This is a genomic window from Nocardioides fonticola (assembly GCF_039536805.1).
In the GTDB taxonomy this organism is placed as follows: Bacteria; Actinomycetota; Actinomycetes; order Propionibacteriales; family Nocardioidaceae; genus Nocardioides; species Nocardioides fonticola.
Map to the genome: position 1 here is coordinate 1 of NZ_BAAAZH010000005.1, position 57088 is coordinate 57088.

Genomic DNA, 57088 nt, shown 5'->3' on the forward strand with positions numbered 1-57088 from the left:
GCTGGCCGAGCTACTGGCAAACCCGCCAGCAGCATGACCGTTGCTACGACCACGTGACTCCGCCGCGAAGCTTCGCCCCACAACATCAGGTTTCCGCACCTCATGTGCCCCCTCGGCGAGGTCAGTCCATCTCCGCCTTGGTGCTGCGGGCCAGGATCGCGTCCATCATGTCCTGCGCGGTCATCCGGCCGCCGACGACGTCGTCGACGTACTGGGCCACGGGCGCGTCGACGCCCGACCGCTCGGCCAGCGCGCGCAGCGAGGAGCACGACTTCGCGCCCTCGGCCACCTGCCGGGTGGAGGCGTAGATGTCGTCGGTGGTCATGCCGCGGCCGAGCTTCTCCCCGAAGGTCCGGTTGCGCGAGAGCGGCGAGGAGCAGGTGGCGACCAGGTCACCGAGTCCGGCGAGCCCCATCAGCGTCAGCGGGTTCGCCCCGAGCTTCGTCGCGAGCCGCGCGGTCTCGGCGAGCCCGCGGGTGATCACCGAGGCGGTGGTGTTGTCGCCGAAGCCCAGGCCGACGGCCATCCCGACCGCGAGACCGACGACGTTCTTGTACGCGCCACCCAGCTCGCATCCGAGGACGTCGGTGCTGCGGTAGGGGCGGAACGCCGGCGAGTGCACGCGCTGCTGCAGGCGATGCGCGACGTCCTCGTCGGCACAGGCCACGACGGACGCCGCCGGCTCGCGGCGCGCGATCTCCGGTGAGAGGTTCGGGCCGCTGACGACGGCGATGCGCTCGGGACCGGCACCGGTGACCTGGGCGATGACCTCGCTCATCCGGTTGAGGGTGCCGAGCTCGACGCCCTTCATCAGCGAGACGAACACGGCGTCGGGCGCCACGAACGGCGCCCACTCGGTGAGGTTCGCGCGCAGGGTCTGCGACGGCGTCGCCAGCACGACCACGTCGGCACCGTGGGCGGCCTTCTCGACGTCGTGGGTGGCCGAGATCGCGGCCGGCAGCTCGATACCGGGCTGGTAGTCGCGGTTCTCGCGGCGCTCGTTGATGCCTGCGGCGACCTCCTCCCGGCGTGCCCAGATGGTGACGTCGTTGCCGGCGTCGGCCAGCACGATCGAGAAGGCGGTGCCCCAGGCACCGGCACCGAAGACGGCGACCTTGCCGTTGCTCACGCGGACGTCCCCTTCCGGGAGTGGCGGTCGGATGACGGGTCGTTCGGGTTGCCGATGACCCGGACCCCTGCCGCGCGGGGGTCGAAGAGCTCAGGCGGCGGCTGCTCCCCGCGGATCTCGCCGACCAGGACGCTGATCGCCCGCATGATGCGGTCGGTGGCCTCGGCGACGACGGCGGCCGGCAGCGGTCCGTCGCCGATCTGCGCCCGCAGGTCGTCGAGCGGCACCGGATCGCCGACGATCATCGTGATCGGCTTGCGGGGCAGCGGATGCGGCCGCTTGGTGTACGGCGCGAGCAGCGCCTGCGCGCCCCACTGGCCGACCGGGATCACCGGGCATCCCGTCGCGAGCGCGATGCGGGCGGCCCCGGACTTGCCCGTCATCGGCCAGCCGTCGGGGTCGCGCGTGATCGTGCCCTCGGGATAGACCACGACGCACTCCCCGCGCCGCACGGCCTCGACCGCGGCGTCGAAGGCGCCGGCCGCGGCCAGGCTCTCGCGCTCGACGGGGATCTGACCGGCCGACGTCATGAAGAAGCGCATGAACCGGCCCTTGAACAGACCGGACTTCGCGAGGTAGCGCGGCAGCCGGCCGTGGTCGTAGACCAGGTGCGCAGCGGTCAGCGGGTCGACGTGCGAGGTGTGGTTGAGGGCGATGATGCAGCCGCCCTCGGCGGGGATGCGCTCGCCGCCGCGCCAGTCGTGGGTGGTCGTGGCCAACAACGCCGGCTTCACGATGGGGACGGCGAGGGACCAGGCCCATCCCCGTCTCTGCTGCAACCGGCGCACGACACTCACGCCCCGCAGGGTACTCGTCGGCGACCCCCGCATCGGCCCGTCCAGGTGGTGCGACACGCGCCGTCCTGGTGGGGCGGGGTGATTGGATCGGGTCGATGTCCGATCAGTTCGCCGTCCTGGTGCCCGTGAAGCCGCCCGCCCACGGGAAGTCCCGCCTGATCGGCGTCACCGACCAGACGCGCCGCGATCTCGCCGAGGCCTTCGCCCTCGACACCGTCACGGCGTGCCTGGAGGCCGCGCGCGTCGCCGAGGTGCTGGTGGTGACCGACGACGCCGTGCTCGCCCGTGCGATCACCGCACTGGGGGCGCACGCGCTGCCCGACGGTGCGGGTGACCTCAACGGCACGCTGCGTCAGAGCGCGGCCGAGGCGCGACGCCGCTGGGGGACGTCGGCGATCGCCGCCGTCTGCGCCGATCTGCCCACCCTGCGGGCCGACGAGCTCGATGCGGCCCTGGAGGCCGCCGCGCCGATCCTCGCCCACCGGGGGACGGCGTTCCTCGCCGACGCCGCGGGGGTGGGCACGACCCTGTACTGCGCGGGGCCCGAGGATTTCGATCCTCGTTTCGGCGGCGGTTCGCGGGCGGCCCACCGCGAGGCCGGTGCCGTGGAGCTCGCAGTCGAGGTGCCGACGGCCCGACGCGATGTCGACGATCTGCTCGACCTGCGAGCGGCCCTCCCCCTGGGGCTAGGACGGCGCACCACACAGGCGGTGTCAGCTGCGGGGTTGTCGGCCGGGTTGCTGGCGGATCCGTGACGGAGGCGTCCTGGACATGACACGACCCCCGGCGATCGCCGGGGGTCGTGTCGTGCTCGGTCGACCCGGGCCGCTGAGGGCTCGTCAGGCCTTCTTGGCCGGAGCCTTCTTCGCAGGCGCCTTCTTGGCCGGGGCCTTCTTGGCCGGAGCGGCCTTGGTGGCGGCGGCCTTGGCCGGAGCCTTCTTCGCCGGAGCCGCCTTCTTGACGGGCGCCTTCTTGGCCGGAGCGGCCTTGGTGGCCGCGGCCTTGGCCGGAGCCTTCTTCGCCGGAGCCGCCTTGGCCGGAGCCGCCTTCTTGACGGGCGCCTTCTTGGCCGGAGCCGCCTTGGTGGCCGCGGCCTTCGCCGGAGCCTTCTTCGCCGGAGCCGCCTTGGCCGGAGCCTTCTTCGCGGGAACGGCCTTCTTCGCCGCCGCGGCCGCCTTGGTGGCGGGCGCGGTGGCCTTCTTGACGGCCGGCGCAGCAGCGGCCGCCGCGGTCTTCGGGAGCTTGGGCAGCTTCTTGGCGCCGGAGACGACGTTCTTCAGGTCGGCGCCCGGGGTGAACTTGGGCACCGAGGTCTTCTTCGCCTTGATGCGCTCGCCGGTCTGCGGGTTGCGCACCCAGCGCGCCTCACGAACTCGCTTCTCGAACGAACCGAAGCCCGTGATCGCGACCTTCTCGCCCTTGGCGACCTCGCGCGTGATGGTGTCGAGCACCGACTCCAACGCGTGCGCGGCGGCCTTCTTGTTGCCCTCGAAGCGCGTGGCGAGCGCGTCGATCAACTGAGACTTGTTCACTGTCTTCCCCTTGGTAGGAACTGGATCGTCCTCGCTGACCGACGCGTCTTTGTGCACGATCGAGAGGAAGACCCCGCCGAGCCCACGCTCGACTTCCCACGCACGCTAGGGATTCTCGGGCGGTGCGACAATCACCACGCCGTAGTTGCTGAAGAAAAATTACGGCGTGATCACCGGATCAACGCGCAAGAAAGTCCAGGAGAGCGGCGTTGAAAGCCTCCGCGTGACTCACATTCAGACCATGCGGCGCCTTCTCGATGATCACCTTCTCGGCGCCGGAAACCGTTGCAGCAGTGCGATCTCCGGACACCTCGACCGGCACGGTGGCATCGCTGTCACCGTGAATCACCAACGTGGGCACGGTGATCGAGGCCAGGTCGGCACGGAAGTCCGTGCGGCCGAAGGCGTCGATGCATCCGGCGAGCGCTGCGTCGAGCGCGGGCTTCTCCAACTCCAGAGCGGCCTCTCGCTGCTCGGCGGTGACGACGAGCTCGCCGGCGACGGAGAAGAAGTCGGTGGTGAAGGCATCGAGGAAACCGTCACGGTCGGCGGTGACGCCGGCGATCATCCCCTCGACGGCCTCCTCGGAGAGACCACCCTCGGGGTTGTCGTCGGTCGTGAGCAGGAACGGCGGGACGGCGGCGGCGAACACGGCCGATCGGATGCGCGCGCTCCCGTGACGACCGAGGTAGCGCGCGACCTCGCCGCCTCCCATGGAGAAGCCGACGAGCGTGACGTCGTGCAGGTCGAGCGCGTCGAGCAGACCGGCCAGATCGTCGGCCATCGTGTCGTAGTCGTAGCCGTCCGCGGGCTTGTCGGAGGCACCGAATCCCCTGCGGTCGTAGGCGATCGCGCGATAGCCGCCGTCGATCAGCGCCGGGAACTGCTCGCTCCACGACGCACCGCTCAGGGGCCACCCGTGGATGAGGACGACAGGGCGGCCAGCGCCGATGTCGGTGTAGTGGAGGGTGATGCCGTTGGTCTCGACCGTGCTCATGGGGGGGTTCCTCTCGTCGGAGATGTCTTGTACACAAACTAACTGGCAGAAACCTTGTACACAAGACACCCGAAGGGAGGGTCGACGCAGAGACCCCCTCGCCCTCCGCGGCGAGCGGAGGTCGAGGGGGTCTGAGCAGATCGACGGATCAGGGCAGATCGACGGATCAGGACTGCGTGACGGGCTTCCACGAGGGTCGCGTGGCCTCGAAGGCCGCGATGTCGTCGGCGTGCCCGAGGGTGATGCCGATGTCGTCGAGACCCTCGAGCAGACGCCAGCGGGTGTAGTCGTCGATGTCGAAGGAGTCCTCGACCTCTCCGCCGGGCGTCGTCACGGTGCGGGCCTCGAGGTCGACGGTGATCTGGCCGCCCGGGTTGTCCTCGAGGTAGTCCCACAGGCGCTGCACGACCTTCTCGTCGACCTGGGCCGCGAGCAGGCCGGCCTTGCCGGAGTTGCCGCGGAAGATGTCGGCGAAGCGCGAGGAGATGACGACCTTGAAGCCGTAGTTCTGCAGGGCCCAGACGGCGTGCTCGCGCGAGGAGCCGGTGCCGAAGTCGGGACCGGCCACAAGCACCGAACCGCCTGCGTACGCAGGGTTGTTGAGCACGAAGTCGGTGTCGTTGCGCCAGGCGGCGAAGAGGCCGTCCTCGAAGCCCGTGCGGGTCACGCGCTTGAGGTAGACCGCCGGGATGATCTGGTCGGTGTCGACGTTGCTGCGCTTGAGCGGCACGCCGACGCCGGTGTGGGTGGTGAACTTGTCCATGGCAATGGCTCCTCTTGGGAAGACGTGGGGTTTCGACACGCGCGTCGCGGCTTCGCCGGCTCAGCCGCGGCGCTGCTCAACCTGGCGCCCGGTGCTCGGCTTCGTTCCTCAGCCGACCGGCGCCAGATCAGCGGGCGAGGACAGGGTGCCGCGCACGGCCGTCGCGGCCGCGACCGGCACCGAGACGAGGTGCGTGCGACCACCCTTGCCCTGGCGGCCCTCGAAGTTGCGGTTGGACGTCGAGGCGCTGCGCTCGCCCGGGGCCAACTGGTCGGGGTTCATGCCCAGGCACATCGAGCATCCGGCACCGCGCCACTCGGCACCCGCCGCGATGAAGATCTTGTCCAGGCCCTCGGCCTCGGCCTGCAGGCGCACCCGCACCGAGCCGGGCACGACCAGCAGCCGGGTGTTCTCGGCGACCGTGCGACCCTCGAGGATCGACGCCGCGAGGCGGAGGTCCTCGATCCGGCCGTTGGTGCAGGAACCGACGAAGACGGTGTCGACCGCGATGTCGCGCAGCGGCGTGCCGGCCGTCAGGCCCATGTACTCCAGGGCCTTGGCGGTGGCGACCTGGTCGTTGGGCTCCTCGAAGTCCTCCGGCGCCGGCACGGTCGCGCCGAGCGGAGCGCCCTGGCCGGGGTTGGTGCCCCAGGTGACGAACGGCGTCATGGTGGAGGCGTCGAGGACGATCTCCTTGTCGAAGACGGCGTCCTCGTCGGTGACGAGCGTGCGCCAGTGCGCGACGGCGGCGTCCCAGTCGGCACCCTTCGGCGCCTCGGGCTTGCCCTCGATGTAGGCGAAGGTGGTCTCGTCGGGTGCGATGAGACCGGCCTTGGCGCCCCACTCGATCGACATGTTGCACACCGTCATGCGGCCCTCCATCGACAGCTCGCGGATCGCCTGACCGCGGTACTCGACGATGTAGCCCTGGCCGCCGCCGGTGCCGGTGTGGGTGATGAGGGTCAGCACGAGGTCCTTCGCCGTCACACCCTCCGGGAGGCTGCCGTCGACCGTGACGGCCATCGTCTTCGGCTTGGCCTGCGGCAGGGTCTGGGTGGCGAGCACGTGCTCGACCTCGGAGGTGCCGATGCCGAACGCGATGGCACCGAAGGCGCCGTGGGTGCTGGTGTGGCTGTCACCGCACACGATCGTCATGCCGGGCTGGGTGAGACCGAGCTGCGGTCCGACGACGTGCACGATGCCCTGCTCGACGTCGCCGAGCGGGTGCAGCCGGACGCCGAACTCCGCGGCGTTCTTGCGCAGGGTGTCGACCTGGGTCTTGCTCACCGGGTCGGCGATCGGCTTGTCCCAGTCGAGGGTGGGGACGTTGTGGTCCTCGGTCGCCAGGGTCAGGTCGGGGCGGCGCACCGTGCGGCCGCTCAGCCGCAGACCGTCGAAGGCCTGGGGCGAGGTCACCTCGTGGATGAGGTGGAGGTCGATGTAGAGCAGATCCGGCTCACCGTCGCCGGACCGGACGACGTGCTCGTCCCAGACCTTCTCCGCCAGGGTCTTGCCCATGTGGCACTCCTTCGTGACATGCGTTGGACGCGGGCCGGCGCAGCGCCGGCGACCATGAGGAGCCTACGCCCGTTCGTCCATTGAATGAGACGTCGATCTCTCATGATGAGATGCGACGAGCGAGGACTGGCGGCGGGCGGGCGTCAGGGACCACCGGGCATACTGGGGAGGTGAGGCGCTCGTCACAGGGCTTGCATCCCATCTTCTGAGACAGCAGTATTGGCATATGGACAGCAGTGGAGTCGGCGTACTCGACAAGGCAGCGCTGGTCCTGACCGCGCTCGAGTCCGGACCGGCCACGCTGGCCGGGCTCGTCACCGCGACCGGACTGGCCCGCCCCACGGCGCACCGGCTCGCCGTCGCCCTGGAGCACCACCGCCTGGTGGCGCGCGACATGCAGGGCCGCTTCGTGCTCGGCCCCCGGCTCGCCGAGCTCTCGGCCGCCGCGGGCGAGGACCGGCTCCTCGCCACCGCCGGCCCGGTCCTGGCCCGCCTGCGCGACATCACCGGCGAGAGCGCCCAGTTGTGGCGCCGCCAGGGCGAGCACCGCGTGTGCGTCGCCGCCGCCGAACGCCCCTCGGGGCTGCGCGACACCATTCCGGTCGGGTCCCAGCTGACGATGCGCGCCGGCTCCGCGGCCCAGGTCCTGTTGGCCTGGGAGGACCCCGACCGCATGCACCGCGGCCTCCAGAACGCCGCCTTCTCCGCCGCCGCGCTCTCCGGCATCCGTCGCCGCGGTTGGGCGCAGTCGGTCGGCGAGCGCGAGCAGGGCGTGGCCTCGGTGTCGGCACCGGTCCGCTCCCCCAGCGGCAAGGTCATCGCCGCCGTCTCGGTCTCGGGTCCGCTCGAGCGCCTCTCGCGCCAGCCCGGCCGCATGCACGCCCCCGCCGTCCTGGCCGCGGCCGAGCGGCTCTCGGAGTCCTTGCGCCGCGCGGCTGCCGAGGGCTGACCTCGACGCTCCTCGACGCTCCTCGACGCTCCTCGACGCTCCTCGACGGTCTCAGCCGGTCTCAGAAGAGGGCGTCCTGCTCCAGCTCGAGCAGGAACTGCTTGCGGGAGAGCCCGCCGGCGTAGCCGGTGAGCGAGCCGTCGGCACCGATCACCCGATGGCACGGGATGACGATCGGCAGTGGGTTGCGGCCGTTGGCCAGTCCGACCGCACGCGAGGCTGCGTTGGTCATCCCGATGCGGTGGGCGATCTCGCCGTAGCTCGCGGTCTCGCCGTAGCCGACACCGCGCAGCGCCTCCCAGACCCGCAGTTGGAAGTCCGACCCGGACGGCGCCAACGGGAGGTCGAAGGCGGTCAGCTCGCCCGCCACGTAGGCGCGCAGCTGCCGGGCGGCCTCGACCAGCACCGGATGGTCGTCGTCGCGCGGCCCCCGCGGGCGTCCGTCGTTCTCGGCGAACGGCTCGAACTCCACGGCGGTGAGCATGCCGTCGTGCTCGACGAGCCGCAGCCGGCCGATCGGGGTGTCGGAGAGATCGAGTTCAGTGTGCATCAGCGGCTCTTCTCGGTCGGCGGAGCGGGGGCGGCAGCGGCAGCGGCGGTGGCCGGCATGACGGTCTGCCAGAGGTGGCACAGGGCGTAGGAGCGCCACGGGCGCCAGGCCTGGGCGACGGCGTCGATCGCGGCCGGGCCCGACGGCACCTCGCGCCCGAGCGCGGCGAGGCGATCGGCGACGAGCCGCCGCGCGGCGAGATCGGTGGGCAGGAACACGTCGGGGTCGGCCAGCGCGCGCATCGCGATGTAGTCGGCGGTCCACGGCCCGATGCCGGGCAGCGCCAGCAGCGCGGCTCGGACGGCGTCGCGGTCGCCGCCGCGATCCAGACGCAGCCCATCCTCGACGACGGCGGCGGCGAGGGCGACGACGGCCCGGCCGCGGGCGCGCGGCATCGGCAGCGACTCGGCGTCGGCCTCGGCGAGCGCCTCCGGGGTCGGGAAGAGATGGGTGAGCCCGGGCGTCTCGGTACGCACCGGCTCGCCGAGGTCCGCGACGATGCGACCGGCGACGGTGCAGGCGCCGGCCACGCTCACCTGCTGGCCGATGACGGCACGGACGGCGAGTTCGACGCCGTCGACATGGCCGGCCACCCGCAGTCCCGGTCGCGCGGCCACGAGCGGGGCGAGCAGCGGATCGGCAGCGAGATGGGCGTCGACGGCCACGGGGTCGCAGGCGGCGTCGAGGAGGCGTCGTGTGCGTTCGAGGGCCGCGGCGGTGTCGCGCAGATCGGCGAGTTCGAGGCGCGCGGACACGAAGCCGACGCCCGTGGAGTGGTCGTCGCGGAGGTCGACACGGACCGTTCCGGGGCCGTGGGGCAGGGCGAGGGTGCGGGCGTACCACTCCGGGCCCGCGACCTCCACGCCCGGCACGAGATGGGCGGCGAGGAAGTCGAGCAGCGCCCCGCCGGCGAACGGCGTCCGCACCGCGATGCGCAGATCGAGCGAGCCGCGGGCCGCGCCCCCACGGCGTCCGCGCAGACCGGTGGGGTTGGTGTCGTAGACCTCGCGCACGGTGTCGTTGAACTGCCGGACGCTGGCGAAGCCGGCGGCGAAGGCGATATCGGTGATGGGCAGATCGGTGGTCTCCAGCAGCACCCGCGCGGTCTGGGCGCGCTGCGCCCGGGCGAGGGCGAGCGGACCGGCGCCGAGCTCGGCGGTCAGCAGCCGGCTCAGGTGGCGCGGTGTGTAGCCGACCCGGCGGGCGAGCCCCTCGACCCCTTCGCGATCGACGACGCCGTCGGCGATGAGGCGCATCGCGCGCCCCGCCGCGGTCGCGGCGACATCCCAGGCCGGACTGTCCGGTGTGGCGTCGGGTCGGCACCGCTTGCAGGCCCGGTAGCCCGCGGCCTGGGCCGCGGCGGCGGTGGGATGGAAGCTGACATTGACCGGCGCCGGGGTGCGCGCCGGGCAGGACGGGCGGCAGTAGATGCCGGTCGTGCGGACCGCGGTGAAGAAGACGCCGTCGAAGCGCCGATCGCGGGAGCGGACGGCGGCGTAGCAGACGTCGTCGTCGAGGTCGGCGAGCAGGGACATGCCCTCATCCTGACCGATCCGACGCCGTCGATCTCGCGGGAATCGGACACGGCCCTCGACGGTCGCCCCGGAGCATGGGTGACGGCGGGCGCACGGAGGATCGCCGGCTTCGGTCTCGCCCCGACCAGGCGGCTGTCACCATGGAGGCGTGTCCCGCCGCAAGCTCGGGCGCCGCCGCGCGCCCCGACCCCATCACCACGTCGTCCTCAAGGTCATCCTCGCCTCGCAGCTGTGCCTGGCGATCCTGACCGCGACGACCGTCGTGCTGGCCTACCGGCATCTCAACGGCAACATCGACGGCGAGGACCTCAGCGCCCAGGTGACGGTCGACCCCGTCAAGATGAAGGTCGAGGGCCCCAAGGAGCCGCTCAACATCCTGGTGATGGGCTCGGACAACCGCGACGGCGCCGGCAACGACATCGACGGGCTCACCGGCGGCGGCCAGCGCTCCGACACCACGATCCTCATCCACATCTCCGCGGACCGGAAGGACGCCTACGCGGTCTCCATCCCTCGCGACCTGATGGTGCCGCGCCCCGAATGCCGTGGGAGCGACGGCGCCAGCATCCCCGGCGCCGACATCGACATCTTCAACGCGGCGTTCTCCCTGGGCGGACCCGCCTGCACGATCTCGACCATCGGGGCGCTCACCGGCGTCCACATCGACCACTGGGTGGTCGTCGACTTCCACGGCTTCGAGGGCATGGTCGACGCCGTCGGCGGCGTCGAGGTGTGCATCCCCCGCGAGGTCGACGACCGCGAGCACGGCATCTTCTTCAACGCCGGCACCCAGGTGCTCAAGGGCCGCGAGGCGCTCAACTACGTGCGCGAGCGCTACGTGCTCTCCGCCAACTCCGACATCGGCCGCATGAAGCGCCAGCAGGCCTTCATGGCCTCGATGATCAACAAGGTCTTCTCTGCCGGCACGCTCTCGCGCCCCGACCGCGTGTTCCGCTTCCTCAACGCGGCGACGTCGTCCCTCACCGTCGACAAGGGCCTGGAGAACGTCGGCAAACTGGTCGACCTCGCCGGGGAGTTCTCCGACACCGGCCTGAGCAACATCCGCTTCGTCACGGTGCCGTTCACGACCTACGAGCCCGACCCGAACCGGCTCGCCCTGCTGCCTGCTGCCAAGGAGCTGTGGCGCCGCATCCGACTCGACGAGCCCCTGGGCCGCCAGTTCTCGTCCTCCTCGATCTCCGCTGCCGCGCCGCCCGGAACCACCCCCACGACCGGCCCCAGCGCCACCCCGAGCGACGGCTCGAGCCCCTCGGCGTCCCCGACCGAGGGCGCCACGACGTCGGCCGAGGCCCGGGCGGAGGCGTTGGCCAACGGCCTGTGCGCCTGACCGAACGGATGATTCACGCTCCACTGGGCGGGATGTCGCCCGTTCCTCCTGGCCCCGCGGGGCCGCACGGGGTTTGATGGGGCGTCACATCCGAACGGGAGGGTTCCTTCGTGCGTCGTCCATCCATCTCGGTCCCCGCGCTCACCACGGGCGTGCTGGGACTGATCCTCACCGCTGTGCCGGTGACCCTGTCCACCGCCGCGACCGCGGACGCGGCGCCCGTCACCGCGTCCCGCGCGAGCGAGTCCGCGCCGGCAACGTCGACCGCGTCGACTGCGCGCACCCGGGCCCGCCAGGCACTGGCCGCCGTCGCGGCCATCGTCGACCCGGCGAGCACCGACGCCGCCGCCCGCCGCGTCACCGGTCCGGTGGCCAGCGGGGATGCCACCTTCGCCTTCCGCGACCTGGCGCGCAGCATCGACGCGCTGCCGAAGGCCGAGCGGGCCCGTGCCGCGTCCTACCTCGCCCGGCCCAAGGCGACCCGCACGAAGTGCCAGACCGTTTGCCTGCACTGGTCGACCAGCGGTTCGAACAAGTCGAGCTCGAGCTTCGTGAAGACCGCACTGAAGACGATGGACCACGTGGCGAGCACCTACGTCGACGCCGGGTACCGCAAGCCGCTGGCCGACGGCCGCGCCGGTGGCAACGGCAAGCTCGACGTCTACCTGCGCAACATCGGCGGGCAGGGCTACTACGGCTACTGCACCAGCGACAGCGCCCCGCGCGGCGGCAAGCACGTCACGCCGGCCTACTGCGTGCTCGACAACGACTTCTCGCGTCGGGAGTTCCCGACCAACTCCCCCACCAAGAACCTCCAGGTCACGGGGGCGCACGAGTACTTCCACGCCGTCCAGTTCGCCTACGACTACGACGAGGACCGCTGGATGATGGAGGCCACGGCCACCTGGGCCGAGGACGAGCTCTACACCGGCATCAACGACAACCTCCAGTACCTCCGGAGCAGCCAGCTGGCGACGCCGTCGAAGAGCCTCGACGTCTTCGACCCGAAGGGCACCTGGCAGTACGGCGACTGGATCTTCTTCCGCTACCTCTCCGAGGCGTTCCCCGAGAAGCAGGGGCCGCTGCCGAGCATCGTCCTCGACATCTGGAAGCGCGCCGGCACGAACGCCGGGGAGGGTGACGAGTACTCCATCGAAGCGGTGGCGAACACGCTGACCGACCGTGGATCGAGCCTGCCCGCCGCCTTCGCCGAGTACTCGTGGTGGAACCAGTACAGCCACGAGTACTACTCCGAGGGAGAGGCCAACGATTACCCGATCGCCCCGCTGTGGAGCGCCGGCAGCGGCACGCTGTCGTCGTCGACCACGACCTCCGGTGCGCAGACGGCGTCCTTCAACCACCTCTCGAGCCGCACCTCGCAGATCAGGATCGACTCGAGTGCGTCGGGCCGCCAGGTCGAGGTGCAGATCGCGGCGACCACCGACCCCGACACCACCGTGGTGACGATCTACTACTTCGACGGCACCACCCAGGTCGTCCCGCTCGACCCCGACGGCACCGCCGACGTGACCGTCACCCCGGGCGAGGGATTCCTGGTGCACTACGCCAACGGCGGGTCGTCCTACACCTGCAACAAGGGCACGCAGTACTCCTGCGCCGGGAAGTCGACCAGCGACGGCGACCTCACCGTGCAGTACAGCCTGCTCTGACCCGCACCTCGCTCCCCCCCCTTCACCTGCCAGGGCCCCGGTCGATCCGACCGGGGCCCTGCGGCGTCTCCCGGGACGGGCGCGCCGTCAGTCGGTGAGGACGCCGCCGACCCGGTCGGCGAGATCGACGCAGACGTGCACCAGATCGCTGAAGAAGACCGCCGTCAGGGTGTCGAGCAGCACGGGGTCGAACGGGACGGCCGGAACGGCGAGCTCCTGGACGACGTGCTCGCCGTAGCGCACCCACCGCGACCAGCGGTAGGAGCGGTTGAGCCGGTTGAGCTCGGCGTCGGCCTGCGGATCGGCGACGCTGTGCATCAGCACGGAGAACAGGCCGATCACCGGCACCGGCTCATGCTCGGGCACCCGCAGATAGCCGCCGATCTCGCCGTGCGTGGCGACCAACCCGCGGTAGGTGAAGCGGATGTCGCCGTCGTCGTCGAGGTGGGCCCCGGTGTCGACCCCGCGCACGTGGTCGAGCACGCGGGTACGCAGGTCGGACTCGGCTCCCGGGCCTGCCGGCCCGCCACCGGGCGGCGCGTCGACGGCGTCCGCGCCGACGCTCCAGCGGTCGGCCAGACCGAGCACCGCGAGGCCCGCGGCCGCGGGTCCGCTGGCCGCGGCCGTCAGCAGCGAGGGATGCGGGAGCGCGAGATCGTGGCGGACCGTGCGGGTGATCATCGCGGCGATCGTCGCGGCCTCCTCGGGCCCGCGGGCGCCGGCGGCGATGCGCAGGACGGCGTCATCCTCGGCTCCGGGCGGGTGCAGGTCGAGACGGTCGGCCGGGTCGCTGAGCGTGGAGACGAAGGCCGCCAGGCGCATCTCGAAGAGCCGCCAGGCCGCCTCCTCCGGCTCGCTGCCGTGGGGGGCACCGCTCGTGGGGTCCATGATCCTCCGCTCCCGGTGCCGACCGAGGGCGGGACACCGACGACCACTATCGCAACAGCGGCCAACAGCGGCGGCGCGCTCAGTGGCCGGAAGCGGTGCCCGTATCGGTGCCCGTATCGGTGCGCGTCACAGGCCTGGTCAGAAGGTCCGGGAAGCAGATCAGGCCGGGCCCTGATGGGCCCGGCCTGATGCTGGGTGGTACCCCCGACCGGATTCGAACCGGCGCTACCGCCTTGAGAGGGCGGCGTGCTAGGCCGCTACACAACGGGGGCATCCGCTCGTTCAGGCTGCTGGAGCCCTGCTGAGCGACCTGCGGAACTCTAGCCAGTGGCGGTCGTTCCGACCAAATCGCGGCCCGCTCACGAGGAGCGGAGCGATTCGCTGGGGTACTAGGACTCGAACCTAGACTAACTGAACCAGAATCAGTCGTGCTGCCAATTACACCATACCCCAAGGGGGTACCAGGCCGACCGTGCTCGCGCGCGGCGTCCCGGACCGAGAGGGAACCTTACACGCGCGTCCCGGGGCCCACCAATTCGACTCGGTCAGCGCTGGCGGCCAGGCCGCGACGCCGTGCGGCGGTCGTCGCGAGGCCGAGGAACAGCAGCGACTGGGTGAGCGTGACGGGCAGGTTCCACCACGAGCCACCGCTGGGATCCAGGGCGGTCGTCATGTCACCGAAGGCCAGCGCGGCACCGTAGGCGACGAAGTTGTTGAGCACGTGCATCGCGATGCCGGCCTCCAGTCCCCCGGTGGCGATGACCAGGACGCCGGCCACCACGCCGAAGGCGAACCGGTCGAAGAAGATCGCCGGGTCCTGGGCCCCGTGGGCGAGCGCGAACAGCAGGGCAGGCAGCAGCACCGACACCCAGCGATGGCCGAGCAGTCCGAACACCTGGGTGAGGTAGCCGCGGAACGCGTACTCCTCCCCCGCCGCCTGCACGGGCGTGAGCAGCAGGATCACCAGCAGGAAGTCGCGGGTCTGGGTGGTGAAGGAGTTGAGCTCGCCGCCGACCTGGGCCTGATCGCCCGAGGCGGGCACGAGCGAGCCGACCACGAGCGTCACGAGGAGCGTGACGGCGGCCAACCCCAGACAGGTGGCGAACCAGCGCCACCGCAGCCGCCCGACCACCGAGGCCAGCCAGCCGGGTCGCAGGCCGTGCAGCACCCGCACCAGGAACCAGGTGGCGGGGATCGCGCTCGCGAGCGCCAGGTTGAGGAAGGCCAGCCCGGCCGGCGTGACGGGGTCGGTGGACAGGATGCGGTCCATCTCGGCGGAGACGTCGCCGCCGACCAGCGCGATCCCGATCGAGAACAGCAGGGCGAGCACGAGTTGGGCGACCAGCAGCACCACCAGCACCAGCACGGCCACCCCGAGGACGCCGCGCCACGCGCCGGGCCGACCGGCGCTCAGCAGGCGGTCGTATCCGAGCGGAGCCTCGGCCGGGCCGGTCACGATGCTCCTCAGCCCACGGCGGAGCGCAGCCGGGCGAGCGAGCGGTCGCGCCCGAGCAGCTCCATCGACTCGAACAGCGGCGGGCTGATCCGGCGGCCCGTGACGGCGACGCGCACCGGCCCGAACGCGACGCGCGGCTTCAGCTCGCGACGCTCGATGAGCTCGGCGTTGAGGGCGTCCTGGATGGCCGCGGTCGACCACGACTCGAGCGGCTCGAGGGCGGCCAGCGACGCGGCGACGATCTCGCGGCCCGCGTCGTCGAGCAGCTTCTCGACGTCCGCCTCGTCGCGGGCGAAGGCGGCCTCCTCGACGAAGAGGAACCCGAGCATGTCGGGCGCCTCGGCGAGCTTGTTGATGCGCTCGGCGACCAGCGGCATGGCGAGCTCCAGCAGCTGGGCGTCGGCGTCCGAGATCGGGTCGGAGACGACGCCGGCGGCCTGGAGGAACGGCAGCACCCGGTGCTGGATCTCCTCGACCGGGAGCAGGCGCATGTGGGAGGCGTTGATGGCGTCGCACTTCTTGAGGTCGAAGCGGGCCGGGTTCGGGTTGACGTCGGCGATGTCGAAGGCCGCGACCATCTCCTCGGTGGTGAAGACGTCACGGTCGGCGGCGATCGACCAGCCCAGCAGGGCCATGTAGTTGAGCAGACCCTCGGGCAGGTAGCCCTGGTCGCGGTAGGAGAGCGCGTTGGCCTCGGGGTCGCGCTTGGAGAGCTTCTTGTTGCCCTGCCCCATGACATAGGGCAGGTGGCCGAACTGCGGGGTCTCCTCGGCGATGCCGATCTCGCGCATCGCGTCGAACAGCGCGATCTGGCGCGGGGTGGAGGAGAGCAGGTCCTCGCCGCGCAGCACGTGGGTGATGTGCATGGTGGCGTCGTCCACCGGCGCGGTGAGCGTGTAGAGCGGGTCGCCGTTCGCCCGGCACAGTGCGTAGTCGGGCACGTACTGCGTCTCGAAGGTCACCTCGCCGCGCACCAGGTCGTTCCAGGTGATCGAGCCGTCGGGCATGCGGAACCGCACGACCGACGTCCGGCCCTCGGCCTCGAAGGCGGCCCGCTGATCGGCGGAGAGCTCGCGGCAGAAGCCGTCGTAGCCGACGACCTTCGAGCCCGACTCCTTGCGGCGCGCCTCGACCTCGTCGTTGGTGCAGAAGCAGTCGTAGGTGTAGGACGACGCCGCGAGCTTCGCGAGCACGTCGCGGTAGAGCTCGGTGCGCTCGGACTGCCGGTAGGGGCCGTAGGGGCCGCCGACCTCGACGCCCTCGTCCCAGGTGAGGCCGAGCCACGAGAGCAGCTCGAGGATGCCGCGGTAGGACTCCTCGGTGGAGCGCTCCTTGTCGGTGTCCTCGATGCGCAGCACGAAGGTGCCGCCGTGGTGGCGGGCGAACGCCCAGTTGTAGAGGGCGGTGCGGACGAGGCCGACGTGCGGGCTGCCCGTCGGGGACGGGGCCATGCGGACGCGGACGGGACGGTCGGACACTGGAGGATTCACCTTGCCTTGACGTGGTTCGTGAGCGAGCCGAGACCGGCGATCGAGACCTCGACCTCGTCGCCGACCTGCATGGGGCCGACACCCTCGGGGGTGCCGGTGAGGATGACGTCGCCGGGCAGCAGGGTCATCACGCTGCTGATGTGGGCGACGAGGGTGGGGATGTCGAAGATCATGTCGGCCGTCGAGCCGTCCTGCATCAGCTCGCCGTTGAGGTAGGTCTGCACCCGCACGCCGTCGATGAAGTGCTGCGGGTCGAGGTCGGTCTCGATCCAGGGGCCGAGGGGGCAGAAGGAGTCGAAGCCCTTCGCGCGGCTCCACTGACCGTCGCTGCGCTGGAGGTCGCGGGCGGTGACGTCGTTGGCGATCGTGTAGCCGTGGATGACGTCGGTGGCCTGCTCGGGCGGCACGTCGCGGCAGATGCGGCCGATGACGACGGCCAGCTCGCCCTCGTAGTGCAGGTCGGAGGTCTGGCGCGGGTAGAGGATCGGGTCGCCCGGGCCCACGACGCTGGTGTTCGGCTTGAGGAACATCAACGGCTCGGCCGGCACGTCGTTGCCGAGCTCGGCGGCATGGGCGGCGTAGTTGCGGCCGATCGCCACGACCTTGCTCCGCGGCAGCACGGGGGCGAGCAGACGGACGTCCTCGAGGCGGTACTGCTGGTCGAGCAGCCGCACCCCCGCGTAGAGCGGGTCGCCGGCGAGGCCGACGAGGACGGCGTCCTCGGCCGGTTGGCCGTACTCGTCGAGGTCGCCGGTCAGGACGCCGTAGAGGGGGTCGTCTCCGGTGGTGAAGCGGGCGATACGCACCCGGCGAGCCTATCCAGTGCCGACCGGGCCGCCCGCATCCGCCGGACGTCGCGGCGGCCCACTCCCTACGATGCCTCCATGCTGACGCCCCGCCTCGTCATCGTCGCCGCTTGCCTGCTCCCCGCGCTGGCCGCGTGCAGTTCGGACGACGACGGCGACCCCGCCTCCGCGAAGGTCGGTGGCGACCTCGACTGCACGACCGCGTTGACGGCCACCTACCCCGACGGCACCACCGTCGACCTCGACGGCGGGACCGCCGCCGTCCGGCTCGGCGATGGCAGCGGGTACACCGTCTACGCCGGCGACTACGAGCTGCCGACCGCCGGTATCGGCACCGCGACGCTGCGGCCCCCGGCGGGCGACCACCTCGCCTCGATCTTCATCGCGCCGGTCAACCAGGGGCAGGCCGTGCCCATCGACCCGGGCACCGAGGTGAAGGCCGGCAACCCGGAGGGGTCGCTGGCACTGGGCGTGATCCTCTACAGCGGGAAGACCGGCACCGGCACGGCGACCGGGGTCAGCGGCACCGCCACGTTCGAGGGGGTCGACGCCGAGCGTCTGTGCCTGAGCATCGACTACCGCGACGATGCGACCTCGCTGACCGGCACCGTCGCCGCCGACGTCTACGACAGCCCGTTCTGACGACGGCTGTCGCTCCGATCAGCGACGCGTGCACTGTCCAGACCAGGGTCGCAATGCCCTGGTCCGCACGGCGGCCCGCTCCTACGGTCCGGCCATGACGATCCGATGGCTCACCCTGGTCCCGCTGCTCTGCGTGTCCCTGGCGTCGTGTGGCAGTGACGACGAGGGGGCCGGAGCGGCCGACGCCGAGGCCACCTCCGCCAGCGAGGCCGGGCCCGCATGCACCACTGCGCTGACCGCGACCTATCCGGACGGCACGAGCGTCGAGTTGAACACCACGACGGCGGCCGTCGAGCTCGGCGATGGGACCGGCTACACGCTCTACGCCACCGACTACGACCTCTCCACCACCGACATCGGCACGGCCACCGTGCGACCGGGTGCGGGCCAACATCTCGCTTCGGTCTTCATCGCTCCCGTGAGCCAGGACGGCGCGACGGCGATCGAGTCAGGCGCGAACGTCCCGGCGGGTCAGCCGACCGGCGACCTCTCCCTCGGCGTCATCCTCTACAGCGGCGAGGACGACTTCGGCGTCGCCTCCGCCCCCGCCGGGTCGGTGACCTTCGACGAGATCGGTGAGAGCGGTATGTGCGCGAGCATCGACTACACCGACGACGAGAAGTCGCTCCAGGGCACCTTCGCCGCGGAGATCTTCGACAGCCCGTTCTGATCCCGGGCGCCCCGCGATCTACCCTCGTGGCGTGGAGGAGCTGACGCGCGCGGAGTGGAGCGCACGCGCCGCCGCGCACCGCGAACGGCTCGCGCCGTACGTCGAACCGCACCTGGCACGGCGTCACGCCCGCGTACGGCATCCGGTGCACGACTTCCTCTTCACCTACTACTCCCAGCGCCCCGCGCAGCTGCTCCAGTGGCATCCGGGGTACGGCGTCCGGCTGCTCGAGGCGCCCGAGTACGGCGGTCTGAAGGGGTACGCCGACGGCGCCGTCACGCGCGCGCACCTGGTCGCGCAGCAGACGCTCGTGCGCACGCTGCATCGGCTGCTGGCCGCCACCGCGGCCAGGCCCGCGCACTTCGGCTGCTTCGGACTGCACGAGTGGGCGATGGTGCACCGCGCCGACGAGACCCGTCACCCGGTGCCGCTGCGGCTGGGAGCCGCGGGCACCGACGAGGTCGTCGAGGGGCACCGCATCGCGTGCTCGCACTTCGACGCGTTCCGGTTCTTCACGCCGTCCGCGCGACCGCTCAACACCCTCCAGCCCGGCCGCGACGACCGGCCCGACTTCGAGCAGCCGGCCTGCCTGCACGCCGGCATGGACCTCTACAAGCACGCGTTCCGGCTCAGCCCGCTCCTCCCCTCCGACCTCGTGGCCGACGCCTTCGAGCTCGCCTGGGACATCCGCATCCTCGACATGCGTGCGGCGCCGTACGACATGACCGGCTGGACCCTCGACCCCACCGGCGAGCCCTGGACGCCGGTGCCGATCGAGACCGCCGAGGGCAAGCGCGAGTACGCCGAGATGCAGCGTCAGTTCGCCGAGCGGAGTACGCCGATCAGGCAGATGCTCATAGAGGAGTGCGACCGGCTTTTGCGAGTCGCCACTCCGACCAAGAGCTTGGATCATCCGTGAGGCTCAAGTCGTGAAAAACCGCTGCCTGCGGATCAGTTCGTTCACTGCCGCGATGTCTTCTCCGTGAAGCGTAGGGAACTGGTCGTACAGCCATCGGTACAACTCCTCGATGACACCCCCATACTCTTCGATAACGTCCACGACAGAGAGTTTCGAGGGTTTCGAGTTGAGGTACCTGCGCGCTGCCTTCGGCCAGTCCTTCCACTGGAGTGCCCGATCGCGATCCAAAAAGATGGTGACGTTCTCTTCGCCGTTCGTGACGCTGAACTGGATGCCTACGCCCGGCACTCCGACGTGAAGAACGTAGTTCCGAAGTTTCGAAACAAAGGAGACAACGTCGTTGCTTGTCGCGGCGAGGCGCCGAGCCTCGAACTCGGCGTAGGTCGACGTTCCCTCGTACTTCCGCATCAGGTTGCGCGTGTGGTCGATGAGAGTACCCACGCTCGCGACGTAGTTGTGAAGTCTGCGGATCAGCTCTCGGAACATGTCTCGCCTTGGCTCATCCGAACCCACGTTCCCGGCAAGCCTGGCGGCGTTTCTGACATCTGCTTCAACCGCCCTGACGAAGACGAGCAACTCGTCTTGGTTCCTTGTCATCACGACATGGATGTCCAGGAGGGAGTCCCAGGAGCGTCGAGCCAGCATGCCAGGATGGCTTTGGATTTCGTCATATAGCGCGGAGAAGTCCAAAGGCTCGGACGTCCCATCAGTCATGTCCCCATCCTCCGCCGACGTCCTCCGAGAACCCGGGCGACTCGCCGCCTCCACGCCCAACCTGACGGGCGGCTGGCATGGGCAATCGCCCAGCAGCGGGCAGCCCCTGTTGCAGGACTGAAAGCCCCCTCCGGGTGTAAAGCTGCAGCACACACGGTATCTACGTGATATCGCTTGGTCGTCATTCGTATGAGTTCAAGACCGAGGCGACAGGGGAAAGCGTGCCGGACGAGATCGAAGACCTGCTACATCGTCGCACCGACCTGAGCACCTTTTTGGTTCACTTGACGCGCGACACCAAGAAACACGGCGCACGCGACAACCTTTTGAGCCTTCTCGAAGACCGCACGATCCGAGCGCGAAGCGCGCTCGGGATGGCTGCCGACCTCGATGATTACCTCCGTGATACGCGAGCCACCCAACGGGTCGTGTGCTTCTCGGAAACCCCTCTAGAGCACTCGTGGATGATGGTCCGAGACATAAGGGGGCGCACCCAAAAGTTCAAGCCTTACGGCCTGGTGTTCAGTAAGTCCTACGCGCGCCGGGTCGGATGCAACCCCGTGTGGTACCTCGATATTACGGTCGGACACGACTGGCTCACGGTGCCAGTTAACAAGCTTGTCGCTGAGGCAAAGAAGGTCAGCCGCAGTCGTATTGGGCGACTGAAAGGGGACCTTCTCGCCGAAGAGCACATCTTCCGGCTCACACCATTCATCGAGCAGATGGGTAACCCATCAGGCACGCGCAAGGAGTTCTGGTGGGAGCGCGAGTGGCGGCATGTAGGTGACTTTGCCTTCAGGCCACGCAAGGTCGTCGCCGTACTCGCTCCGGAGGCCGAGCATGAGGACCTCGCAGACGAGATCGAGGCGATCGATCATGACTGGGAGAAGCGACGAGTGCCGCTGCTAGACCCGGGGTGGGGCCTGGAGCGCATGATTTCCGCTTTGGCTCACATCGACCCTGACGACGCCGGCCCTTGGCCAGCATGACCCTTCGACTCTTCAGAACAGGCCAGTCGCCAAAGTTCGTGTCCCTACTGCTGTAGCAGCGACCGTCGCACCGAAGCAGTTCAGAGCGCACGGCGGTTCCACGGGGGGCCGGAGGGCCCGATAGACATCGCGCTCGACCACCTTCGGTTCGTCAGTTTCATAGAGCCGGAGCGCAAGCAGGTTGCCCGCTGACAGTTCTCTACCGATGAGATTGTTGATGCGGCAGTTGGTGCTCTGCCCACCTCGGTAGCAGTTGCGCGGGTCGATTACGGCGTAGTTCCTGCGTCCCCACCGCCCCGCCAGGTTCCGCGTCTCGCCGACGTAGAGCACATCGCCGTCGCGGGTCACCCGATAAGTGCCAGGAACCGGCGGCAGCTGCGCATGAAGCTCGAGCCGGACAAACGGCCCGAGTCCGTAAGGGTTCAGGGGCAGTCCGTTGGGGTTCGCGAACCTCTCGTGCGCGGTATAGGTAGCGACGGCGCCGGCATCGTCGCGAAGGGCGTCGATGCCGGCAGCTTCAACGAAGTCGTACCTGGCGAGTCTCACGGGCTCCATGCTGGCGCGCACCGACAGCGACGGAAAGCCCTCAGGTAAACAGTCTTGACGAACTCGTACGCAGCGCCCACCGATCCGCCGTGGCGCTGGGGTACGACCCCTTGGCGAAAGAGGCGGGACCGCAGGGTTGATAGCAGCAAAGATCCTGCGCAGGTTTCCAAGTCGCCGAGAGGAGACGGACTAGAACGGCGCGTCGTCCGGCCAGTACGGCGGGTCCGGAGGTCCCCACGGCTCTGAGTCCGGACCGGCGCCATCATCCCCATCCTCGTCGCCCTCATCACCATCGGCAGAGAATGTGAGCGCCCGTTCCGCGCTTTCGATGACGTCGGCGTAATGCCGAAGCTGGATCCGTGCGTGATGGCTGTTGAAGACGCGGATGGTTTCGTCGATCTCCTCGCGGGAGTAGCCGTCAACGAAGCTCGGGTGCCCGATCAGGACCGTAGCCGAGGCCCGCCGTACGTCGATCTTGAAGCGGTTCAATATCGTGTCCCGCGACTCGTCGAGATGTGTCAGATAGCCCATCACCTGGCCCACGGCTCGGTTCGCATCGACCCCGACCACCAGAGGGACACTCTCCGCGAGGTCCTCGACTCCCACCGTGCGGTCCTTAGCGCCGCGGTACTGCTCGACGAGTTTCGGGATGTTTGCGCCCTTCAACTCCACGATGTGCAGCGTTCCATCGGGGCGAAGCAGGGGGACATCGAGGACGTCACCGGACGTCAGGGACTTGCGGCGCGCTTCGCCGACATAGTCGCCACCGAACATCCAAGTCATGGTCTTGATAAGGGGGTGAATGTCGTCGCGCTCTGAACTTGATGGGTCTTCAACAACCTTCTGGAGGTTCGCCAGCTGTTGCCTGCGCCGTTCGAGCTCGACGGCCTCCGCAACCAGTACGCCCTTCGGCGAGGAGGCCAGCGCGGTTACCAAGTCCGGCTCTGAGCCCGCGATCTCCATCAGCGTTACCGCCTCGGCGGCGCCGAGGGGTCCGCGAGCCAACTGATCGAGAAGAGCGGCCGACTCGCTGCCCACCGGAACGATCTTGAACTTTCCGGCATCGGTGAACTCGCCGTTAAGAAGCATGCGAATGGCCTCGACCTCCTCCGGTCCTTCGCAGTGCCAGTGATAGTCCGTCTTGTCGAAGTCGTAGCCGCCGCCCTCGCTTGCAGACTTTGCACGCCACGTCTGCGCGCGAAACTCATGCCCTTTGATCTCGCCGGTTGCAGCATCACCGAAGGTGAGGAGACTGACTGTCTTCCAAGCGGTCGGCCCTGGGTGGACCGTGACCGAGTGGACCTGCATGATCCCGCGCTGGGACTCGTAATGCTGTGTGACCTTAACCAAGAGTTCCTTCTCGACTCTGGCCACTTGCTCAGGAGTTAAGCGCGGCAACTTCACATCTTTCTGACCGGGGCAGCGACAGCCCCTACGCTATTCGCAAGTCACCCACCTTTGTGGCATGACGGCCGACAAGCTCACCGCCGGTCGCCGGTCCGAAGAGGCTAGGCCGCGGCCGACGCCCAGCCAAGCCGTCCCGTGTCGTTCTCCGGTGATCTCTGTAATGTCGCGGGTTACCCCCCCGTAGGAGGGAGCACGGTCTCTTCCCGCGTATCCATTCCCGACGCCTCGCTGGGTCGGGCTCGCGGTCGAGCCTGGGTCGACAGGAGCCGATGCGCGCATCAGTGCACCGCGGTAGGGGTTGTCCCGTCTGCTCTCTCAGGACGCGTGTCCGTGCTCCTCTTGGCGAGCATCGATGCGCGGGTCCCAGGCGTCGAAGCCCATGACGCAGCGAGCATGAGACCAGCGTACGTCTGACTTCTACGTGGTGGAGGCGACGAACTCCGAAAGGGATGTCAGGTCGTGCTCCCAAAACAGGGCAACTCCCGCCTGCTGAGCAGTGCGAAGGCTCGAAACATCGAAGACCCCCGATAGCACAAGCCCAGTGAGCACCTGCACGCCGAAGTGCTGTCTCCAGGTCTCAGCCTTGCCGACAACCTCGCGGTTTACGCGCTTCCAGCCGTTCTTCGGACCGTTGGAAACCTTGCACTCGACGGCGAGGAGGCGACCATCGGCAAGTCTGGCTGGAACGTCGCACTTGGCACCAGCGATACGTCGCTCCTTCGAGTACGTACCGCGAGCCATGTCGTCTAGGAACATGATCTGCGACCGCGACGGGTCGAGTTGCAAGCCAGCTTCCGCGAGCACAGCGCTCGTGGCAGCCTCTTGCCGCGAGGACGCCTCGCCTCGGCGCTCGGTGCCCAACTGCTGCGCAGTCCAGAGCACAGTTGTCGCGAGGATCGCGGCGTCGCGCTCGCCTTCGGTCGGCCCTCGCCCGGCCTCGACCCAACCGAAGCGGACGGGATCGACAACGACCCGCAGAGCGTCGGCGGTCGCCTCCGCGAGCGCGGGTGGAACGCGCTTGAACTTCGAGCCGCCGACTAGGGTCCACAGGTCTTCTTGACTGATCGGAGGCCCACACACATAGCGGCACGCTTGCCACGCGTCCGGGTCAGCGAGGAAGAAGTCACCGGTCAGGTTGCGGAGATCGTCCGTCGCCTCGAACACCTCGACCACACGCGGGCGTAGGTGCTCGTAGAGCCGCTGGAATGACCTTGGTCCCTCTTCCTTGCGCTGCTGGGTGAACAACGCCTCCATGCGGGCCTTCGCCTCGCTGAGCTCGTCATCGGTCCAGCGACTGGGCGTCGGGAGGGCAGCAGGCACGCCCGGCAGTCTGCCGTCGACACATCGAGGTCGCTTGGACTTCCGCGTTGTGTCGAGCCGTCAGACGAGGTTTGCTCGCACCCTCGACCGGAGGTGGCCGTTCACGCGGTGCTCCATCGACGTGTATCGCACGCGCTTCACGAGTTCAGCGGGCCACTCGGCGGACACTGGCGGCACGTCAGGCAGTCCCGAGAGCAGCGAGTCGAGCAGTACCCGGCCGACGGCCTCGGCCATGTCCACCTGCACAGCGTTGCCGATCTGACGGAAGCGCGAGGCGTTGGTTCCAGCGAACTGCCAGTCGTCCGGGAAGCCCTGCAGCGCGGCGCACTCGCGCCACGTGAGCCGTCGCAGATCGGGTTCGCCGGGAAGCCTCAGCCAGTCGGGCGTCGAAGCGGCTCGGATCGTGCGCGAGGGCAGCGACGGGTCAGCCAAGAACGAGTCCTGCCGGTATCCCCACTGTCCGCTCGGTCGGTTCGCCATGACCTTGCCGCCGGTCCGCAGGCCCTTTCCGGGCGTCAAAGCACGCAACTCATCGGCCCGGGTGCCGCTCGGTCGCACCACGTCAGCCGGATCGGGCTTGGGCAGCCTGTCCAGCGTCTCCCCGAGAGTGACCCACGGCTTCAGGCCCTCTGCCCCGTCCTTGTGATGCGTCGGCGCGGGGAGCTCTGGCAGCGTGTGGTCACGAGTTGCGATCAGGATGAGGCGCACGCGTCGCTGCGCAGCGCCATAGTCGGCGGCGTTTAGCGTGGCAAAGCGGCTCGCATAGCCGAGGTCGGCCAGGTCGGAGCGGATGCTCTCCAACACTTCTCCGTGCCAGCCGTGCTCACCAACGGCTGTCACCAGCCCTCGGACGTTCTCGAACAAAACGAATCTCGGCTGGAACTCTCCGATCAGGCGCAGGTAGTCAGCGATCAACTGCCCTCGCGGGTCGCTCAGCCCCTTTTGATGACCAGCCGACGACCAAGGCTGACAGGGAGGTCCGCCCACGAGGAGGTCGGGTCGCCAGTCGGCCGGCTTGCCCCCCGGCGTTAGGTCAGCAGCCGACAACTCCTTGACGTCGGCCTCGACGAGCATCGTCTCGGACATGTGGACCCCGGCCTGTCCACGAATGGCGATGGCCGCGTCCTTGCTCTGTCGCAAGGTGTCCATCGCGTACTTATCGTGATCCGTCGCGGTGACGACAGTCCAGCCGGCTTGCTCCAGGCCGACGTCCAGACCGCCGGCCCCGCTGAATAGACTGACGACCTCACCTTGCTGCTGCATCATCCCGAGACCTCCTCGATGCTCCGACTTGATCCGCTGAGCGAACCAGTGAGCACCGACAGAGCTGGCATGACTCGATCTTGCCCGACCACGCGGCGGCCCGCGGGCAGACACGCCCCAGTTCCAATGACTGGCCCGGCGGTGCCCATCACGCCCCCATCTCGTTGAACTCGATCACTAGGTGCTCGCCGTAGCGACGGTCGTTTCGACCCTTGCCGGGGCCGGTCATGGTGATGCTCTTGCAAACCCGCATCACGACAGGGGTAAACCTCTCCACGTCCACGTTGCCGTCGCCGTCCTCGGACCAGGCCCACAGGGCCTCCGTGTCCCAGAACCACGGCCCGTCGCCTCTGCTGATGTGAGCGGTGAGTTGGTCGATGATCTTGGCTATCTCGGCGTCGGCAGCGGCGAGGCCGGTTCGTAGCTGCTCGCGCGTCAGGATGCCGAGCGAGCGGTCCTCGACCAGCTCTTCCTTGATCGACTCCAGCGCCTTCACGCGAAGCTTCAGGCCCTCGACGTCGATCGACTCTTCTGCGGTCTGCGGAAGCATCTCCTGCCACTGCTCGACGCGCTCGATGACCTCTCGCGTCACGACTGAGTCCGCCCACTCGGCGGGAAGGGTCAGACCGTGGCACCCGCCGCACTGGTACACCTTGTAGGCCCGCGCCCCCTCCGAGTTGCGCCGCCATGCCGCTCGCACCGTGTGGTCACACTTCGAGCATTTCGCTAGGCCGGTCAGCAGGTTCGTCCTCTTCCCGAAGCCTCCGGAGTTCTCGCCGTTGAGGCGTCGAGCAGGGTTGGTGAGGATGCGGACGACGGCCCGAAACACTTCCTCCTTCACGATCGGCTCCCACGCGGCGGGACCACTCTCCTCGCCGTTGTAGACGTAGATGCCGGCGTTCCTCGCGTTCAGAAGCACGGGACAGGCTCGACGCCTCCCAAGGCCTTCCGACCGGCTCACGGCCCTCTTCCTCGGCCTTCTTCGCGTCCAGATCGAGGGAGCGTTGCGTCACGATGCCGCAGGACTCTAAGTGGCGGACTCCCGCCGCAAGCGTGCCTCCCTTCAACAGATCGGCGTAGACCTGCCGGAGAGCCGGGGCCTCGACTTCGTGGTGAGTGCCGTCAAGGTTGAAGCCGAGCGGTCGGGTTGGCCACCACGGGCGACCAGTTGCCGTGAGTCCCCCAGCGTCCACACGTTGCCGGTGTGCGGCCTTCTGGCGGATCGCCTTCTGCTCGCCCTCGCAGGTGCTCCAAGCAGTCACTGTGCGAGCCACGGCGCGACCGGCAGGGTTGCTCAGATCGAACCAGCCGGCCTCCTTCGAGAACACGTCCACGCCGAGCGCGATGACGCGCTCCAGGTCGCCCGAGACTCGCAGAAGGCGATCCAGGTGCCAGCAAAGGATCGCCGCAGGCTTACTCGCCAACAGTCGCTCGAACTCAGGCCGTTCGACGCCGGTCGTCGCGCTCAGGTCGTTGTCGATGTATACCTCATGTACGGTCCACCCGCGAGCGTCGGCGTACTCCCGGCACTCCCTCTCCTGCCGTTCGACGCCGAGCTCGTTGCCGTGCAGGTCGTAGGAGAGACGCACGTAGATGCAGACCTCCACAGGCACTCCCTTCCTGAAGTGACTGCAACCCTATCGTTCATGGACCTCTACAAGCACGCGTTCCGGCTCAGTCCGCTCCTCCCCTCCGACCTCGTGGCCGACGCCTTCGAGCTCGCCTGGGACATCCGCATCCTCGACATGCGTGCGGCGCCATACGACATGACCGGCTGGACCCTCGACCCCACCGGCGAGCCCTGGACGCCGGTGCCGATCGAGACCGCCGAGGGCAAGGCCGCCTACGCGGCAGCCCAACGGGGCTTCGCCGAGCGGGGCGAGCCGATCCGACGGCGGCTGATCGAGGCGTGCGAGCGCCTGCTGATGCTCCTCGAGGTACCCGACGCCGACCGGGCACCTGCCAGACTCCTCCCGTGATCGGCACCCCGCTCTCCGCGTCCGCGACCACCGCCCTGCTCCTCGGCTCGGGAGAACTCGGGAAGGAGGTCGTCATCGAGCTCCAGCGGCTCGGCGTGGAGACGGTCGCCGTCGACCGCTACGCCGACGCCCCGGCGATGCAGGTCGCGCACCGCAGCCACGTCATCGACATGCAGGACGCCGACGCGTTGCGCGCCGTCCTGCGGGCCGAGCGGCCCGACATCGTCGTCCCGGAGATCGAGGCGATCGCCACCGCGGTGCTCGCCGAGCTCGAGGCCGCCCAGGAGTGGCCGCTGCGGGTCGCGCCTGCCGCGCGGGCCACGGTGCTGACGATGAACCGCGAGGGCATCCGGCGCCTCGCCGCCGAGGAACTCGGGCTGCCGACCTCGCCCTACGCCTTCGTCGACACCCTCGAGGAGCTGCGCGAGGCCGCCGACCGGCTCGGCTGGCCGGTCGTGGTGAAGCCGGTGATGTCGAGCAGCGGCAAGGGCCAGTCGCTCGTGCGCACCGCCGCCGACGTCGACGCCGCCTGGGAGTTCGCCCAGACCGGCGGCCGCGGCAGCCAGTCCAGCCGCTGCATCGTCGAGGGCTTCGTCGCCTTCGACACCGAGATCACCCTGCTCACCGTGCGCCACACCGGCGGCACCACGTTCCTCGACCCCGTCTTCCACCGCCAGGTCGACGGCGACTACGCGGAGTCCTGGCAGGAGGCGCCCGAGGAGCGCAGCCTCAGCGCCGCGCAGCTGGAGGAGGCCCAGCACATCGCGAAGCAGGTCACCGATGCGCTCGGCGGCTACGGGCTCTTCGGCGTCGAGCTGTTCGTCACCGCCACCGGCGTCGTGTTCTCCGAGGTCTCCCCGCGCCCCCACGACACCGGCCTCGTCACGCTCGTCGGCCAGGACGTCAGCCAGTTCGCCCTCCACGCCCGCGCCGTCCTCGGACTCCCGGTCGCCGCCACCCGCTGGCCCGGCGCCGCCGCCTCCTGGCCGGTGAAGGTCGAGGGCCGCGGCGTCCCCGCCTTCGACGGCCTCGAGGAGGCCTACGCCGTCGACCCCAGCATCCAGATCCGCCTCTTCGGCAAGCCGCGCGTCGAGGGCGAGCGCCGCGTCGCCGTCACCCTCGCCCGCGGGACGACGACCGCCGAGGCGCGCGAGCGCGCCCGCGCCGCTGCCGAGGCGCTGCAGGTGCGGTTGGACCCCGAGAGCTGACGCCGCCCGTCGGTACCGCCGCGCGCTCGGGTGCGAGGGTCTCGCGGCTCGCTTGCGCTCGCACCTCGACCACCGGAACGGCTCGCTCCGGTGGTCGAGGTGCGAGGCGCCCCGGCGCCGAGCCGCGAGACCCGGTGAGCAGGACGCCCGCCGGTACCGGCGTGCTGTGCAGGTGCGGGCACGTCGAGGCTCGCTTCGCTCGCACCTCAGTGACCGGGGGCAGGCGGTGGTTGAGGTGCCCGAGCCCCTGGGCGAGGGCCTCGAAACCCCCGCACATGCCCGGCGTCCGGTACCGGCGTGCTTGCGGTGCGGGCACTTCGAGGCTCGCTTCGCTCGCACCTCAGTGACCGGGGCGGGCTCGCGTGCGCCGCACCTCAGTGACCGGGGGCAGGCGGTGGTTGAGGTGCCCGAGCCCCCGGGCGAGGGCCTCGAAACCCCCGCACGTCCACGGCGTCCGGCACCGGCGTGCTGTGCAGGTGCGGGCACTTCGAGGCTCGCTTCGCTCGCACCTCAGTGACCGGGAGGCCAGCTCCGCTCGCACCACGGACCCGTCGTCGCCCCCTCTCACCGATATGGTTAGGTAAGCCTTACCTAATCCATCGGAAGGACCACGATGTCTCCTCTGCCTGATCCGTCCGCGCAGGACGCGATCGTCCATCCCGGCCACCTCGAGCGGCTCCGCGCCGAGCTGCTGAGCGGGGTCGACCTCCTGCTCGAGCGCCTCGGCAGCGCCACGAGCCCGGCGAGCGGCGCCGATGCCGACGAGCTGGCAGCGCGCATCGGCGCCGTCGACCTCGACCGGCCGGCGTCCGGGATGCCCGAGGCGCTCGGCGAGCTGGGCGAGCTGTGGCTGCGCGACGCCGTCTGGTTCCACGAGCCCGGCTACGCGGCCCACCTCAACTGCCCGGTGGTCTCCCCCGCCGTGGTGGCCGAGCTGCTCGTGGCGGCGGTGAACCCGAGCATCGACACCGTCGACCAGAGCATGGGCGCGACCTTCATCGAGCAGCGCCTCGTCGCCTGGACGGCGCAGCGCCTCGGCTTCCCGGCCGAGCGCGCCGACGGCGTCTTCACCCCCGGTGGGACGGCGTCGAACCTGCACGCGCTGCACCTGGCCCGCGACGAGGCCCGCGAGTGCACCGGCGCGCCGCTGGAGCGCCTGCGCATCCTCACCTCCGTCGACGCGCACATGAGCGTCGATCGCGCCGCCCGACTGCTGGGGCTGCCCGCGGACGCCGTCCTCGCGGTGCCGGTCGACGCGCGGCGCCGACTCGATCCGGTGGCGCTGTCGCGGTCGCTGGAGGCGGTGCGCGAGGCGGGGCTGACCGCGATGGCGATCGTGGCGACGGCCGGCACCACCGATCACGGGGCCATCGATCCCCTGCCCGAGATCGCGGGACTGGCAGCCGCGCACGGGGTGTGGCTGCACGTCGATGCGGCCTACGGCGGCGGGCTGCTGCTCTCCACGCGCCACCGCGAGCGGCTGGCGGGCATCGAGCAGGCCGACTCCGCCACCGTCGACTTCCACAAGACGTTCTTCCAGCCGGTGGCCTGCAGCGCGGTGGTGGTGCGCGACCGGCGCACGCTGCGCCACGTCGCCTGGCATGCCGACTACCTCAACCCGGCCGATGCGGGCGGCGCCGCCGTCCGGCCGGCCGACCAGGTCGAGAAGTCGTTGCAGACCACGCGTCGCTTCGATCCGCTCAAGCTGTGGCTCAGCCTTCGGGTGCTCGGTCCCGACGTCCTCGGCTCCTACGTCGACGCGATCGTCGACCTCGCCCGCGCGGCCCACCAGCGCCTCGAGGAGGAGCCGCACCTCACCGTGCGCAGCGCACCGGAGCTCACGACGCTGCTGCTGCGCTACGAGCACGAGGCGATGTCGCCGGAGGAGGGCGACGCGCTCGTCCCCCGCATCCGCGCCGCCCTCGCCGCCGAGGGCGAGGCGCTGGTGGCCGCCACGCGGGTCGAGGGCCGCCGCTGGCTCAAGCTCACCCTGCTCAACCCGCTGGCCACCGTCGACGACGTGCTCGCGATCGCGCACCGCATCGTCGAGGCCGGCCACGAGCTCGCCGCGACGGAGGTGAGCGCATGAGCACGCACGTCCACGACGTCCTCGGGATCGGGGTCGGGCCCTTCAACCTCGGCCTGGCGGCCCTCGCCGACCCGATCGACAACCTCGACGCCGTCTTCTGGGACGCCCGCCCGCACTTCGACTGGCATCCCGGCCTCATGCTCGACGACGCCACCCTGCAGGTGCCGTTCCTCGCCGACCTGGTGACGATGGCCGACCCGACCTCGCGCTGGTCGTTCCTCAACTGGCTCAAGGCCACCGACCGCCTCTACCCCTACTACCTGCGCGAGCACTTCCACCCGCTGCGCCGCGAGTACGCCGACTACTGCCGCTGGGTCGCCGACCGGCTGCCCAGCGTGTGGTTCGGACGCCACGTGGTCGCCGTCGAGCACGACGGCGAGGCCTACGTTGCCCGCGCCGCCGACGGGGCGAGCGTGCGCGCCCGGCGCCTGGTGATCGGCGTCGGATCGACACCGCGCATCCCCGCCTGCCTGCGAGGCGGGGACGCCGACGGCGGCGGCGCCGTCGTCCACACCGCCGACTACCTGGGCGCCCGCGATCGGCTGCAGCAGGCCCGGCGCATCACGATCATCGGCAGCGGCCAGAGCGCCGCGGAGGTCTACCACGACCTGCTGGCCGCCTCGCCCGACCACGACTACGAGCTGGTGTGGATCACCCGCAGCCCGCGGTTCTTCCCGCTGGAGTACACCAAGCTCACCCTCGAGCTGACCTCGCCGGAGTACACCGACCACTTCCACGCGCTCCCCGAGGAGACCCGCGAGCGGCTGGGCCGCGAGCAGCGCGGGCTCTACAAGGGCATCAGCGGCGAGCTGGTCGACGCGATCTCCGACCTCCACCACCGGCTGCGGGCGCACGGGCACGGGCCGCGCACGACCCTGGTCACCCACAGTGAACTGCTCGACTCCCACCGCACCGACGGCGGACGCCGACTGGAGTTCGTGCATCGCGAGCTCGGCGAGAGCTTCAGTTTCGAGACCGACGCCGTGGTGTGCGGCACCGGTTACGGCACCGAGGTGCCCGCCTTCCTCGCGCCGATCCGCGACCGGCTGCTGCTCGACGAGCGCGGCCGGTACCGCGTGACCCGCGACTACGCGGTCGACCTCACCGGGGAGGAGATCTTCGTCCAGAACGCCGAGGAGCACACCCACGGCCTGTCCGCGCCCGACCTCGGGATGGGCGCCTACCGCAACTCGGTCATCCTGCGCGGCCTGCTGGGCCGCGAGGTCTACCCGGTCGAGCGGCGGGTCGCCGTCCAGACCTTCGGGGTGCCCCACCACCTGGCGGTGCCCGTGTCGGCGTCGTCGACCGCCGTCGGGACGGGGGCCGCCTGATGTCCATCACCACCGAACCCCTGGTGCTCACCGACGCCGTCGTCGCCGAGCTGCACCGCTGGGTCACCCATCCGCGCGCGGTCTTCTGGCAGATGGGCGACGCGAGCCCGGACGACGTGCGCCGCGCCTACGCCGAGCTGATCGCCGACCCGCACCATCAGGTGCTGCTGGGCCGCGTGGACGGCGTGCCGGCCTTCCTCGCCGAGCTCTACGACCCGCGACAGGCACGGGCCTCGGAGATCGCACAGCTCGACGACCTCGAGCCCGGCGACCTCGGCATGCACGTGCTGCTCGCCCCGCCGCGGCGGCGCGTGCCGGGCCACACGCGCGCGGTGTTCGCCGCCGTCCTCGACGCCTGCTTCGCCGACCCGGCCGTCCGCCGCGTCGTCGTGGAGCCCGATGTCGAGAACGCCGCGATCGCGCGACGCAACGCCGAGGCCGGGTTCCGCGTCGTCCGCGAGATCCCGCTGGCCACCAAGACCGCCGCGTTCAGCGTGCTCGACCGTGCGACCTGGGAGCAGCGACGCCCCCGGCCCGACGATCACCTGACGCCGGCGACGCTCGCCGCGGCGCAGCGCCATCTGGTGACCAAGGCGCTGGCGGAGTTCGCCCACGAGCGCATCCTGGCGCCGCGTGCCGACGGTGACGGGTGGGTGGTCGACGGCCTCGGCGTGGAGTACCGCTTCGCTGCCGAGCAGCAGCCGCTCGACCACTGGGCGATCGACCCCTCATCGGTCGAGCGACTCGTCGACGGGCGGCCCACCGAGCTCGACGTGCAGCAGCTCGTGCTCGACCTGGCCGACCTGCTGCCGCTGGGCGACGGCGTCCTGCCGCTCTACCTGGAGGAGCTGGCCACCACGCTGGCCGGGAGGTGCTGGCGCGTGGCCCACCCGGGCCCCTCGGCGCGCGAGCTCGCCGACGCCGAGCACCTGACGATCGAGGCCGCCATGACCGAGGGCCATCCGGGCTTCGTGGCCAACAGCGGACGGATCGGCTTCGGGCTCACCGACCAGCACCGGCACTCGCCGGAGTCGGCGGCCGGGGTGCGGCTGGTGTGGCTGGCCGCCCGGCGCACGGTCAGCCGACTCTCCCTCGGCGAGGGCGTGGAGATCGACGACCTGCTGCCGGGCAAGGCCGCGCGCGACCGGTTCGACGCCCGGCTGCGCGGGCTCGGTCTCGACCCCGCCGACTACCACCTGCTGCCGGTGCATCCCTGGCAGTGGGAGCACACCCTGGCGACGACCTTCGCGCCCGACCTCGCCCGCCGCGACCTCGTGCATCTCGGTGAGGACGACGCCGTGCACGTGCCGCTGCAGTCGCTGCGCACCCTGGCCGACGCCGAGGACCCCGCGCGTCCCTACGTGAAGACGGCCGTGGCCGTGCGCACCATGGGGTTCACCCGCGGCCTCTCCCCCGCCTACATGGCCCACACCCCGGCGATCAACGACTGGGTGCACGACCTCGTCGCCGGGGACGCCGAACTGCGGTCGTGCGGCTTCGAGGTGCTGCGGGAGCGGGCGGCGATCGGCTACACCGGCGACGTCTTCCATGCGAGCGCGGCGACGGCGTCCGCACCGCAACGCAAGATGGTCGCGGCGCTGTGGCGCGAGAACGTCTCGACCCGACTGGCCGAGGGCGAGCGGGCCATGACGATGGCGGCGCTGCTGCACCGCGACCCCGACGGCGTCCCGGTGGTGCGGGAGCTCATCGAGGCGGCCGGCGCCGAGCCGAGCGCATGGATCGCGGACTACCTGCGGGCCTACGTGCGCCCGCTCGTGCACTGCCTGCTCGCCCACGATCTGGCGTTCATGCCGCACGGGGAGAACGTGATCGTCGTGCTGCGCGGGCACCGGGTGGTGCGCACGGTCATGAAGGACATCGGCGAGGAGATCGGCGTCCTGTCCGACCGGCCGCTGCCCGCAGCGTGCGAGCGGGTGCGCATGGAGGTCGGGGACGACGAGCGCGCCCTGCCAATCCTCACCGACGTCGTCGACGGCTATCTGCGCCACCTGGCGGCGCTGCTGGACGACGACGGGCTGCTGGAGGTGGCGGCGTTCTGGCGGCTCGTGCGGGACGTCGTCGACGAGCACGCCGCCGACCATCCTGCGCTGGCCGAGGCGGCGACCCGGTATGCGCTCACCCGACCGCGGTTCCGGCACTCCTGCCTCAACCGGCTCCAGCTGCGCGACCCGCGCACGATGGTGGCCCTCGACGACCAGGCCGCCTCGTTCCTCTACGCCGGATGGTTGGAGAACCCCCTGGCGTAGGGCGCGAGGCGGCCGGGCCGCGCGGAGCGGTCGATCAGGACGACGAGGATCGAGAGGGTGGAGTCGGGGTCGAGGCCGAGGTTGCCCCGTCGCACAGGACGGCAGCCGTCGGCGGCGCGGCCTAGAGTGCTGGCCATGGACCCGGAGACCTCGTGCGTGAGCACAGAGGGCCGGCGGGTGCTCGGGCACTTCCTCGACGCCGACGGCCGTCTGCACACCATCCCGACCCGGCGGGCCAAGCGGCTGGTCGTCCTCGACCATCTGGCGCAGCGCTTCGACCTCGGTCGCACCTACCTTGAACGTGAGGTGGTCGAGATCCTCAGCGCCGTCCATCCCGACCATGCCGCCCTGCGCCGCTACCTCGTCGAGGAGCAGTTCCTGACCCGCGAGGACTCCGTCTACTGGCGATCGGGCGGCACCGTCGTTGTCTGAGACCGCACCGCCACCCGAGGGCGCCACCGACGCCGTCTTCCGTGAGAGCGACTGGTACGCCGCCGATCTCGGCGCCGCCCGCTTCGTCGGCTGCCGCTTCGACCGCGTCGACCTCACCGAGGCCACCAGCCACGGCGCGGTCTTCGAGGACTGCGTCTTCGACAACTGCCGCCTCAACTCCTCCGAGCACCGCGGCACCGCGCTCCTCGGTTGCGAGGTGAACCGCACGAACCTCTTCGACTCCCTCTGGGACGGCTGCAAGGTCACCGGCACGGTCTTCCGCGAGTGCACCCTGCGCCCGATGCGGGTCGTCGGCGGCGTGTGGCGCGGCGCCGTCCTGCGCGGTGCCGACCTCGCCAAGCTCGATCTCGCGCGCCTCGACCTGCGCGAGTCCGATCTGTCCATGGCGGTCCTCACCGGCACGGTGCTGCGCGGGGCGCGGCTGGGCGGCGCGACCCTGCGCGACACCGACCTCACCGACGCCGACCTGCGCGACGCCGACCTCGGCGGCGTCGACCTCGCCGCGGCGCGGCTGCGGCGCACCCGCCTCGACCTCGCGGGCGCCATCGTGCTGGCCGAACAGCACGGCGCGATCGTCGAACCCTGACCCGACCGCCGTCCGGCGGGCGAACACGAGAGGAAACCACGATGCTGGTCGTCACCACCAACGACATCCCCGGCTGGGAGATCCGCGACGTCAAGGGCGAGGTCTTCGGCCTCACCGTCCGCAGTCGCAACGCCTTCTCCCAGATGGGCGCCGGCTTCAAGTCCCTGGTGGGCGGGGAGCTCAAGGGCATGACCGCGAACCTGGTCGAGAGCCGCAACGAGGTGATGGGCCGCATGCTGGAGGAGGCGCGCGCCCGTGGCGGCAACGCGGTGATCGCGATGCGCTTCGACACCTCCGAGATGGGCGACACCTGGACCGAGATCTGCGCCTACGGCACCGCCGTCGTCGCCGTCCCGGTCACCGAGGCCGCGCAGGAGACCGCCCGGCAGCTGGGCTACCAGCTCTGACCGGGCGGGCGCAGGTCATACTGGAGCGCCGCCGCCCTCGTGTCCTCAGGAGTCCCGCATGACCTTCTTCGACCAGCTCGCGACGTCCGTCCTCGACGGCAAGCCCGCCACCCCGGACGACGCGCTGGCCGTGCTGCAGGCCCACGACTCCGAGCTGCTCGAGGTGGTGGCGGCGGCCTCGCGGCTGCGCCGGGAGTTCTTCTCCAACACCGTCAAGGTCAACTACCTGGTCAACCTGAAGTCCGGCCTGTGCCCGGAGAACTGCAACTACTGCAGCCAGGCGGTCGGGTCGACGGCCGACATCCTCAAGTACAAGTGGCTCCAGACCGACGAGGCCCTCGAGCAGGCCGCGGCGGGCCTCAAGGGCGGCGCCACCCGCGTGTGCATGGTCTCCTCGGGTCGCGGCCCGACGAACCGCGACATCGACCGCGTCACCGACATGGTCGGTGCGATCAAGGCCGAGCACCCCGACGTCGAGGTCTGCGCCTGCCTCGGCCTGCTCAAGGACGGCCAGGCCGAGAAGCTCAAGGCCGCCGGCGTCGACGCCTACAACCACAACATCAACACCGCGGAGTCCCACCACGACGAGATCGTGCAGACCCACACCTACGCCGACCGCGTCGACACCGTCGGCAAGGCGAAGTCCGCGGGCCTCTCCCCCTGCAGCGGCCTCATCGCCGGCCTGGGCGAGAGCGACGAGCAGCTCGTCGAGGCGCTCTTCGCCCTCAAGGAGCTCGACTCCGACTCCATCCCGATCAACTTCCTCATGCCCTTCGACGGCACGCCGTACGAGAACACCTGGGAGCTCGACCCCACCCGCTGCGTGAAGATCCTGGCGATGGCGCGGTTCGTGTGCCCCGACAAGGAGATCCGCATCGCCGGCGGCCGTGAGATGCACCTGCGCTCGCTCCAGGGCCTCGCGCTGCACGTGGCGAACTCGATCTTCCTCGGCGACTACCTGACCTCCGAGGGGCAGGCCGCCGAGGCCGACCTCGAGCTCATCCGCGACAACGGCTTCGTCATCCTCGGCTCCGAGGAGCACGCCGCCCAGGAGCAGCGGGTCTCCCACGACCCGGTCAAGCGCAAGCGCGGCGCCGGCACCACGCTGGCCCCCAACGCCTGATCCCGGCGCGTCCCCGGCCGAGCGCCGAGACGAACGTCGCAGCCCTCGCGGGGTGACCCGCGGGGGCTGTCGTCGTTGAGGGTGCGTGCCGACCTCACCCCGACGCCGTTCCCTGGCCGCCGTCGCCGCCGCCCTCGTCCTCGCGCCGGTGGCGCCGCTGGTCACCGGCGGGCCCTCCCACGCCGAGCCGGAGCCGACGCCGTCCGCGACGAACCTGCTGACCGACCTCGGTCCGGCGCTCGGTTCGCCGCGGGCCTGGGCCACGCGCGCGCTCGCGCTCGAGGCCGGCCGGCTCGGCGTCGACGCCGCGTCGGTGCGGTGGGAGTCGGTGCACCGCTCCCTCATCGGCGTGCACGTGCGCGGCCGCAGCTACCGCGACGGCGTCCCGGTGGCCGGCAGCGACGTGCTGGTGAGCGCCATCGACGGGCGCATCGCGCAGGTCGCCGCGGCCCCCGTCGACCTGCCCGGCCACGCGGTGTCGCGCGCCGTGCCGACCCGCGTCGCCCGGGCCGCCGCGGTCGCCGCCATCGGCTCGACCGACCTGCTCGTCACCCCGCACCTGACCCGGGCGCTGGTCCCGGTCGGCGACCGGCTCCGTGACACCTGGACGGTCTCCCTTGTCTCCCAGGTGCCGGCGCGCGCAGCGACCGTGCAGGTCGACGCCGCCACGGGCGCCGTCCGCTCGATCGTCGACGACTCCGACGCCGCCCGCGCCAAGCGGGACGGCGGCGAGACCGTGCAGGCGCAGGTCTTCGACCCCAACCCGGTCGTCACCGCCCGCGACACCTCGCTGCGCTCCCCCTTCGAGACCGGCACCGGCGTCGACGTCCCCCTCGACAGCGCCGAACTGACCGCCCAGCTGAAGACCCGGCCGATGCGCCACCTCGACGCCTCCGCCCTCCAGCAGGGCCGCCTGCTCGGGCCGTGGGCCGACATCGTCGCGCCCGTCGGCTACCTCACCGCGCTCGGCGAGCCGCTCGGCTACAGCCGCACCGACCCGCGCTTCGTCGGGCTGATGTCCTACCTGCACGTCGACCGGTACCAGAGCTGGCTGCAGAGCCTGGGCATCAAGGACGCCAACGCCGAGCCCCAGCGCATCGTCCCGACGCTGGCGCAGGGCTACGACAACTCCTTCTACCAGCCCGGCAACGACATCATCGTCTTCGGTGGCGGCGGGGTGCCCGACGCGGAGGACGCCGAGGTGATCCTCCACGAGTACGGCCACGCGATGCAGGACGCCCAGGTGCCCGGCTACGGCGCCACCGACGCCGGCGGCTCGATGGGCGAGGGCTTCGGCGACTTCAACGCCGCCAACTACTTCGCCATGACCAGCGACGGCTTCAACGACCTGTGCGCCGCCGAGTGGGACGCCACGGCCTACTCCACCGACGACCCGCCGTGCCTGCGCCGCCTCGACTCCACCAAGCGCTTCCCGGCCGACATCGAGGGCGAGGTGCACGCCGACGGCGAGATGTGGTCGGCGTTCCTGTGGCGCGTGCGCGACCACCTCGGTCGCACCGCGAAGCAGAAGTCGGTGAACGCCATCAAGCTGGTCACCTCGATGCACGAACTGCTCACCCCGCAGGCCGAGTACGGCGACGCCGTCGCCGGTCTCATCCGCGCCGCCCGGGCGCTCGGCCACCCGGCGTGGGCGCGCGCGGTCGTGCGGGAGGCGAAGGTCACGGGGTACCCGACCACCCCCTGAGCCACCGGTCTGGAGCGGTGCCGGCGGAACCTAGACTCGCCGGGATGAGTCAGCCGCGCACCGCGCCGGACCTGCTCGCCTACGACCGCGATCACGTCTGGCACCCCTACACCTCGATGACCGACCCCGCCCCGGTGCGGATGGTCACCGGGGCCAGCGGTGTGCGCCTGCGTCTGGACGACGGCCGCGAGCTCGTCGACGGCATGTCGTCGTGGTGGGCGGCGCTGCACGGCTACAACCACCCCGTGCTCAACGCGGCGCTGGCCGAGCAGGCCGGCCGCATGGCCCACGTCATGTTCGGCGGGCTCACCCACGAGCCGGCCATCCGGCTGGCCCAGCGCCTGGTCGAGATCACGCCCGCGGGTCTCGAGCACGTGTTCCTCGCCGACTCCGGGTCGGTGGCGATGGAGGTCGCGCTCAAGATGGTGCTCCAGCACCAGCGCGGCGTCGGGCACCCCGAACGCACCCGCATGCTGACGATCCGCGGCGGCTACCACGGCGACACCTTCGGCTGCATGAGCGTGTGCGACCCCGTGGGCGGCATGCACGCGATGTTCGCCGACCTGCTCCCCCAGCACGTCTTCGCCGACCGTCCGCCCGCCGAGGGGTGCTCGGAGGCCGACCTCGCCGCCTGGACGGCGTCCTTCCGGGCGCTCGCCGCAGCCCACGCCCACGAGCTGGCCGGCATCGTCGTCGAGCCGCGGCTCCAGGGCGCCGGCGGCATGTGGGTCTACCCGCTGGAGTGCCTGCGGGTGATGCGCGAGATCGCCGACGAGCACGACCTGGTGCTCGTGTTCGACGAGATCGCCACCGGCTTCGGGCGCACCGGCAGCCTCTTCGCCGCCGACGCCGCCGGCGTGCGCCCCGACGTGCTCGCGGTCGGCAAGGCGCTGACCGGCGGCTACCTGACGATGGCGGCCGTGCTCTGCACGGGCGAGGTCGCACGCGGACTCTCGGCCTCGGAGTCCGGCGTCCTCATGCACGGCCCGACCTTCATGGGCAACCCGCTCGCCTGCTCGGTGGCGCTGGCCAGTCTCGACCTGCTCGAGCAGGGCGACTGGGCGGCGAACGTCGCGCGTATCGGCGCGGGACTGGAGGCCGGGCTCGCCCCGTTGCGCGGCACCCCCGGGGTCGCCGACGTGCGCACCCTCGGCGCGGTCGGCGTCGTCCAGCTCGACCATCCCGTCGACGTCGCGAAGGCCACCGAGGCCGCGATCGAGGAGGGCGTGTGGCTGCGCCCCTTCCGCGACCTCATCTACACGATGCCGCCCTACGTCACCGCCGACGAGGACGTCTCCCTGATCTGCCGGGCCATCGCCCGCGCGAGCGAGGTGGCCTGATGACCCCGTCCTCCCCCGACGAGTACGGCGCCGACGTCTCCTGGTCGGACTGGCTCGCCGAACAGGCCGCCTCCCGCGAGGCCGCCGGGCTCACCCGTCGGCTGCGCTCCCGCGGCCCCGACGACGCCGTGGTCGACCTGGCCGGCAACGACTACCTGGGCCTCTCCCGCGACGAGCGGGTCGTGCGCGCCGCCGCCGACGCGGCGCTGACCTGGGGCGGCGGGGCGGGCGCCTCCCGGCTGGTCACCGGCACCCTCGACCTGCACACCGAGCTGGAGGCCGAGCTGGCCGAGCATCTCGGCCAGCCCGCCGCGCTCACCTTCTCCACCGGCTACCACGCGAACCTGGCGGTGGTCACCGCGCTGGTCGACCGCGACTGCCACGTCATCTCCGACGCCCACATCCACGCCTCGCTCGTCGACGCCGTCCGGCTCTCGCGCGCTGGTCTCACGGTGGTGCCGCACAGCGACGTCGAGGCCGTCGAGGACGCCCTCTCCCGCGGCGGCGGCGAGCGCACGCTGGTGCTCGCGGAGTCGATCTACTCGGTGCTCGGCGACGCCGCACCGCTGGCCGAGCTCGCCGAGGTCTGCCACCGCCACGGCGCCCTGCTCGTCGTCGACGAGGCGCACGGGCTCGGCGTGCACGGCCCCGGGCTCGTCGCCCGCGCCGGACTGGCCGGTCACCCCTCCCTGGTCGTCACGGCCACGCTCTCCAAGGCGCTGGGCAGCCAGGGCGGCGCCGTGCTCGGCTCGGCCGACCTCGTCGACCACCTGGTCAACCGCGCGCGCCCCTTCATCTTCGACACCGGCTTGGCGCCGGCCGCTGCCGCAGCCGCCCTGGCCGCGCTGCGCATCGTGCGCGACGAGCCGCAGTGGGCCGAGCTCGTGCGCACCCGGGTCGGCGACCTCGCCGCGGCCCTGGGCGTCACGCCGCCCGCGGGCGCCGTCCTGTCGGTGCCGATGCCCTCGCCGCAGACCGCGGTGGCCGCGCAGGCCGCGGCGCTGGACGCCGGGGTGCGGGTCGGCTGCTTCCGGCCGCCGTCGGTGCCCGACGGCGTCTCGCGGCTGCGCATCACCGGCACCGCCGGGGTCGCCGCCGACGACTGGGAGCGCGCCGTGGAGGTGCTGCTGCGCGTGGTGAAGGAGCACCAGTGAGGCTGATCGTCGTCACCGGCACCAACACCGACGTCGGCAAGACGGTGGCCACCGCCGCCCTGGCCGCGCGGGCGATCGCGGCCGGCGAGCGCACCGTGGTCGTGAAGCCCGCCCAGACCGGCATCGCCACCGGCGACCCGGGCGACGCCCCCACGGTCGCCGCCCTCACCGGATGTGACACCCGCGAGTACACCCGCCTCGACGAGCCGCTGGCTCCCGACTCCGCCGCCCGCCGGGCCGGCATCACGATCCCGCCGGTGGCCGACTACGCCGCGCCGATCCTCGACCTGCTCGAGGAGTACGACACCGTCATCGTCGAGGGCGCTGGCGGCCTGCTCGTGCGCCTCGACACCGACGGCGGCACCCTGCTCGATCTCGCCGTGCTGCTCGACGAGGCCCGGCCCGGTCTCGTCGAGGTCGTCGTGGTGTGCGCCGCCGCGCTCGGCACCCTCAACCACGCCGAGCTGACGGTCGGCGCCCTCCGGGCGCGCGGCATCGAACCGGCCGGCATCGTCATCGGCTCGTGGCCCGTCGAGCCGGGGCTGGCCGAGACGGTCAACCGCGAGGAGCTGCCGCGCGTGACCGGCGTCCCGCTGCTCGCGGCGCTGCCGGCAGGTGCCGGGTCGCTGTCGCCCGAGCAGTTCCGCGGCGCAGCCGCCGACTGGTTCGCGGCGACCTGACGGCCCGGTCTCACCACACCGGCGGACGCCGATCGGCCCAGGGCGCGGCCGCCTCGACCTGCGCGGCGAGCGCGAGCAGCAGCTCCTCCTCGGCGGGCCGCGCCGCCAGCATGACGCCGACCGGAAGACCGTCGTCGGTCAGGTGGAGCGGCAGGGAGATCGCCGGCATGCCGGTGACGTTCCAGGCACTCGTCCAGGGGGTGAAGCGCTTCTGGGCCTCGAAGTCGGCGGCCGGGTCGGCGTCGTCCCGCAGCGCGCCGACCGGCAGCGGCGGGGAGGCCAGCGTGGGGGTGAGGACGACGTCGTAGGGCGCCAGCGCGAGGAGCGCGGCCGCGGCGTGCCGGCGCAGTGCGCCGATGGCGAGCCCGAACTCCGGACCGCTCACCGCGCGCCCGCGCTCGGAGAGCCAGCGGGTGAGCGGGCGCAGCAGGTGCTCGCGCCCCGGCGGTGCCGGGGAGAGGGCGGTGAGCACCGCCCAGCAGGTCTCGAAGTCGCGGACGGCGTCGGGGGCGAGCGGGCGACCGATCGGCTCGATCGTGTGCCCCAGCGACTCCAGCAGGGCGGCGGCGTCGGCGACCGCGCGCAGGCAGGCGGGGTCGACGTCGACCTCGGCGATGAGCGGTTCGGTGAGCAGCGCGACCCGCAGGGCGCCGGGCGGGCGCTCGCAGGCCGCGAGGAAGGTGCCGGACGGCGGCGGCGCCCACGAGGGGTCACCGGGCTGGCGGCCGGCGAGCACGTCGAGGAGCGCGGCCGCGTCGCGCACGGTGCGCGCGAGCGGTCCGGGTGTCGCGAGCCCGATCGGGTCGCCGTACATCGGCGCGGCGCTGATGCGTCCGCGGGTGGGCTTGAGCCCGACGATGCCGCAGCAGGACGCCGGGATGCGGATCGAGCCGCCGCCGTCCGAGCCCTGGGCGATCGGCACGAGCCCGGCACCCACGGCCGCTCCCGCACCGCCCGAGGAGCCGCCCGCCATGCGGGCGGTATCCCAGGGGGTGACGGCGGGCGGGAACCCGTCGGGCTCGGTGTAGCAGGGCGACCCGAACTCCGGCGTGCTGGTCTTGCCGAGGCTGATCAGGCCGGCGGCCTCCATCGTGGTCACCACGTGGTCGGAGGCCTCGGGCACGAAGTCGGCGTAGGCGGCCGAGCCGAACATGGTGCGCACGCCGGCGGTGGGGTTGAGGTCCTTGATCGCGGTGGGCACACCTCAGAGCGGCGCCGGGTCGTCGGGGACACGCGAGCCCATCGCCGCCGCCCGGTCGAGCGCCCGCTCGGCCGTGAGCGTGACGAACGCGCCGAGCGGCCTGGACCCGTGGTCCAGGCGCTCGACGCGTTCGAGGTGGTGCAGGACCAGCTCCCGCGGCGAGATCTCTCGCGTGCGGATCAGCCGGCCCTGCTCGAGGGCGCTGAGCTCGTGGGGTTCCACCCCCCGAACCTAACGGCTCCTCCGATGCGGTCGCCCGAGGGTGATCAGGCGGCCGCGGACTCCGGCTGCGCCTCGGCCAGACGGCGCAGGGCGTCGATCAGCTTGGTGCGTGCGGCCTCGTCGGTGATCGGGTCGGCCTCCAGGGTGGAGTGCGACACGGTGACGTCCTCGACGGGCAGGGCGCCGGCGATGCCGGCGGAGCGCAGCGCGTCGGCGTGGCTCCACTTGGCGCCGTACGGGGTCGGGGCGGCACCGACGACACCGAAGGGCTTCTTGACGAGGGCACCGGCACCGTAGGGGCGGGAGAGCCAGTCGATGGCGTTGTTGAGCACGGCCGGCATGGTGCCGTTGTACTCGGGGGTCACGGCGAGGACGCGGTCGGCGGCGGCCACGGTCTCGCGCAGCACGCGGACGGCGTCGGGCACCTGCTCGCCGTCGAGCTCCTCGTTGTAGAAGGGGAGGTCGGCGAGACCCTCGACGATGGTGACCTCGATGCCGGCGGGCGCCTCGTCGCGCAGCAGCTCGGCGATCTTGCGGTTGACGGAGTCGGCGCGGAGGCTGCCGAGGAGCAGGGCGATGCTGGTCATGGTGTTCTCCTGGTGCGGATGACGGTGTCGATGACGGTGCCGGGTCGGCGGGACATCGACGGACTAAACGGACTGCGGTCCGTTTAGTATTCCCGGGTCGCGGATCTTCACCGGAGATCGGCATCACACCGGCGCGGCCGAGCACTAGGGTGGCCGGCACGATGCCCGAGACCGACCCCGTGGAGGTGTTCCTCCCGCCGGTGTGCCCGCCGACGGGACGCGCACCGCTGCCCCTCCTCGGCGGTCCGCCCGCGGAGCGCTCGGACGCCGCCCGCAACCGCGTGGCCCTCCTCGACGCCGCCCGGCGCCTGGTGGACGCCGACGGCGTGGCCGCGCTGACGATGGAGCGCCTCGCGGCGGCGGCCGGCGTCGGCAAGGGAACCGTCTTCCGGCGCTTCGGCTCCCGCGAGGGTCTGATGGCCGCCGTCCTGGACTTCACCGAGTCGGCCTGGCAGGCCTCGGTCATCTCCGGGCCCGCTCCCCTGGGCCCCGGCGCGGCGCCGCTCGAGCGCCTCCTGGCGTTCGGTGCCTCGCGCGCGGAGCTCACCCTCGTGCACGCCGACCTCATCGCGGCCGCCGGGCACCGGGGCAGCCGCAACCTGGCGGTGCACTCCTTCGTCGAGACCCACGTGCGCTACCTGCTCACCCAGCTGGGCGTGCGTGGCGACCTGCCTTTGGTGACCAGCGCCCTCATCGCCCCCCTGGAGGCGCCGGTGCTGGTGCAGCAGGTGCGGATCGAGGGCTACCCGATCGACCGGGTGGTCGCCGCCTGGCGCGACGTCGCCGAACGCATCGTCAGAGGCTGACGTCGGGGCTGACGTCGGGGCTCACGTCGGGGCTCACATCGGGGCTCACCCCGTGCGCGCGCAGACCGAAGGTGATCCCGTCGAGCAGCGCGCCCCAGGAGGCCTCGATGACGTTCGCGCCCACGCCCACGGTGACCCAGGACGACTCGCCGTCGGTGGTCTCGATGAGCACCCGGGTGATGGCGTCGGTGCCGTGGCCCTGGTCGAGGATGCGCACCTTGTAGTCGATGAGCTCGAAGGCCGCGACCTCGGGGAACGCCTGCCCGATCGCGGTGCGCAGCGCCTGGTCGAGCGCGTTGACCGGGCCGTTGCCCTCGCCGGTGACGACGTAGCGGATGCCGCCGGCCACGAGCTTGACGGTGGCCTCCGACAGCGCGTCGTCCCCGGGCCGGGTCTCGGTGATGACCCGCCAGGACTCCACCTCGACGTAGGCCGGACGGCGTCCCTCGAGCTCCTCGGCCAGCAGCAGCTCGAAGGAGGCGTCGGCCGCCTCGAAGGTGTAGCCGCGCGACTCCAGCACCTTGACCCGCTCGGTGACCCGGGTGACGAGGGCCTTCATCTCCGGGGAGTCGCCGGAGAGGTCGAAGCCGAGCTCCTTGCCCTTCAGCTCGATCGAGGCGCGGCCGGCCATGTCGGAGACGAGCAGGCGCATGTCGTTGCCGACGGCCAGCGGGTCCATGTGCTGGTAGAGGTCGGGGTCGACCTTGATCGCGCTTGCGTGCAGGCCGGCCTTGTGGGCGAACGCCGAGGTGCCGACGTAGGGCTGGCGGGAGGCCGGCGGCACGTTGGTGACCTCGGCGACGGCGTGGGCAATGCGGGTGGCCTCGCGCAGCAGGCCCGGGGGCAGGACGGCGCGGTCGAGCTTCAGCTCCAGGTTCGCGACCACCGAGATGAGGTCGGCGTTGCCGGTGCGCTCGCCGTACCCGTTGATCGTGCCCTGCACGTGGGTGGCGCCGGCGTCGACGGCGGCCAGGGAGTTCGCGACCGCGCATCCGGTGTCGTTGTGGCAGTGGATGCCCACCCGGCCGCCGGTGGTCTCGATGACGTCGGCGACGACGTCGGAGACCCACCCGGGCAGCATGCCGCCGTTGGTGTCGCACAGTGCGGCGACCTCGGCCCCGGCCTCGAAGGCGGTGCGCAGCACCTCCAGCGCGTAGGCGCGGTTGGCGCGGTAGCCGTCGAAGAAGTGCTCGGCGTCGAGGAAGACCCGCTGCCCCTCGGCACGCAGGTGCTCGACGGTGTCGCGCACCATCGCGAGGTTCTCCTCCAGCGTGGTGCGCAGCGCGAGCTCGACGTGCCGGTCGTGCGACTTGGCCACGAGGGTGACGACCGAGGCGCCGCTGTCGCGCAGGGCGGCGATGAGCGGGTCGTCGGCCGCTCGGACGCCGGCGCGACGGGTCGCCCCGAAGGCCGCCAGCTCGGCGTGCTGGAGCTTCAGCTCCTCGCGGGCGCGGGCGAAGAACGCGGTGTCCTTGGGGTTGGCACCCGGCCACCCGCCCTCGATGAACCCGACGCCGAGGCCGTCGAGCTGGCGGGCGATGGCCAGCTTGTCGGCGACGGTGAGGTTCAGGCCCTCCTGCTGGGCGCCGTCGCGCAGGGTGGTGTCGTAGACGTGGAAGGAACCCTTCTCGGTCACGGATCCAGCCTCTCTCGATGGTGCGGCCGCGGACGGCCCGGGATGCAGGCACAAAAAAACCTCTCGCGAACGAGAGGTGGCGCGCCGGCGGGTGCTCGGCGCGCTAGCGAATGATCCCGGGGATCACCGTGCGGCACATGCCGGTCATCGTGCCACAGCACCCGGCAGATGGAGACGCTGTCCGGGGAACGGACGCGAGTCGTCGGGCGTCCAGCTGACGCCGTCGGCCACGACCATGAGGCCGCCGAGCAGGGCGGCGGCGACCAGGACGCCGAACCCGATCGACCACGGCCCCGACCGGCCGGCCAGCGGGACGACGGCCCGCGCGAGCGGCGATCGCACCCGCGACCCGCCGGGGCCGGCGTAGGCGGCGACGGCGAACAGGCCACCCATGACGGCCAGGGTCGTGGAGATGTCGGCCGCGACCGCGTAGCAGACCAGTGCCCCGGAGGCGGCGATGCCGAGCGCCCACAGCTGGAGCATCGCGGTGCTCGGGATCGAGCGCACCAGGTGCCAGGGTGCCGAGACGAGGAACCGGACGCCGTCGTACCAGCGGCGACCGCGCAGGCGTCGCCGATCGCCCACAGCGCTCGCGGCCAGGGATCCCGACCGGAGCAGCCAGACCGCGAGCAGCGCCAGCAGCGTGGTGGGCCAGGGGAAGGCGGCGGTCCAGGCGGCGACCACGGCGGCCAGGGCGATCAGCAGCGCCCCTCGACGCGCGCGCTCGAGGGGCGGCACGTACGGGGTGGCGGGCTCGGCCTCCTGCGACCAGGGATCGAACGGCTGGTCGTAGGGCTGGGCGTAGGGCTGCTGCTCATACGGCTGGGCGTAGGGCTGCTCGTACGGCTGCCCGTACGGCTGGGCCTGCGGTGCGAGCGGCGGGGCGGGCGGGGCGTACTGGGTGTAGGCGCGGGTGCCCGGCGCCGGCGCAGCGGCCGCAGGGGCCTGGGGAGCCAGGTGGACCGTGCCGTCGTCGAGCGCCTCGCGGTGGACGGCGGCGAGCGGCACCGTGGCCGGGACGGCGTCCTCGAGCGGCACCGGGCGCAGGTGCGGCGCGGTGGTCTGCGGCCGCAGCCAGTCGAGGATCTCCTCCAACGTCGGCCGGTCGGCCGGATCGGGGGCCAGGGCGGCGTCGAGCAGTCGGGCCAGGTCGTCGGGCAGGCCGGTGAGGTCGTGCTCGCCGCGGCGCACCCGGTCCATGATCGCCATCGCCGGGCCGCGCCCGTAGGGCGGACGGCCGGTGCCGGCGTAGACCACGGTGGCGGCCCACGAGTGCACGTCGGAGGCGTCGGAGGCGTCGTCGCCGTAGAGGATCTCCGGGGCGAGGTAGCCGGGGGTGCCGAGCAGCCAGCCGGTGTGGGTGAGCTTCGGGTCGTCGGCAACCCGGGCCAGCCCGAAGTCGATGAGGATCGGGGTGCGCCCCTCCATCAGCACGTTGGAGGGCTTGATGTCGCGGTGCAGCACCCCGCATCCGTGCACCGAGGCGACACCCTCGGCCAGGCAGCCGGCGAACCAGACGAGGTCGCGGCCGGTGATCGGCCCCTCCTCGAGCACGTGGTCGTGCAGCGAGAGGCCGGGCACGTAGCGGGTGGCGACGTAGGGCACCGGCGCCCACGGGTCGGCGTCCACGATCTCGGCGACCCAGCGGCTGCGGATACGCTGGAGGCTGGAGACCTCGCGGGCCAAGCGGTTGCGCGCCTCGTCGTCGCCGACCACGGCAGGCCGCAGGATCTTCAGGGCGACCCGGTCGCCACCGGGCCGGCGCGCCAGATGGACGACGCCCATCCCGCCCTCCCCGAGCTTGGCGAGCAGTTGGTAGCCGCCGATGAGCTCGGGACTCGGCTGCGTGGTCACCCGCTGAGGCTACCTGGGGATGGGGGCTTGACCGGGGCGGGAGGGCGTGTCGGAGTCGCCGGTGCACCGGTGATTCCGACACGCCCCGGGAGGCTCAGCCTGGCTCAGCCTGAATCCACCGGTTCCCCGCTACTGCGCGACACCATCCGGGCGCCCTGGCTGTGTTGCCGCCGCTCGATGGTGCAACCAGACCGCCGTCGCGCCGGCGCCTTGCCAGACCACCCGCCTGGTGCCGCTCGCTACGCGGCGCACCGGCGGATGCAGGCTTCAGTCCTTCTGAGCCGCGGCGGCGGCGGGCGCCAGCGCCTCGACGAACCGGTCGAGACCCCACGTGAGCGAGAGCGCGGTGGGCGGGGAGACGGCCGAGACGTAGGACTCCCCGACGACCGAGGCCACCGTGCCGTCCTTGATCTGCTGCATCCCGGCGAAGGCCGGGTCGGAGGCGATCTCCTCGACGCGCTCCTCGCTGGGCACGTAGGACAGCAGGACGTCGGAGGTCAGCTGGTCGACGTTCTCGGGGCTCAGCGTGTAGTAGAAGCTGGCCTCGCCGGTGTCGAGGTCGGTGACGCTGGGGGCGGTGGTGAAGCCGAGGTCCTCCAGGAACTGCACCCGCGGGTCGGCCGGGGTGTAGACGTAGAAGGCGCTGGGGTCGATGGCGACCGCGGCGATGGAGAGTCCCTCGAACTCCGGGTGGGCCGCGGCGGCGTCCGCGACCTGCGCGTCGATGTCGTCGAGCAGCGAGGCGGCCTCGTCGCTCTTGCCGAGCACCTGGCCGACGGTGGTGATGACGTCGCGCCACGGCGTCGACCAGGGCTGGTCGGGGTAGGCGACGGTCGGCGCGATCTGGGCGAGCTTGGTGTAGTCGGCCTTCGTGATGCCGGAGTAGTTGGCCAGGATCACGTCGGGCGCCGCGGCGGCGATCTCCTCGAAGGGCGGCTCGGTGCCCTCGGTGAGCAGGGTGGGCTCGTCGGCGCCGGCGGCCTCGAGGGCCTCCTTCTGCCAGGGCATGTAGCCCTCCTCGGTGGCGCCGTAGGAGTTCTTCGGGATGGCGACCGGGATGACGCCGAGCGCGATGGCGGCGTCGCTGCTGCCCCAGCCCCAGGTCACGACGCGCTCGGGGCGCTCCTCGATGGTCGTGCTGCCGAAGGCGTGCTCGATGGTGACCGGGCTGTAGGCGGCGGACGACGCGCTGGACCCGGCGTCGGCGGCGCTGTCGTCCTCCGAGCTGTCGGAGCCGCAGGCGGCGAGCGGCAGGGCCAGGGCGATGGCGGCGACGGCCTGGAGGCCGCGACGACGGGTGATGCCGGCGGTGATGCCGGCCGTGCTGCCAGTAGTGATGCCAGGGCGGGGGCGGGACACGTCCACTCCTCGGGGTCGGGACCCGCGAGGATCGCGGGTCTTAGTAAGGTGAGCCTATCCTAACTCGCCGTCGCCCGATGGGGACGACCAGGGGCGTTCCTGAGACGGGGTCCTCCAGCACCCGGGCCTCCAGACCGAACGCCTCGGCCAGGCACGCGGCGTCCAGCACCTCTCCCGGCGGCCCCGCCCGGAGCACCCGACCGCGGTGCAGGACGACGAGGTGGTCGGCGTAGCGCGCGGCGAGCGCGAGCTCGTGGAGCACCATCACCACCGTCGTGCCGCGCTCGGCGTTCAGCTCGGCGAGGAGGTCGAGCAGATCGACCTGGTGGGCCAGGTCGAGGTAGGTGGTCGGCTCGTCGAGCAGCAGCAGCTCCGGCTCCTGGGCGAGCGCCATCGCCACCCACACCCGCTGCCGCTGACCGCCCGACAGCTCCTCGACCCGGCGATCGGCCAGCTCGGCCAGATCGGTCCGGGCGAGCGCGGTGGCCACCGCGTCGGCGTCCGTGCTGTCCCACCGGCGGAACGCGCCGCGGTGCGGGTGGCGCCCGCGCGCGACGAGGGCCGCCACCGTGATGCCCTCCGGGGCGATCGGGTGCTGGGGCAGCAGCCCGAGCACCCGGGCGACCTCGCGCGGCGGGCGGCGGTAGAGGTCGACGCCGTCGAGCTCGACGCTGCCCCGCGTCGGTCGCATCAGGCGGCCCAGCCCGCGCAGCAGCGTGGACTTCCCCGAGCCGTTGGCGCCCACGATGACGGTGACCCGGCCGGTGGGCACGTCGAGGTCGACGCCGTCGACGACCGTGTGCTCGCCGTAGCCGAGATGGACGCCGCGCGCCCGCAGGCGGGTCGGCGCGGGGGTCTGGGGGTTCACGAGGTCCTCCTGCGGGCGAGCAGCCAGATGAGCACGGGGGCACCGAGGGCGCCGGTGACGATGCCGACCGGGACGTCGACGGGGAGCAGGTGCTGGGCGACGACGTCGGAGGCGGTCACGAGGACGACGCCGACCAGTCCCGAGGCGGCCAAGCCCGGCGTCCCGTCGCCGAGGAGCCGGCGGGCGATCGGCGCCGCGGCGAAGGCGACGAACGCGACCGGGCCGGCGGCAGCGGTGGCCGCCGAGGCGAGCAGGACGCCGAGGAGCACGGCCCCGCCGCGCACGACCTCGGGACGGCGTCCGAGCGAGGCGGCGCGGTCGTCACCGAGTTGGAGCAGATCGAGCCCGCGGGCCAGGAGCGCGGCCAGCGGGAGCAGCACGAGGAGCACCGGTCCGAGCACCTGCACGAGCTGCCAGGAGGACTGCCCCAGGCTGCCGGTCATCCAGGTGAGCGCGGCCTGGGCGTCGCGCACGTCGCTGCGCGTGAGCAGGTAGCCGACGACACTGCCGGCGAGGTAGGCCACGCCGATGCCGGAGAGCACGAACCGCTGGCCCGTGGTGCCCTGCTTCCAGGCGACGGCGTAGAGGAGGACCCCGACGAGCACTCCCCCGCCGGCGGCGGCCGCGGTCATCGCCCAGCCGCTCGCTCCGCCGACCAGGAGGGTGGCCACCGCCGCTGCCGAGGCGCCCTGGGAGACGCCGAGCACGTCGGGGCTGGCGAGCGGGTTGCGCAGCGAGGTCTGGAACAGCGCGCCGGACACCCCGAACGCCAGCCCCACCAGCACGCCGAGCACCCAGCGCGGTGCGCGCAGCTCGACGACGACGAAGTGCGCCGGACCCGGGTCGCCGACGAGCGCGCCCAGCACCTGCCCCACCGTGAGGCGGTAGTCGCCGAGCATGAGCGCCAGGCAGCCGACGGCCAGGACGGCGGCCACGAGCCCGGCATGGACAGCGGTGCGTCGCAGCACCCGGGCCGGGAGCCGCAGCGGGGCGATCGCGACGACGCTCACGCGAGCACCCGCCCGCGCCGCACGATCGCGAGCAGCACCGGCGCCCCGAGGACGGCGACGACCAGCCCGGCCTCGACTTCGCCCGGCGGCGCGAGGAGGCGGCCGATCACGTCGGCGGCGAGCAGCAGGCTCGGGCCGAGCAGGAGCGAGACGCCCAGCAGCCAGCGGTGGTCGTGGGCGCCGACGAGCATCCGCGCCAGGTGCGGCACGACGAGTCCGACGAACGCGATCGGGCCGACCAGGGAGACCGCCGACCCGCAGAGCAGCACGACCGCGAGCAGCACGAGGGCGCGTCCGCGGCCGACCCTGACGCCGAGCGCGGCGGCGACGTCGTCCCCGAGCGCCAGGGCGTCGAGCACGGGCGCGGCCGCCACCGCGAGCACCACGCCGAGGACGACGAAGGGCAGCACCGGCGGCAGCAGATCGAGCGAGCGGTTGGCCAAGGAGCCGACCTGCCAGGAGCGGAACTCCCCGAGCGTGCGCTGGTCGGTCAGCAGGACCACGGTGATGGCCGAGGTGGCCAGCGCGGAGAACGCGGCACCGACGAGGGCGAGGGTGACCGGCGTCGGACCATCGCCCGACAACGAGGCCGCGAGATGGACGACGAGGGCGGCGAGCACCGCGCCGGCGAACGCGCACCAGACGTAGGCGCCGATCGAGGAGGCGCCGAGAGCGATGGCGACGACGACCGCGAGCGAGGCGCCGGCGTTGATGCCGAGCAGGCCGGGATCGGCGATCGGGTTGCGGGTGACGCCCTGGAGCAGCACGCCGGCCGCGGCGAAGGCGGCGCCCCCGACCAGGCCGACCAGGGTGCGCGGCACCCGCAGGTCACGGACGACGAGGTGGTCGTTGTCGCCGGCGACGGGGTCGACGAGCGCACGCCAGACCTGACCCGGGGCGATGTCGCGCGCGCCCCACGCCAGGCTCGCGGCGCAGGCCAGGGCGAGCAGCAGCAGCGCCCCGACGACGACCGCCACCCGCCGGCGCCGCAGGCGAGCCGTTCCCTCCGACTCCCCGGTCTGTGGCGTGACCGGGGCCCCGGAGGTTCGCGCGGGTGCCGCGGGCGCGGTCGTCGTCATGAGGTAAGGATAGCCTCACCTGACCACGGCGGGGCCGAGGGGCTTGTAACGCGGGGTTCGGTACGACTACCCGACCCTTGTAAGGGGTTCCTAGAACCACCGAACCCCGCGTTACAAGCGAACGGGGCTCAGCCTGGATCCAGGCTCACGGCACCTCGACCAGCGCGCTCACCGTGCTCTGGTTGCCGCCGAAGTCGGTGACGGTGAGGTCGAGCTGGAGCGGGGTGCCGCTGTCGAGGGGCTCGATGTCGTAGGTGAGCTCGGCGAGGTCGGCGTACAGACCGACGTCGCTGGTGGGCTCCCAGCTGCCCTCGCCGTCGGGGCTGACCGTGTAGACGTCGGGGACGACGATGCCGTCGGGGTCGGCGTCGAGCTCGCCGTAGCCGCCGGTCTCCTCGTCGTAGACGTAGTAGGTCTCGCTGATGAAGTCGCCGGAATCGACGTCGAGGACGATCGAGAGCAGCACGTCCATCGGGTACTCGCCGTTCGGGTCGTCGGCGGCGTAGTAGGTCATCGGCACGTCGACGAACCCGGTCGAGAGGTCGTCGGAGAAGTCCAGGGTCAGGTAGGCGTAGGCGGTGTCCTCGCCGTCGCTGATCGTGAGCGCGGTCAGGTCGAAACTGCCGGTGGCGATCGGGTCGCCCTCGGGGTCGACGACCGCCGCCTCCTCGCCGAAGTAGGTCAGGGTGCCGTCGGGGTCGGCGATCGCGTAGCTGATCGTCGCATCGACCAGGTTGTCCTGGGCGGCCCCGTCGTAGGTGCCGTAGACGTCGACGCCGTCGTCGGTGAAGTCCACCTCCGCGACGCCGTCCTCGTTGGTGAAGCTCGGCTGCTCGGCGTCGGGGATCTGCTCGCCGGCGTCGTAGTAGGCGGTGAGGAAGTCGCCCCAGTCCTCGGCCGAGTCGACGTCGAGGTAGGCCCCGTCGGCGAGGTCCTGCGTCGGCGGGAAGTACACCGACAGGCCGCTCGCGCCCTGGGTCGCGGCTCCCCCGACCTGGGCCAGGACGGCGTCGCCGAGGGCGCGGATGACCGCGTCGGCCTCGTCGCTGACGTCGAGCGCCTCGGTGCCGATGCCCGCGACGAGCTGACCGAGGTCGACCAGGTGGGCGTCCTGCGTGGGGTCGGGGTTCTTGGCGAACCCGAGCGTGGAGGCCTCGACCCGGCCGACCACCGGGGCGACGTCGGCGACCCGGTCGGCCAGCGCCTGGGCGAAGGTGTCGACGGCGTCCTCGACCTCGCCCATCTTCGTGAGGTCGGTGAGGGCGAGGGTGATCTCGTCGTCGGTACCCTGCTCGCGCGCCTGGCCTCGGAAGCCGTCGAGGATCGCCTGGCCGAGCGTGTCGACGTCGGCACCCGGCTCGTCGGCGAGCACCTGGAAGGCCCCGTAGTCCCAGCCGTGGCCGGGCTCGAGCTCCTGGGAGGCGACCATCCGATCGGCCAGCGGCGCCATCGCCGAGGCGACCTCGTAGCCGCTCATCAGGCAGGCGTCGAAGCCGATCAGATCGAGCACGTCGACGCCCGCGCGGTCGAGGCCGTCGCGGATGCCGTTGGTGATCTCGGCGAGGTCGAGGACGTCGCCGGAGGTCTCGTCGGGTCCGATGCCGGGCCAGGAGGCGCCGTGGTCGCTGATGATCAGCGCGTAGTGACCCGCGCGGTGGTCCTCGATGCCCTGGGCGATGAAGTCGGCGAGCACCTCGGGGTCGGCGGAGTTCACGTCGCCGAGGTCCTCGACGAGCTCGGAGGTGCCCTCACCGCCCAGGTCGAGCACGCGGCCGCCGACCCAGGCGCCCTGGTCGAGCACCTCGTCGTCGCCGTACTCCGGCGAGCGGTCCATGAACTCGCGGATCGCCACGTCGTCGCCGGTGGCCACCTGGCCGAGCTCGTTGACGTCGTCGACCATGAAGGTCTCGAGGTTGGTGTCGGCCATCGAGTAGTGCAGGACGGTCCACCCCTCGCCCTCACGACCGGTGTGGCTGCGGGTCTCCTCGTCGGAGTCCTCCTCGGTCGAGCCGCAGGCGGCCAGCGAGCAGGCGGCCGCCGACACGAGGGCGGCCAGGATCAGGGCGGGACGACGTCGTCGGGTCACCTGCGTGATCGTAGGGACGCCGACGGGCCCGGCGGAGCGATTCCGCCGAGCCCGTCAGGACATCACACGGCGTCGGCCGACGCGATCACACAGCGTCCGCCGGCGCGGCCGCGATCAGACGATGCGGTGCATCCAGCCGAAGGCGTCCTCGGCCCGGCCGAACTGGATGTCGACCAGCTGCTGACGCAGCAGCGCGGCCACCGAGCCGTCGCCGGGCGAGGCCAGCGACCCGCCGTCCCACTTCAGCTCGCCGACCGGCGTGACGACCGCCGCGGTGCCGCAGGCGAAGATCTCGGCGATGTCGCCGGAGGCCACCCCGTCCTTCCACTCCTCGATGGAGAAGCGGCGCTCCTCGACACGGTGGCCGGCCTTGCCGGCCAGCTCGATGATCGAGGCGCGGGTGATGCCCTCGAGGATGGTGCCGGTCTCGGGGGTGACGATGTGGCCGTCGCGGTAGACGAAGTAGAGGTTCATGCCACCGAGCTCCTCGACGTAGCGGCCCTCGGTCGCGTCGAGGAAGACCACCTGGTCGCAGCCCTGGCCCATGGCCTCCTGCTGCGCGATGAGCGAGCTGGCGTAGTTGCCGCCGGTCTTGGCCGCGCCCATGCCGCCGCGCCCGGCGCGGGTGTACTCCTCGGTGAGCCACAGGCTGACCGGCTTCACCCCGCCCTTGAAGTAGGCGCCGGCAGGGCTGGCGATCACCATGAAGGTGACGTGCTGGGCCGGTCGCACGCCGAGGAACGCCTCGGAGGCGAACATGAAGGGCCGCAGGTAGAGGCTCTTCTCGCTCTCGCTGGCGTCGGGCACCCAGCGCTGGTCGACGCGCACCAGGGCGTCGACGGCCTCGACGAAGTCGGCCACCGACAGCTCGGGCAGCGCCAGGCGGCGGCTCGAGCGGGCCATCCGGGCCGCGTTCTCCTCGGGCCGGAAACTCCAGATGGAGCCGTCGGCGTGCCGGTAGGCCTTCATGCCCTCGAAGACCTCCTGCGCGTAGTGCAGGACGGCGGCGGCCGGGTCGAGGCTCAGCGGGCCGTAGGGCTCGACGCGGGCTCCGTGCCACCCGGCGTCGGGGGTCCACTCGATGCGGAACATGTGGTCGGTGAAGTGGTTGCCGAAGCCGGGGTTGGCGAGGATCTCGGCCAACGCGGCGTCGTCGAGGGGGGCTGCGGAGGCCGTCGTCTCGATCTGCATGGTCATCAATCTAGTGCTCTTCTCGTGAGGTCGTCGGGCGGGCGCGGGGCCTGACCGACCGCGATCGTCGAGCGACGCCGTCCGTGGGCAGTCCCTGGACACAGAAGGACCGGACACACCGTGCGGTGTGCCCGGTCCCCTGGTGTCAGGACGCGGCGTTCGGTGACGAGCGCGGGCGGTCAGCCGCCTACTCGCTTGGCGATGGCGTCGCCGACCTCCGGGGTGCTGCGGGTCGCGCCGGGGGTGCGCTCGGCGAGGTCGTCGATGACGGCGCGCTCGATGACGCCCGCGGCCTCGGTGTGGCCGAGGTGGTCGAGGAGCAGTGCCGCAGAAAGGATCGCCGCGGTCGGGTCGGCGATCTGCTGGCCGGCGATGTCGGGCGCCGAACCGTGCACGGGCTCGAACATCGAGGGCGTCGTCCGGTCGGGGTTGACGTTGCCGGACGCCGCGAGGCCGATGCCGCCGGTGATGGCGGCGGCGAGGTCGGTGACGATGTCGCCGAAGAGGTTGTCGGTGACGATGACGTCGAAGCGCGAGGGGTTCGTGGTCAGGTGGATCATGGTCGCGTCGACGTGCATGTAGTCGACGGTGACCTCCGGGAACTCCCGGGCGACCTCCTGGGTGATGCGCCACCACACCGAGCCCGCGTGCACGAGCACATTGGTCTTGTGGACCAGGGTCAGCTTCTTGCGCGGACGGCGCTGGGCGCGGGCGAAGGCGTCGCGGACGACCCGCTCGACGCCGAAGGCGGTGTTGACCGACACCTCGGTGGCGACCTCGTGGGGGGTGCCCACGCGCAGGGCGCCGCCGTTGCCGGTGTAGGGACCCTCGGTGCCCTCACGGACCACCACGAAGTCGACCGGCTCGGAGCCGAGGGTCTCGGCGGAGAGCGGCGAGGCCGTCCCGGGGTAGATCCGGGAGGGGCGCAGGTTGACGTAGTGGTCGAGCTCGAAGCGCAGGCGCAGCAGG

General features: G+C 71.5%; 53 protein-coding genes, 2 tRNA genes and 1 pseudogene (1 of these 56 cut by a window edge). 22 read left to right on the forward strand and 34 right to left on the reverse strand.

Going from position 1 to position 57088, the window contains the following annotated elements:
* Positions 1-121: 121 nt before the first annotated feature.
* Positions 122-1129 (reverse strand): NAD(P)H-dependent glycerol-3-phosphate dehydrogenase, encoded by a 1008-nt coding sequence (locus ABD671_RS02910; protein WP_344731718.1) that lies wholly within the window; start codon positions 1127-1129, stop codon positions 122-124.
* A complete protein-coding gene (locus ABD671_RS02915; protein WP_344731719.1) occupies positions 1126-1926 on the reverse strand; it encodes a lysophospholipid acyltransferase family protein in 801 nt (266 codons plus the stop codon). Before ABD671_RS02915 ends, ABD671_RS02910 begins: the two co-directional genes overlap by 4 nt.
* Positions 1927-2021: 95 nt before the next feature.
* Here ABD671_RS02915 and cofC point away from each other — a divergent pair, with 95 nt between their 5' ends.
* Entirely contained in the window at positions 2022-2681 is a 660-nt protein-coding gene (gene cofC / locus ABD671_RS02920; RefSeq protein WP_344731720.1) for a 2-phospho-L-lactate guanylyltransferase, read from the forward strand.
* Between the two features lie 84 nt (positions 2682-2765).
* Here cofC and ABD671_RS02925 read toward each other — a convergent pair whose 3' ends face one another.
* The 4 genes from ABD671_RS02925 to leuC form a co-directional block, all read right to left on the reverse strand.
* Entirely contained in the window at positions 2766-3458 is a 693-nt protein-coding gene (locus ABD671_RS02925; protein WP_344731721.1) for an HU family DNA-binding protein, read from the reverse strand.
* 178 nt (positions 3459-3636) lie between these two features.
* Entirely contained in the window at positions 3637-4455 is an 819-nt protein-coding gene (locus tag ABD671_RS02930; protein ID WP_344731722.1) for an alpha/beta fold hydrolase, read from the reverse strand.
* A gap of 166 nt (positions 4456-4621) precedes the next feature.
* Positions 4622-5218 (reverse strand): 3-isopropylmalate dehydratase small subunit, encoded by a 597-nt coding sequence (gene leuD / locus ABD671_RS02935; RefSeq protein WP_344731723.1) that lies wholly within the window; start codon positions 5216-5218, stop codon positions 4622-4624.
* A 108-nt stretch (positions 5219-5326) separates the two neighbouring features.
* Positions 5327-6736, reverse strand: coding sequence for a 3-isopropylmalate dehydratase large subunit (gene leuC / locus ABD671_RS02940; protein ID WP_344731724.1), 1410 nt, complete (start codon positions 6734-6736; stop codon positions 5327-5329).
* A gap of 226 nt (positions 6737-6962) precedes the next feature.
* Here leuC and ABD671_RS02945 point away from each other — a divergent pair, with 226 nt between their 5' ends.
* Positions 6963-7685, forward strand: a complete 723-nt coding sequence (locus ABD671_RS02945; RefSeq protein ID WP_344731725.1) for an IclR family transcriptional regulator — start codon at positions 6963-6965, stop codon at positions 7683-7685.
* Between the two features lie 61 nt (positions 7686-7746).
* Here ABD671_RS02945 and ABD671_RS02950 read toward each other — a convergent pair whose 3' ends face one another.
* Both ABD671_RS02950 and ABD671_RS02955 read right to left on the reverse strand, forming a co-directional pair.
* On the reverse strand, positions 7747-8235 hold the full coding sequence (locus ABD671_RS02950) for a methylated-DNA--[protein]-cysteine S-methyltransferase (protein ID WP_344731726.1): 489 nt from the start codon (positions 8233-8235) through the stop codon (positions 7747-7749).
* Entirely contained in the window at positions 8235-9770 is a 1536-nt protein-coding gene (locus tag ABD671_RS02955; RefSeq protein WP_344731727.1) for an AlkA N-terminal domain-containing protein, read from the reverse strand. Before ABD671_RS02955 ends, ABD671_RS02950 begins: the two co-directional genes overlap by 1 nt.
* Before the next feature lie 148 nt (positions 9771-9918).
* On the opposite strand from ABD671_RS02955, the gene ABD671_RS02960 reads away from it, so the two are divergent.
* Together ABD671_RS02960 and ABD671_RS02965 are read left to right on the forward strand one after the other, a co-directional pair.
* Positions 9919-11118 carry an LCP family protein gene (locus ABD671_RS02960; RefSeq protein ID WP_344731728.1) on the forward strand — a complete coding sequence of 400 codons (1200 nt, stop codon included), beginning with the start codon at positions 9919-9921 and terminating at the stop codon, positions 11116-11118.
* A 110-nt stretch (positions 11119-11228) separates the two neighbouring features.
* Entirely contained in the window at positions 11229-12788 is a 1560-nt protein-coding gene (locus ABD671_RS02965) for an MXAN_6640 family putative metalloprotease (RefSeq protein ID WP_344731729.1), read from the forward strand.
* 87 nt (positions 12789-12875) lie between these two features.
* On the opposite strand, the gene ABD671_RS02970 is transcribed toward ABD671_RS02965, so the two are convergent.
* From ABD671_RS02970 to ABD671_RS02995, 6 genes are all read right to left on the reverse strand, one after another.
* On the reverse strand, positions 12876-13676 hold the full coding sequence (locus ABD671_RS02970; protein WP_344731730.1) for a T3SS (YopN, CesT) and YbjN peptide-binding chaperone 1: 801 nt from the start codon (positions 13674-13676) through the stop codon (positions 12876-12878).
* Positions 13677-13872: 196 nt separating this feature from the next.
* Positions 13873-13948 (reverse strand) — tRNA-Glu (locus ABD671_RS02975).
* Positions 13949-14057: 109 nt separating this feature from the next.
* Positions 14058-14129, reverse strand: a tRNA-Gln gene (locus ABD671_RS02980).
* A 55-nt stretch (positions 14130-14184) separates the two neighbouring features.
* Positions 14185-15132, reverse strand: a complete 948-nt coding sequence (locus tag ABD671_RS02985; protein WP_344731731.1) for a CPBP family intramembrane glutamic endopeptidase — start codon at positions 15130-15132, stop codon at positions 14185-14187.
* 8 nt (positions 15133-15140) lie between these two features.
* Positions 15141-16583, reverse strand: a complete 1443-nt coding sequence (gltX, locus tag ABD671_RS02990; protein WP_425574874.1) for a glutamate--tRNA ligase — start codon at positions 16581-16583, stop codon at positions 15141-15143.
* A gap of 35 nt (positions 16584-16618) precedes the next feature.
* Positions 16619-17428 carry a fumarylacetoacetate hydrolase family protein gene (locus ABD671_RS02995; protein ID WP_344731734.1) on the reverse strand — a complete coding sequence of 270 codons (810 nt, stop codon included), beginning with the start codon at positions 17426-17428 and terminating at the stop codon, positions 16619-16621.
* A gap of 78 nt (positions 17429-17506) precedes the next feature.
* Between ABD671_RS02995 and ABD671_RS03000 the strand changes: the two genes are divergently transcribed.
* From ABD671_RS03000 to ABD671_RS03010, 3 genes are all read left to right on the forward strand, one after another.
* Positions 17507-18070 (forward strand): hypothetical protein, encoded by a 564-nt coding sequence (locus ABD671_RS03000; RefSeq protein WP_344731735.1) that lies wholly within the window; start codon positions 17507-17509, stop codon positions 18068-18070.
* A 94-nt stretch (positions 18071-18164) separates the two neighbouring features.
* Positions 18165-18740, forward strand: coding sequence for a hypothetical protein (locus ABD671_RS03005; protein WP_344731736.1), 576 nt, complete (start codon positions 18165-18167; stop codon positions 18738-18740).
* Between the two features lie 31 nt (positions 18741-18771).
* Positions 18772-19659, forward strand: a complete 888-nt coding sequence (locus tag ABD671_RS03010; RefSeq protein ID WP_344731737.1) for a 3-methyladenine DNA glycosylase — start codon at positions 18772-18774, stop codon at positions 19657-19659.
* A gap of 3 nt (positions 19660-19662) precedes the next feature.
* Here the strand turns inward: ABD671_RS03010 and ABD671_RS03015 are convergent, their stop codons facing one another.
* Positions 19663-20373, reverse strand: a complete 711-nt coding sequence (locus ABD671_RS03015) for a hypothetical protein (protein WP_344731738.1) — start codon at positions 20371-20373, stop codon at positions 19663-19665.
* A 164-nt stretch (positions 20374-20537) separates the two neighbouring features.
* Here ABD671_RS03015 and ABD671_RS03020 point away from each other — a divergent pair, with 164 nt between their 5' ends.
* Positions 20538-21362 carry an abortive infection system antitoxin AbiGi family protein gene (locus ABD671_RS03020; RefSeq protein ID WP_344731739.1) on the forward strand — a complete coding sequence of 275 codons (825 nt, stop codon included), beginning with the start codon at positions 20538-20540 and terminating at the stop codon, positions 21360-21362.
* Between the two features lie 12 nt (positions 21363-21374).
* Here ABD671_RS03020 and ABD671_RS03025 read toward each other — a convergent pair whose 3' ends face one another.
* The 6 genes and pseudogenes from ABD671_RS03025 to ABD671_RS22305 all read right to left on the reverse strand — a co-directional run.
* Entirely contained in the window at positions 21375-21908 is a 534-nt protein-coding gene (locus ABD671_RS03025; RefSeq protein WP_344731740.1) for a GIY-YIG nuclease family protein, read from the reverse strand.
* A gap of 189 nt (positions 21909-22097) precedes the next feature.
* A complete protein-coding gene (locus ABD671_RS03030; protein ID WP_344731741.1) occupies positions 22098-23282 on the reverse strand; it encodes a Shedu immune nuclease family protein in 1185 nt (394 codons plus the stop codon).
* A gap of 450 nt (positions 23283-23732) precedes the next feature.
* Positions 23733-24635 (reverse strand): XamI family restriction endonuclease, encoded by a 903-nt coding sequence (locus tag ABD671_RS03035; RefSeq protein WP_344731743.1) that lies wholly within the window; start codon positions 24633-24635, stop codon positions 23733-23735.
* Positions 24636-24695: 60 nt separating this feature from the next.
* Positions 24696-25901, reverse strand: coding sequence for a DNA cytosine methyltransferase (locus ABD671_RS03040; RefSeq protein ID WP_344731744.1), 1206 nt, complete (start codon positions 25899-25901; stop codon positions 24696-24698).
* A 145-nt stretch (positions 25902-26046) separates the two neighbouring features.
* Positions 26047-26817: a recombinase zinc ribbon domain-containing protein gene (locus ABD671_RS03045; protein WP_344731745.1), complete on the reverse strand. Its 771-nt coding sequence runs from the start codon at positions 26815-26817 to the stop codon at positions 26047-26049.
* A 274-nt stretch (positions 26818-27091) separates the two neighbouring features.
* Positions 27092-27511 (reverse strand): annotated as a pseudogene (locus tag ABD671_RS22305) (recombinase family protein); the annotation flags it as partial.
* Between the two features lie 33 nt (positions 27512-27544).
* Between ABD671_RS22305 and ABD671_RS03050 the strand changes: the two are divergent.
* The 5 genes from ABD671_RS03050 (at position 27545) to ABD671_RS03070 (ending at position 34772) form a co-directional block, all read left to right on the forward strand.
* Positions 27545-27877 (forward strand): hypothetical protein, encoded by a 333-nt coding sequence (locus ABD671_RS03050; RefSeq protein ID WP_344731746.1) that lies wholly within the window; start codon positions 27545-27547, stop codon positions 27875-27877.
* The gene (gene purT / locus ABD671_RS03055; protein WP_344731747.1) at positions 27874-29085 is read left to right on the forward strand and encodes a formate-dependent phosphoribosylglycinamide formyltransferase; all 1212 of its coding nucleotides are present in this window, start codon (positions 27874-27876) and stop codon (positions 29083-29085) included. Before ABD671_RS03050 ends, purT begins: the two co-directional genes overlap by 4 nt.
* A gap of 613 nt (positions 29086-29698) precedes the next feature.
* Positions 29699-31174 (forward strand): pyridoxal phosphate-dependent decarboxylase family protein, encoded by a 1476-nt coding sequence (locus ABD671_RS03060; protein ID WP_344731748.1) that lies wholly within the window; start codon positions 29699-29701, stop codon positions 31172-31174.
* On the forward strand, positions 31171-32505 hold the full coding sequence (locus tag ABD671_RS03065) for a lysine N(6)-hydroxylase/L-ornithine N(5)-oxygenase family protein (RefSeq protein WP_344731749.1): 1335 nt from the start codon (positions 31171-31173) through the stop codon (positions 32503-32505). Before ABD671_RS03060 ends, ABD671_RS03065 begins: the two co-directional genes overlap by 4 nt.
* A complete protein-coding gene (locus ABD671_RS03070) occupies positions 32505-34772 on the forward strand; it encodes a GNAT family N-acetyltransferase (protein ID WP_344731750.1) in 2268 nt (755 codons plus the stop codon). Before ABD671_RS03065 ends, ABD671_RS03070 begins: the two co-directional genes overlap by 1 nt.
* Here ABD671_RS03070 and ABD671_RS03075 read toward each other — a convergent pair.
* Positions 34739-34909 carry a hypothetical protein gene (locus ABD671_RS03075; protein ID WP_344731751.1) on the reverse strand — a complete coding sequence of 57 codons (171 nt, stop codon included), beginning with the start codon at positions 34907-34909 and terminating at the stop codon, positions 34739-34741. The genes ABD671_RS03070 and ABD671_RS03075 overlap by 34 nt on opposite strands.
* On the opposite strand from ABD671_RS03075, the gene ABD671_RS03080 reads away from it, so the two are divergent.
* The 8 genes from ABD671_RS03080 to bioD all read left to right on the forward strand — a co-directional run bounded on the left by ABD671_RS03080 (position 34908) and on the right by bioD (position 42220).
* A complete protein-coding gene (locus ABD671_RS03080) occupies positions 34908-35204 on the forward strand; it encodes a DUF2087 domain-containing protein (RefSeq protein ID WP_344731752.1) in 297 nt (98 codons plus the stop codon). The genes ABD671_RS03075 and ABD671_RS03080 overlap by 2 nt on opposite strands.
* On the forward strand, positions 35197-35811 hold the full coding sequence (locus tag ABD671_RS03085) for a pentapeptide repeat-containing protein (protein WP_344731753.1): 615 nt from the start codon (positions 35197-35199) through the stop codon (positions 35809-35811). Before ABD671_RS03080 ends, ABD671_RS03085 begins: the two co-directional genes overlap by 8 nt.
* A gap of 41 nt (positions 35812-35852) precedes the next feature.
* Entirely contained in the window at positions 35853-36218 is a 366-nt protein-coding gene (locus tag ABD671_RS03090) for a YbjQ family protein (RefSeq protein WP_344731754.1), read from the forward strand.
* Between the two features lie 58 nt (positions 36219-36276).
* Positions 36277-37341, forward strand: coding sequence for a biotin synthase BioB (gene bioB, locus ABD671_RS03095; RefSeq protein ID WP_344731755.1), 1065 nt, complete (start codon positions 36277-36279; stop codon positions 37339-37341).
* Positions 37342-37426: 85 nt separating this feature from the next.
* Complete coding sequence (locus tag ABD671_RS03100; protein WP_344731756.1) at positions 37427-39046, forward strand: M36 family metallopeptidase; 1620 nt, start codon at positions 37427-37429, stop codon at positions 39044-39046.
* A gap of 44 nt (positions 39047-39090) precedes the next feature.
* Positions 39091-40386: an adenosylmethionine--8-amino-7-oxononanoate transaminase gene (locus ABD671_RS03105; protein ID WP_344731757.1), complete on the forward strand. Its 1296-nt coding sequence runs from the start codon at positions 39091-39093 to the stop codon at positions 40384-40386.
* The gene (locus ABD671_RS03110) at positions 40386-41540 is read left to right on the forward strand and encodes an 8-amino-7-oxononanoate synthase (RefSeq protein ID WP_344731758.1); all 1155 of its coding nucleotides are present in this window, start codon (positions 40386-40388) and stop codon (positions 41538-41540) included. Before ABD671_RS03105 ends, ABD671_RS03110 begins: the two co-directional genes overlap by 1 nt.
* The gene (bioD, locus tag ABD671_RS03115) at positions 41537-42220 is read left to right on the forward strand and encodes a dethiobiotin synthase (protein WP_344731759.1); all 684 of its coding nucleotides are present in this window, start codon (positions 41537-41539) and stop codon (positions 42218-42220) included. The genes ABD671_RS03110 and bioD overlap by 4 nt, the downstream gene beginning before the upstream one ends.
* Before the next feature lie 10 nt (positions 42221-42230).
* On the opposite strand, the gene ABD671_RS03120 is transcribed toward bioD, so the two are convergent.
* The 3 genes from ABD671_RS03120 to ABD671_RS03130 are packed head-to-tail and all read right to left on the reverse strand — an operon-like array spanning position 42231 to position 44230.
* The gene (locus ABD671_RS03120; RefSeq protein WP_344731760.1) at positions 42231-43421 is read right to left on the reverse strand and encodes an amidase; all 1191 of its coding nucleotides are present in this window, start codon (positions 43419-43421) and stop codon (positions 42231-42233) included.
* A gap of 3 nt (positions 43422-43424) precedes the next feature.
* A complete protein-coding gene (locus tag ABD671_RS03125) occupies positions 43425-43643 on the reverse strand; it encodes a hypothetical protein (RefSeq protein ID WP_344731761.1) in 219 nt (72 codons plus the stop codon).
* Positions 43644-43687: 44 nt separating this feature from the next.
* On the reverse strand, positions 43688-44230 hold the full coding sequence (locus ABD671_RS03130) for an NAD(P)H-dependent oxidoreductase (protein ID WP_344731762.1): 543 nt from the start codon (positions 44228-44230) through the stop codon (positions 43688-43690).
* Positions 44231-44391: 161 nt separating this feature from the next.
* Here ABD671_RS03130 and ABD671_RS03135 point away from each other — a divergent pair, with 161 nt between their 5' ends.
* On the forward strand, positions 44392-45036 hold the full coding sequence (locus ABD671_RS03135) for a TetR/AcrR family transcriptional regulator (protein ID WP_344731763.1): 645 nt from the start codon (positions 44392-44394) through the stop codon (positions 45034-45036).
* On the opposite strand, the gene cimA is transcribed toward ABD671_RS03135, so the two are convergent.
* The 9 genes from cimA to ABD671_RS03180 all read right to left on the reverse strand — a co-directional run.
* The gene (cimA, locus tag ABD671_RS03140) at positions 45026-46672 is read right to left on the reverse strand and encodes a citramalate synthase (protein WP_344731764.1); all 1647 of its coding nucleotides are present in this window, start codon (positions 46670-46672) and stop codon (positions 45026-45028) included. The genes ABD671_RS03135 and cimA overlap by 11 nt on opposite strands.
* A 144-nt stretch (positions 46673-46816) precedes the next feature.
* Complete coding sequence (locus ABD671_RS03145) at positions 46817-48526, reverse strand: serine/threonine-protein kinase (protein ID WP_344731765.1); 1710 nt, start codon at positions 48524-48526, stop codon at positions 46817-46819.
* A 267-nt stretch (positions 48527-48793) separates the two neighbouring features.
* The gene (locus ABD671_RS03150; RefSeq protein WP_344731766.1) at positions 48794-49885 is read right to left on the reverse strand and encodes an iron-siderophore ABC transporter substrate-binding protein; all 1092 of its coding nucleotides are present in this window, start codon (positions 49883-49885) and stop codon (positions 48794-48796) included.
* Between the two features lie 40 nt (positions 49886-49925).
* A complete protein-coding gene (locus tag ABD671_RS03155) occupies positions 49926-50753 on the reverse strand; it encodes an ABC transporter ATP-binding protein (RefSeq protein ID WP_344731767.1) in 828 nt (275 codons plus the stop codon).
* Positions 50750-51763 carry a FecCD family ABC transporter permease gene (locus ABD671_RS03160; RefSeq protein WP_344731768.1) on the reverse strand — a complete coding sequence of 338 codons (1014 nt, stop codon included), beginning with the start codon at positions 51761-51763 and terminating at the stop codon, positions 50750-50752. The genes ABD671_RS03155 and ABD671_RS03160 overlap by 4 nt, the downstream gene beginning before the upstream one ends.
* On the reverse strand, positions 51760-52842 hold the full coding sequence (locus ABD671_RS03165; RefSeq protein WP_344731769.1) for a FecCD family ABC transporter permease: 1083 nt from the start codon (positions 52840-52842) through the stop codon (positions 51760-51762). The genes ABD671_RS03160 and ABD671_RS03165 overlap by 4 nt, the downstream gene beginning before the upstream one ends.
* Positions 52843-52987: 145 nt before the next feature.
* Positions 52988-54928 (reverse strand): DUF807 family protein, encoded by a 1941-nt coding sequence (locus ABD671_RS03170; RefSeq protein WP_344731770.1) that lies wholly within the window; start codon positions 54926-54928, stop codon positions 52988-52990.
* Positions 54929-55042: 114 nt separating this feature from the next.
* A complete protein-coding gene (locus ABD671_RS03175; RefSeq protein WP_344731771.1) occupies positions 55043-56119 on the reverse strand; it encodes a branched-chain amino acid aminotransferase in 1077 nt (358 codons plus the stop codon).
* A gap of 179 nt (positions 56120-56298) precedes the next feature.
* Positions 56299-57088 carry the 3' portion of a 3-isopropylmalate dehydrogenase gene (locus tag ABD671_RS03180; RefSeq protein WP_344731772.1) on the reverse strand. 308 nt of this gene lie beyond the right edge of the window, so 790 of the gene's 1098 nt are visible here — the last part of the coding sequence; its start codon lies beyond the right edge, outside the window; it ends in the stop codon at positions 56299-56301.

Bases quoted from the DNA above. Each gene is read 5' to 3' on its own strand.
- ABD671_RS03175 (WP_344731771.1), bottom strand. From the start codon at position 56,119: ATGCAGATCGAGACGACGGCCTCCGCAGCCCCCCTCGACGACGCCGCG.
- ABD671_RS03015 (WP_344731738.1), bottom strand. From the start codon at position 20,373: ATGACTGATGGGACGTCCGAGCCTTTGGACTTCTCCGCGCTATATGAC.
- ABD671_RS03005 (WP_344731736.1), top strand. From the start codon at position 18,165: ATGACGATCCGATGGCTCACCCTGGTCCCGCTGCTCTGCGTGTCCCTG.
- leuC (WP_344731724.1), bottom strand. From the start codon at position 6,736: ATGGGCAAGACCCTGGCGGAGAAGGTCTGGGACGAGCACGTCGTCCGG.
- ABD671_RS03040 (WP_344731744.1), bottom strand. From the start codon at position 25,901: ATGATGCAGCAGCAAGGTGAGGTCGTCAGTCTATTCAGCGGGGCCGGC.
- gltX (WP_425574874.1), bottom strand. From the start codon at position 16,583: ATGGCCCCGTCCCCGACGGGCAGCCCGCACGTCGGCCTCGTCCGCACC.
- ABD671_RS02930 (WP_344731722.1), bottom strand. From the start codon at position 4,455: ATGAGCACGGTCGAGACCAACGGCATCACCCTCCACTACACCGACATC.
- cofC (WP_344731720.1), top strand. From the start codon at position 2,022: ATGTCCGATCAGTTCGCCGTCCTGGTGCCCGTGAAGCCGCCCGCCCAC.
- ABD671_RS03070 (WP_344731750.1), top strand. From the start codon at position 32,505: ATGTCCATCACCACCGAACCCCTGGTGCTCACCGACGCCGTCGTCGCC.
- leuD (WP_344731723.1), bottom strand. From the start codon at position 5,218: ATGGACAAGTTCACCACCCACACCGGCGTCGGCGTGCCGCTCAAGCGC.
- ABD671_RS03105 (WP_344731757.1), top strand. From the start codon at position 39,091: ATGAGTCAGCCGCGCACCGCGCCGGACCTGCTCGCCTACGACCGCGAT.
- ABD671_RS03135 (WP_344731763.1), top strand. From the start codon at position 44,392: ATGCCCGAGACCGACCCCGTGGAGGTGTTCCTCCCGCCGGTGTGCCCG.
- ABD671_RS03130 (WP_344731762.1), bottom strand. From the start codon at position 44,230: ATGACCAGCATCGCCCTGCTCCTCGGCAGCCTCCGCGCCGACTCCGTC.
- ABD671_RS03050 (WP_344731746.1), top strand. From the start codon at position 27,545: ATGGACCTCTACAAGCACGCGTTCCGGCTCAGTCCGCTCCTCCCCTCC.
- ABD671_RS03065 (WP_344731749.1), top strand. From the start codon at position 31,171: ATGAGCACGCACGTCCACGACGTCCTCGGGATCGGGGTCGGGCCCTTC.
- ABD671_RS03075 (WP_344731751.1), bottom strand. From the start codon at position 34,909: ATGGCCAGCACTCTAGGCCGCGCCGCCGACGGCTGCCGTCCTGTGCGA.
- ABD671_RS03000 (WP_344731735.1), top strand. From the start codon at position 17,507: ATGCTGACGCCCCGCCTCGTCATCGTCGCCGCTTGCCTGCTCCCCGCG.
- ABD671_RS02970 (WP_344731730.1), bottom strand. From the start codon at position 13,676: ATGGACCCCACGAGCGGTGCCCCCCACGGCAGCGAGCCGGAGGAGGCG.
- ABD671_RS03110 (WP_344731758.1), top strand. From the start codon at position 40,386: ATGACCCCGTCCTCCCCCGACGAGTACGGCGCCGACGTCTCCTGGTCG.
- ABD671_RS03165 (WP_344731769.1), bottom strand. From the start codon at position 52,842: ATGACGACGACCGCGCCCGCGGCACCCGCGCGAACCTCCGGGGCCCCG.
- ABD671_RS02945 (WP_344731725.1), top strand. From the start codon at position 6,963: ATGGACAGCAGTGGAGTCGGCGTACTCGACAAGGCAGCGCTGGTCCTG.
- ABD671_RS03080 (WP_344731752.1), top strand. From the start codon at position 34,908: ATGGACCCGGAGACCTCGTGCGTGAGCACAGAGGGCCGGCGGGTGCTC.
- bioB (WP_344731755.1), top strand. From the start codon at position 36,277: ATGACCTTCTTCGACCAGCTCGCGACGTCCGTCCTCGACGGCAAGCCC.
- ABD671_RS02950 (WP_344731726.1), bottom strand. From the start codon at position 8,235: ATGCACACTGAACTCGATCTCTCCGACACCCCGATCGGCCGGCTGCGG.
- ABD671_RS03090 (WP_344731754.1), top strand. From the start codon at position 35,853: ATGCTGGTCGTCACCACCAACGACATCCCCGGCTGGGAGATCCGCGAC.
- ABD671_RS02955 (WP_344731727.1), bottom strand. From the start codon at position 9,770: ATGTCCCTGCTCGCCGACCTCGACGACGACGTCTGCTACGCCGCCGTC.
- ABD671_RS03060 (WP_344731748.1), top strand. From the start codon at position 29,699: ATGTCTCCTCTGCCTGATCCGTCCGCGCAGGACGCGATCGTCCATCCC.